The organism is Natronomonas salinimetallica (genome assembly GCF_013839515.1).
Classification (GTDB): domain Archaea; phylum Halobacteriota; class Halobacteria; order Halobacteriales; family Haloarculaceae; genus Natronomonas.
On record NZ_JACDNQ010000002.1, the window covers coordinates 54,872 to 109,175 of the forward strand.

General features: G+C 66.1%; 63 protein-coding genes and 1 tRNA gene (2 of these 64 cut by a window edge). 42 read left to right on the forward strand and 22 right to left on the reverse strand.

The window, feature by feature from the left end:
- On the forward strand, positions 1-99 hold the final stretch of the coding sequence (locus HZR14_RS01515; RefSeq protein ID WP_181691108.1) for an IMPACT family protein. 534 nt of this gene lie to the left of the window's left edge; the window shows 99 of its 633 coding nt (coding positions 535-633); its start codon lies beyond the left edge, outside the window; it ends in the stop codon at positions 97-99.
- Positions 100-202: 103 nt separating this feature from the next.
- Here the strand turns inward: HZR14_RS01515 and upp are convergent, their stop codons facing one another.
- Positions 203-874 carry a uracil phosphoribosyltransferase gene (gene upp / locus HZR14_RS01520; RefSeq protein ID WP_181691109.1) on the reverse strand — a complete coding sequence of 224 codons (672 nt, stop codon included), beginning with the start codon at positions 872-874 and terminating at the stop codon, positions 203-205.
- A 153-nt stretch (positions 875-1,027) separates the two neighbouring features.
- Between upp and HZR14_RS01525 the strand changes: the two genes are divergently transcribed.
- A complete protein-coding gene (locus HZR14_RS01525; protein ID WP_181691110.1) occupies positions 1,028-1,732 on the forward strand; it encodes a DUF5828 family protein in 705 nt (234 codons plus the stop codon).
- 191 nt (positions 1,733-1,923) lie between these two features.
- On the opposite strand, the gene trpY is transcribed toward HZR14_RS01525, so the two are convergent.
- Positions 1,924-2,427: a TrpY family transcription regulator gene (gene trpY / locus HZR14_RS01530; RefSeq protein ID WP_181691111.1), complete on the reverse strand. Its 504-nt coding sequence runs from the start codon at positions 2,425-2,427 to the stop codon at positions 1,924-1,926.
- Between the two features lie 127 nt (positions 2,428-2,554).
- Here trpY and HZR14_RS01535 point away from each other — a divergent pair, with 127 nt between their 5' ends.
- Entirely contained in the window at positions 2,555-3,505 is a 951-nt protein-coding gene (locus tag HZR14_RS01535) for a glutathione S-transferase family protein (protein ID WP_370464942.1), read from the forward strand.
- Between the two features lie 91 nt (positions 3,506-3,596).
- Positions 3,597-3,752, forward strand: a complete 156-nt coding sequence (locus HZR14_RS01540; RefSeq protein WP_181691299.1) for a hypothetical protein — start codon at positions 3,597-3,599, stop codon at positions 3,750-3,752.
- Positions 3,753-3,955: 203 nt separating this feature from the next.
- Here the strand turns inward: HZR14_RS01540 and HZR14_RS01545 are convergent, their stop codons facing one another.
- The gene (locus HZR14_RS01545) at positions 3,956-4,132 is read right to left on the reverse strand and encodes a hypothetical protein (RefSeq protein ID WP_181691112.1); all 177 of its coding nucleotides are present in this window, start codon (positions 4,130-4,132) and stop codon (positions 3,956-3,958) included.
- Positions 4,133-4,270: 138 nt separating this feature from the next.
- Between HZR14_RS01545 and HZR14_RS01550 the strand changes: the two genes are divergently transcribed.
- Complete coding sequence (locus HZR14_RS01550) at positions 4,271-5,530, forward strand: NAD(P)/FAD-dependent oxidoreductase (protein ID WP_181691113.1); 1,260 nt, start codon at positions 4,271-4,273, stop codon at positions 5,528-5,530.
- 21 nt (positions 5,531-5,551) lie between these two features.
- Here HZR14_RS01550 and HZR14_RS01555 read toward each other — a convergent pair whose 3' ends face one another.
- Positions 5,552-5,812: a hypothetical protein gene (locus tag HZR14_RS01555; RefSeq protein ID WP_181691114.1), complete on the reverse strand. Its 261-nt coding sequence runs from the start codon at positions 5,810-5,812 to the stop codon at positions 5,552-5,554.
- A gap of 158 nt (positions 5,813-5,970) precedes the next feature.
- Between HZR14_RS01555 and HZR14_RS01560 the strand changes: the two genes are divergently transcribed.
- The 7 genes from HZR14_RS01560 (at position 5,971) to HZR14_RS01590 (ending at position 13,526) form a co-directional block, all read left to right on the forward strand.
- Positions 5,971-6,660, forward strand: coding sequence for an MBL fold metallo-hydrolase (locus tag HZR14_RS01560; protein WP_181691115.1), 690 nt, complete (start codon positions 5,971-5,973; stop codon positions 6,658-6,660).
- A gap of 103 nt (positions 6,661-6,763) precedes the next feature.
- Positions 6,764-7,240, forward strand: a complete 477-nt coding sequence (locus HZR14_RS01565) for a YbaK/EbsC family protein (protein WP_181691116.1) — start codon at positions 6,764-6,766, stop codon at positions 7,238-7,240.
- A 203-nt stretch (positions 7,241-7,443) separates the two neighbouring features.
- The gene (locus HZR14_RS01570) at positions 7,444-8,487 is read left to right on the forward strand and encodes a metal ABC transporter substrate-binding protein (protein WP_181691117.1); all 1,044 of its coding nucleotides are present in this window, start codon (positions 7,444-7,446) and stop codon (positions 8,485-8,487) included.
- Positions 8,487-9,224, forward strand: a complete 738-nt coding sequence (locus HZR14_RS01575) for a metal ABC transporter ATP-binding protein (protein WP_181691118.1) — start codon at positions 8,487-8,489, stop codon at positions 9,222-9,224. Before HZR14_RS01570 ends, HZR14_RS01575 begins: the two co-directional genes overlap by 1 nt.
- On the forward strand, positions 9,224-10,237 hold the full coding sequence (locus tag HZR14_RS01580) for a metal ABC transporter permease (protein ID WP_181691119.1): 1,014 nt from the start codon (positions 9,224-9,226) through the stop codon (positions 10,235-10,237). The genes HZR14_RS01575 and HZR14_RS01580 overlap by 1 nt, the downstream gene beginning before the upstream one ends.
- A gap of 137 nt (positions 10,238-10,374) precedes the next feature.
- Positions 10,375-12,468: an acetate--CoA ligase family protein gene (locus tag HZR14_RS01585; protein WP_181691120.1), complete on the forward strand. Its 2,094-nt coding sequence runs from the start codon at positions 10,375-10,377 to the stop codon at positions 12,466-12,468.
- Positions 12,465-13,526, forward strand: coding sequence for a phosphotransacetylase family protein (locus tag HZR14_RS01590; RefSeq protein WP_181691121.1), 1,062 nt, complete (start codon positions 12,465-12,467; stop codon positions 13,524-13,526). The genes HZR14_RS01585 and HZR14_RS01590 overlap by 4 nt, the downstream gene beginning before the upstream one ends.
- Before the next feature lie 75 nt (positions 13,527-13,601).
- Here the strand turns inward: HZR14_RS01590 and trxA are convergent, their stop codons facing one another.
- Positions 13,602-14,000 carry a thioredoxin gene (gene trxA / locus HZR14_RS01595; RefSeq protein WP_181691122.1) on the reverse strand — a complete coding sequence of 133 codons (399 nt, stop codon included), beginning with the start codon at positions 13,998-14,000 and terminating at the stop codon, positions 13,602-13,604.
- 156 nt (positions 14,001-14,156) lie between these two features.
- Here trxA and HZR14_RS01600 point away from each other — a divergent pair, with 156 nt between their 5' ends.
- Positions 14,157-14,450, forward strand: a complete 294-nt coding sequence (locus HZR14_RS01600) for a PRC-barrel domain-containing protein (protein WP_181691123.1) — start codon at positions 14,157-14,159, stop codon at positions 14,448-14,450.
- Here HZR14_RS01600 and HZR14_RS01605 read toward each other — a convergent pair.
- Positions 14,447-15,904, reverse strand: a complete 1,458-nt coding sequence (locus HZR14_RS01605) for a DHH family phosphoesterase (RefSeq protein ID WP_181691124.1) — start codon at positions 15,902-15,904, stop codon at positions 14,447-14,449. The two genes, HZR14_RS01600 and HZR14_RS01605, sit on opposite strands and share 4 nt — an antisense overlap.
- A gap of 123 nt (positions 15,905-16,027) precedes the next feature.
- On the opposite strand from HZR14_RS01605, the gene HZR14_RS01610 reads away from it, so the two are divergent.
- Positions 16,028-16,101 (forward strand) — tRNA-Lys (locus tag HZR14_RS01610).
- A 245-nt stretch (positions 16,102-16,346) separates the two neighbouring features.
- On the opposite strand, the gene HZR14_RS01615 is transcribed toward HZR14_RS01610, so the two are convergent.
- The 4 genes from HZR14_RS01615 to HZR14_RS01630 all read right to left on the reverse strand — a co-directional run bounded on the left by HZR14_RS01615 (position 16,347) and on the right by HZR14_RS01630 (position 18,915).
- Entirely contained in the window at positions 16,347-16,802 is a 456-nt protein-coding gene (locus HZR14_RS01615) for a YbhB/YbcL family Raf kinase inhibitor-like protein (protein WP_181691125.1), read from the reverse strand.
- A 100-nt stretch (positions 16,803-16,902) separates the two neighbouring features.
- Entirely contained in the window at positions 16,903-17,142 is a 240-nt protein-coding gene (locus HZR14_RS01620; protein ID WP_181691126.1) for a hypothetical protein, read from the reverse strand.
- Positions 17,143-17,212: 70 nt separating this feature from the next.
- Complete coding sequence (locus HZR14_RS01625; RefSeq protein ID WP_181691127.1) at positions 17,213-17,962, reverse strand: DUF47 domain-containing protein; 750 nt, start codon at positions 17,960-17,962, stop codon at positions 17,213-17,215.
- Positions 17,963-18,123: 161 nt separating this feature from the next.
- On the reverse strand, positions 18,124-18,915 hold the full coding sequence (locus HZR14_RS01630) for a DUF7260 family protein (RefSeq protein ID WP_181691128.1): 792 nt from the start codon (positions 18,913-18,915) through the stop codon (positions 18,124-18,126).
- Positions 18,916-19,273: 358 nt separating this feature from the next.
- Between HZR14_RS01630 and HZR14_RS01635 the strand changes: the two genes are divergently transcribed.
- The 7 genes from HZR14_RS01635 (at position 19,274) to HZR14_RS01665 (ending at position 26,221) form a co-directional block, all read left to right on the forward strand.
- Positions 19,274-20,320 (forward strand): PstS family phosphate ABC transporter substrate-binding protein, encoded by a 1,047-nt coding sequence (locus tag HZR14_RS01635; RefSeq protein ID WP_181691129.1) that lies wholly within the window; start codon positions 19,274-19,276, stop codon positions 20,318-20,320.
- A 111-nt stretch (positions 20,321-20,431) separates the two neighbouring features.
- Positions 20,432-21,406 carry a phosphate ABC transporter permease subunit PstC gene (pstC, locus tag HZR14_RS01640; protein ID WP_181691130.1) on the forward strand — a complete coding sequence of 325 codons (975 nt, stop codon included), beginning with the start codon at positions 20,432-20,434 and terminating at the stop codon, positions 21,404-21,406.
- A complete protein-coding gene (gene pstA, locus HZR14_RS01645; protein WP_181691131.1) occupies positions 21,407-23,176 on the forward strand; it encodes a phosphate ABC transporter permease PstA in 1,770 nt (589 codons plus the stop codon). It begins immediately after the preceding gene.
- 1 nt (position 23,177) lies between these two features.
- Positions 23,178-24,056: a phosphate ABC transporter ATP-binding protein PstB gene (gene pstB / locus HZR14_RS01650; protein ID WP_181691132.1), complete on the forward strand. Its 879-nt coding sequence runs from the start codon at positions 23,178-23,180 to the stop codon at positions 24,054-24,056.
- A 2-nt stretch (positions 24,057-24,058) separates the two neighbouring features.
- Positions 24,059-24,724, forward strand: a complete 666-nt coding sequence (phoU, locus tag HZR14_RS01655; RefSeq protein WP_181691133.1) for a phosphate signaling complex protein PhoU — start codon at positions 24,059-24,061, stop codon at positions 24,722-24,724.
- A 2-nt stretch (positions 24,725-24,726) separates the two neighbouring features.
- Positions 24,727-25,740 (forward strand): phosphate signaling complex PhoU family protein, encoded by a 1,014-nt coding sequence (locus HZR14_RS01660; RefSeq protein WP_181691134.1) that lies wholly within the window; start codon positions 24,727-24,729, stop codon positions 25,738-25,740.
- A 40-nt stretch (positions 25,741-25,780) separates the two neighbouring features.
- Complete coding sequence (locus tag HZR14_RS01665; RefSeq protein WP_181691135.1) at positions 25,781-26,221, forward strand: arsenate-mycothiol transferase ArsC; 441 nt, start codon at positions 25,781-25,783, stop codon at positions 26,219-26,221.
- Between the two features lie 292 nt (positions 26,222-26,513).
- Here HZR14_RS01665 and HZR14_RS01670 read toward each other — a convergent pair whose 3' ends face one another.
- From HZR14_RS01670 to HZR14_RS01680, 3 genes are all read right to left on the reverse strand, one after another.
- Complete coding sequence (locus HZR14_RS01670; RefSeq protein ID WP_181691136.1) at positions 26,514-27,188, reverse strand: O-methyltransferase; 675 nt, start codon at positions 27,186-27,188, stop codon at positions 26,514-26,516.
- Between the two features lie 169 nt (positions 27,189-27,357).
- The gene (locus tag HZR14_RS01675) at positions 27,358-27,927 is read right to left on the reverse strand and encodes a thioredoxin family protein (protein ID WP_181691137.1); all 570 of its coding nucleotides are present in this window, start codon (positions 27,925-27,927) and stop codon (positions 27,358-27,360) included.
- An 86-nt stretch (positions 27,928-28,013) separates the two neighbouring features.
- Positions 28,014-28,433 carry an EamA family transporter gene (locus HZR14_RS01680; RefSeq protein WP_181691138.1) on the reverse strand — a complete coding sequence of 140 codons (420 nt, stop codon included), beginning with the start codon at positions 28,431-28,433 and terminating at the stop codon, positions 28,014-28,016.
- Positions 28,434-28,553: 120 nt separating this feature from the next.
- Between HZR14_RS01680 and hisF the strand changes: the two genes are divergently transcribed.
- Complete coding sequence (gene hisF, locus HZR14_RS01685) at positions 28,554-29,369, forward strand: imidazole glycerol phosphate synthase subunit HisF (RefSeq protein WP_181691139.1); 816 nt, start codon at positions 28,554-28,556, stop codon at positions 29,367-29,369.
- A 90-nt stretch (positions 29,370-29,459) separates the two neighbouring features.
- The gene (locus tag HZR14_RS01690) at positions 29,460-30,275 is read left to right on the forward strand and encodes a hypothetical protein (protein ID WP_181691140.1); all 816 of its coding nucleotides are present in this window, start codon (positions 29,460-29,462) and stop codon (positions 30,273-30,275) included.
- 42 nt (positions 30,276-30,317) lie between these two features.
- Here HZR14_RS01690 and HZR14_RS01695 read toward each other — a convergent pair whose 3' ends face one another.
- Positions 30,318-30,602 (reverse strand): DNA-directed RNA polymerase subunit L, encoded by a 285-nt coding sequence (locus HZR14_RS01695; RefSeq protein WP_181691141.1) that lies wholly within the window; start codon positions 30,600-30,602, stop codon positions 30,318-30,320.
- A gap of 212 nt (positions 30,603-30,814) precedes the next feature.
- On the opposite strand from HZR14_RS01695, the gene HZR14_RS01700 reads away from it, so the two are divergent.
- Both HZR14_RS01700 and HZR14_RS01705 read left to right on the forward strand, forming a co-directional pair.
- The gene (locus HZR14_RS01700) at positions 30,815-31,159 is read left to right on the forward strand and encodes a thioredoxin family protein (protein WP_181691142.1); all 345 of its coding nucleotides are present in this window, start codon (positions 30,815-30,817) and stop codon (positions 31,157-31,159) included.
- A gap of 103 nt (positions 31,160-31,262) precedes the next feature.
- Positions 31,263-31,550: a DUF7967 family protein gene (locus HZR14_RS01705; protein ID WP_181691143.1), complete on the forward strand. Its 288-nt coding sequence runs from the start codon at positions 31,263-31,265 to the stop codon at positions 31,548-31,550.
- Between the two features lie 60 nt (positions 31,551-31,610).
- Here the strand turns inward: HZR14_RS01705 and HZR14_RS01710 are convergent, their stop codons facing one another.
- Positions 31,611-31,943 carry a 2Fe-2S iron-sulfur cluster-binding protein gene (locus HZR14_RS01710; protein WP_181691144.1) on the reverse strand — a complete coding sequence of 111 codons (333 nt, stop codon included), beginning with the start codon at positions 31,941-31,943 and terminating at the stop codon, positions 31,611-31,613.
- Positions 31,944-32,112: 169 nt separating this feature from the next.
- Between HZR14_RS01710 and HZR14_RS01715 the strand changes: the two genes are divergently transcribed.
- The 4 genes from HZR14_RS01715 (at position 32,113) to HZR14_RS01730 (ending at position 37,579) form a co-directional block, all read left to right on the forward strand.
- Positions 32,113-33,894 (forward strand): MutS-related protein, encoded by a 1,782-nt coding sequence (locus HZR14_RS01715; protein ID WP_181691145.1) that lies wholly within the window; start codon positions 32,113-32,115, stop codon positions 33,892-33,894.
- Positions 33,895-34,093: 199 nt separating this feature from the next.
- A complete protein-coding gene (locus tag HZR14_RS01720) occupies positions 34,094-34,237 on the forward strand; it encodes a ribbon-helix-helix domain-containing protein (RefSeq protein ID WP_181691146.1) in 144 nt (47 codons plus the stop codon).
- Between the two features lie 69 nt (positions 34,238-34,306).
- On the forward strand, positions 34,307-36,421 hold the full coding sequence (rqcH, locus tag HZR14_RS01725) for a ribosome rescue protein RqcH (RefSeq protein ID WP_181691147.1): 2,115 nt from the start codon (positions 34,307-34,309) through the stop codon (positions 36,419-36,421).
- 66 nt (positions 36,422-36,487) lie between these two features.
- Positions 36,488-37,579: a DUF4013 domain-containing protein gene (locus HZR14_RS01730; protein WP_181691148.1), complete on the forward strand. Its 1,092-nt coding sequence runs from the start codon at positions 36,488-36,490 to the stop codon at positions 37,577-37,579.
- A 163-nt stretch (positions 37,580-37,742) separates the two neighbouring features.
- Here the strand turns inward: HZR14_RS01730 and HZR14_RS01735 are convergent, their stop codons facing one another.
- The gene (locus tag HZR14_RS01735) at positions 37,743-38,639 is read right to left on the reverse strand and encodes a DUF5794 domain-containing protein (protein ID WP_181691149.1); all 897 of its coding nucleotides are present in this window, start codon (positions 38,637-38,639) and stop codon (positions 37,743-37,745) included.
- A gap of 3 nt (positions 38,640-38,642) precedes the next feature.
- Positions 38,643-38,846: a DUF8099 family protein gene (locus HZR14_RS01740; protein ID WP_181691150.1), complete on the reverse strand. Its 204-nt coding sequence runs from the start codon at positions 38,844-38,846 to the stop codon at positions 38,643-38,645.
- Between the two features lie 264 nt (positions 38,847-39,110).
- Here HZR14_RS01740 and guaB point away from each other — a divergent pair, with 264 nt between their 5' ends.
- The 5 genes from guaB (at position 39,111) to HZR14_RS01765 (ending at position 43,104) form a co-directional block, all read left to right on the forward strand.
- Positions 39,111-40,592 carry an IMP dehydrogenase gene (guaB, locus tag HZR14_RS01745; RefSeq protein WP_181691151.1) on the forward strand — a complete coding sequence of 494 codons (1,482 nt, stop codon included), beginning with the start codon at positions 39,111-39,113 and terminating at the stop codon, positions 40,590-40,592.
- Positions 40,593-40,647: 55 nt separating this feature from the next.
- The gene (locus tag HZR14_RS01750) at positions 40,648-40,815 is read left to right on the forward strand and encodes a hypothetical protein (RefSeq protein WP_181691152.1); all 168 of its coding nucleotides are present in this window, start codon (positions 40,648-40,650) and stop codon (positions 40,813-40,815) included.
- A 159-nt stretch (positions 40,816-40,974) separates the two neighbouring features.
- Complete coding sequence (locus HZR14_RS01755; protein ID WP_181691153.1) at positions 40,975-41,559, forward strand: peroxidase-related enzyme; 585 nt, start codon at positions 40,975-40,977, stop codon at positions 41,557-41,559.
- A 374-nt stretch (positions 41,560-41,933) separates the two neighbouring features.
- A complete protein-coding gene (locus HZR14_RS01760) occupies positions 41,934-42,524 on the forward strand; it encodes an HTH domain-containing protein (protein ID WP_181691154.1) in 591 nt (196 codons plus the stop codon).
- Between the two features lie 67 nt (positions 42,525-42,591).
- Positions 42,592-43,104, forward strand: a complete 513-nt coding sequence (locus HZR14_RS01765) for a GNAT family N-acetyltransferase (protein WP_181691155.1) — start codon at positions 42,592-42,594, stop codon at positions 43,102-43,104.
- A gap of 108 nt (positions 43,105-43,212) precedes the next feature.
- On the opposite strand, the gene HZR14_RS01770 is transcribed toward HZR14_RS01765, so the two are convergent.
- Complete coding sequence (locus HZR14_RS01770) at positions 43,213-44,091, reverse strand: homoserine kinase (protein ID WP_181691156.1); 879 nt, start codon at positions 44,089-44,091, stop codon at positions 43,213-43,215.
- A 222-nt stretch (positions 44,092-44,313) separates the two neighbouring features.
- On the opposite strand from HZR14_RS01770, the gene HZR14_RS01775 reads away from it, so the two are divergent.
- Together HZR14_RS01775 and HZR14_RS01780 are read left to right on the forward strand one after the other, a co-directional pair.
- Complete coding sequence (locus tag HZR14_RS01775) at positions 44,314-44,667, forward strand: hypothetical protein (RefSeq protein WP_181691157.1); 354 nt, start codon at positions 44,314-44,316, stop codon at positions 44,665-44,667.
- Between the two features lie 100 nt (positions 44,668-44,767).
- Entirely contained in the window at positions 44,768-46,162 is a 1,395-nt protein-coding gene (locus HZR14_RS01780) for an NAD(P)/FAD-dependent oxidoreductase (protein ID WP_181691158.1), read from the forward strand.
- Between the two features lie 120 nt (positions 46,163-46,282).
- Here HZR14_RS01780 and HZR14_RS01785 read toward each other — a convergent pair whose 3' ends face one another.
- Together HZR14_RS01785 and HZR14_RS01790 are read right to left on the reverse strand one after the other, a co-directional pair.
- Entirely contained in the window at positions 46,283-47,281 is a 999-nt protein-coding gene (locus tag HZR14_RS01785) for an AI-2E family transporter (RefSeq protein WP_181691159.1), read from the reverse strand.
- Between the two features lie 213 nt (positions 47,282-47,494).
- A complete protein-coding gene (locus HZR14_RS01790; protein WP_181691160.1) occupies positions 47,495-48,046 on the reverse strand; it encodes a DUF6149 family protein in 552 nt (183 codons plus the stop codon).
- Positions 48,047-48,220: 174 nt separating this feature from the next.
- On the opposite strand from HZR14_RS01790, the gene HZR14_RS01795 reads away from it, so the two are divergent.
- From HZR14_RS01795 to HZR14_RS01815, 5 genes are all read left to right on the forward strand, one after another.
- Complete coding sequence (locus HZR14_RS01795; RefSeq protein WP_181691292.1) at positions 48,221-49,465, forward strand: NAD(P)/FAD-dependent oxidoreductase; 1,245 nt, start codon at positions 48,221-48,223, stop codon at positions 49,463-49,465.
- An 85-nt stretch (positions 49,466-49,550) separates the two neighbouring features.
- Positions 49,551-49,967, forward strand: a complete 417-nt coding sequence (locus tag HZR14_RS01800; RefSeq protein ID WP_181691161.1) for a DUF7124 domain-containing protein — start codon at positions 49,551-49,553, stop codon at positions 49,965-49,967.
- A 90-nt stretch (positions 49,968-50,057) separates the two neighbouring features.
- Positions 50,058-50,939, forward strand: coding sequence for a DUF7847 domain-containing protein (locus HZR14_RS01805; RefSeq protein ID WP_181691162.1), 882 nt, complete (start codon positions 50,058-50,060; stop codon positions 50,937-50,939).
- 42 nt (positions 50,940-50,981) lie between these two features.
- On the forward strand, positions 50,982-51,509 hold the full coding sequence (locus HZR14_RS01810; protein ID WP_181691163.1) for a DUF5815 family protein: 528 nt from the start codon (positions 50,982-50,984) through the stop codon (positions 51,507-51,509).
- Between the two features lie 157 nt (positions 51,510-51,666).
- A complete protein-coding gene (locus HZR14_RS01815; protein WP_181691164.1) occupies positions 51,667-51,903 on the forward strand; it encodes a hypothetical protein in 237 nt (78 codons plus the stop codon).
- A gap of 64 nt (positions 51,904-51,967) precedes the next feature.
- Here HZR14_RS01815 and HZR14_RS01820 read toward each other — a convergent pair whose 3' ends face one another.
- Together HZR14_RS01820 and HZR14_RS01825 are read right to left on the reverse strand one after the other, a co-directional pair.
- Positions 51,968-52,936: a DUF5787 family protein gene (locus HZR14_RS01820; protein ID WP_181691165.1), complete on the reverse strand. Its 969-nt coding sequence runs from the start codon at positions 52,934-52,936 to the stop codon at positions 51,968-51,970.
- A 58-nt stretch (positions 52,937-52,994) separates the two neighbouring features.
- Positions 52,995-53,960, reverse strand: coding sequence for a transcription initiation factor IIB (locus tag HZR14_RS01825; RefSeq protein ID WP_181691166.1), 966 nt, complete (start codon positions 53,958-53,960; stop codon positions 52,995-52,997).
- A gap of 194 nt (positions 53,961-54,154) precedes the next feature.
- Here HZR14_RS01825 and deoC point away from each other — a divergent pair, with 194 nt between their 5' ends.
- A protein-coding gene (gene deoC, locus HZR14_RS01830) for a deoxyribose-phosphate aldolase (RefSeq protein ID WP_181691167.1) crosses the window boundary here: on the forward strand, positions 54,155-54,304 show its 5' portion. Its footprint extends 522 nt past the window's final position; only the first 150 of its 672 coding nucleotides appear in the window; the start codon lies at positions 54,155-54,157; the stop codon falls past the right edge of the window.

Here is a 54,304-nt window from a genome sequence, read left to right on the forward strand (position 1 = left end):
GTCACCTTCGACGTGTCCGTGCCGGTCGCGGAAGCCGACGACCTCCTCGATCGGCTCCGGAGTGCTACGAGCGACCGGATCGAACGCCGGCCGCGTTGAGCGTCCGAACGGCTACCCGTCAGCCGTTCGTCTGACGTTTCGACAGGAGGTCGACCGCAGTACGGAACTGGGGTCCAGCCGAAAGGGAGGGGTTGAGAACCGGTCACGTACCGAATGCCCGGTCGCCGGCGTCGCCGACGCCCGGAACGATATAGCCGTCCTCGTCGAGGCGTTCGTCGACGCTGACCGTCAGGACGTCGGCGCTCGGGAACGCCTCTTCGACCCGGACGAGCCCCGGAGGGGCGCTGACCGCCGACAGGACGACGAGTCGCTCGGGGATACCGGCCTCGAGCACCTCGTCGAGGACGGCGACGATCGTACTCCCCGTCGCGAGCATCGGATCCGCGACGATGACGGTGTCCTCGTCCCCGATCTCGGGGAGCTTGACGTAGTCGACCGTGATCGGGAACTCCCCGTCCTCGTTCATTCCCGCTTCCTCGTCCCGACCCGCCGATATGACCCCCTGTCGCGCGCGGGGGAACGCCTCGACGAGCCCCTCGACGAACGGGGTCGCCGCCCGAAGGACGTTGACGATGACGACGTTTTCGAGCCCCTTGACGACCTCACCGGTCGTCTCCGCCAGCGGCGTCGTGATCGAGACGTACTCCGTGTCCATCATCCCGTCGATGATCTCGAACCCACAGAGCCGGCCGAGCTCGATGAGCCCGTTTCGAAACGATACCTGGTCGGTGTCGCTCGATCGAATCTCCGAGAGCGTGTGTTTCGCGAGCGCGTGTGTGATGACGTGGGCGTCACCACGGTCCTCGATTGGCATACCGGTACAGCGTCCGCCGCGGGCTTAAACCCCAGGCGTTCGGTGGGGGTACAACAGCCCGCGGGCGGGCGAACCGATCCCCGGAGATACCGATATGAAGCCGGCCTCGCAGACCCGATGGTATAAAGTCGTTCGACACGTACGTGGGCGTGAATGGAGGTCGAGGAGAGCGTCTCCGGGTTCAAGCTTCGGGGAAGCTGGGGCGAGATAGTCGAACACGGCGAACGGATCACCCGCGCGTTGAAGGATCTTCGAGACGAGGAACAGTCGGTCGACAACGGGGCCCTCGAAGAGTGGGACGAGTGGCGACCGAAGGCGGAGGAACGTCTCGGTGAGGACGTCAGCGAAAAGACCGCCCAGCAGGCCAGCGTCGGCGAAGGGGAGGGCGAAAAGGCCGGCAGAGCCCCCGAGGAGGACCTCAAGACGGCGGGCGAAAAGCTAAGCGAGTCGTACGGCCAACTCGAAGAACCCGGCGAAGCGGTCAACGAGTGGCGAAAGTCGATAAACTACGTCGCGCGTGCCGCCGACTCCGCGACTCGGAAGGCCCTCCGAAAGGTCGAGGGCGGCGTCTACAAGAACGTGATGACGCAGATGTCCCCCTACTACTTCGACAACGGACTCGTGAGTGCAAACCTGAGTCGCGCCGACGCCGAGAGCGGGGAGTACGTCTTCGAGATCAATATCAACGACGACGATCTGAAGATCCGGGTCTCGAACAAACTCGCGGACTACGAGACCTCGGTCGACAGGTGGCACGTCGATACGCCGAAGGAGACGGATATCGCGGAGGCGGTCGAGGGCCATCCGCCGACGGAGACGGAGACGACGGACGGCGAGTCCGACCCGAAAAAGACGTGAGATAACGCGGCGTGGTTCCGGGAACCGCCGCCGCCGAGCGTTCCCGGGCAGTCACACGGTTTGTTGTGCCGACGGAGCGGTCACCGCTCACACCGCGTGGGCGATGGTCCCTTCCGGACGACACCGGCCCGCATCATCCCTTCCGGACGACACCGGCCCGCATCATCCCTTCCGGACGACACCGGCCCGCATCACTCGATCGAGATCCGGCGGACGAAGGGGAACGCCCGGATCTCGTTTATCAACGCACCGTCCAGTTCCTCGTCGGTAATGACGTACAGTACCGGTTCGTCGGTAAACTCCGGATCCTCGCTTATCGTCTGTCGGATCGAAATATCGTTCTCCGCGAGTAGCCCGGTTACCGTGGCGACGATTCCCGGCTCGTCGGCGTCGGTGACTTCCACAGTGAGGACCGTCAGATCCAACACCGGCGCGAGGTCCATGAGCGAGGCGATCGCGGAGATGTTCTGAAAGATCCGTCGGAGCTGTTCGTCCGCCAGGATGGCGTCGGTCGTCGCGTCGACGACCCGGCGGTCGACGTCTATTTCGCGGGCGATCCCGGTGTTCGGGATCTCGATCCCGCCGGAAACGACCCGCCCCTCGTCGTTGACGGAGAACCCCCGTTCGAGCAGCAGACGGATCACCGCCTGTTGGCTCGGGCTGTCCTCGAATTTCCGCATGATCTCGTCGAACACGTAGGGGCCTCCGGATTCTGTGGGTAAATCATTCGGGGTTCAGCGCCTATCGCGCTGTGGCAGCAAACGCTTCGCATGCCAAGACACGTATACGCACCCGACGGATACAACGAACATGCACTAGTGTATCGACGGTGAGTGGATAACGGAGTACGAAGCGACGGACGAGGAGGGGGCCTTCCAGCGACAGACGACCTCGTTTCGGGACCGGGTCGATCCCGAGGACGCCGAAGCCGGGCGGTATCACCTGTATGTGAGCTACGCCTGCCCGTGGGCCCACCGAACCCTCATCACGAGGAAACTGCTCGGGTTGGAGGACGTCATCTCGGTCGACGTCGTCGACCCGTTCCGCGCCGAGGACGGCTGGCAGTTCACCCCCGAACGGGAGGGCTGTACGACGGATTCGATCAACGGCTTCGAGTACCTGCGGGAGGCCTACGTCGAGGCGGATCCGAACTACACCGGTCGCGTGACCGTCCCGGTGCTGTGGGACAAAAAAGCGGGGACGATCGTCAACAACGAGTCCCGCGAGATCATGCGGAATCTGACGACCGTCTTCGCCGAGTTGGGCAACGGCGTCGACCTCGCTCCGGCGGCGGTTCGCAAGGACGTCGACGCCGCTCTCGATCGGATCTACGAACCGATCAACAACGGCGTCTACCGGGCGGGCTTTGCGGACACGCAGTCGGCCTACGACGAGGCGGTGTCCGAACTGTTCGATGCGCTCGCCCACTGGGATTCGGTCTTGGAGGACCGGCGATACCTCGTCGGTGACCGGCTCACGGAGGCCGACGTCGCGATGTACACGACGCTCGTCAGATTCGACGAGGCGTATCACACGCATTTCATGTGTAATCGCGAACTCATTCGGGAGCACGAGACCCTCTGGCCGTACCTCCGGGACCTCTATACGACCGCCGGGTTCGGCGAGACGACGGAGATGGACCACATCAAGGAACACTACTACACCACCCATCCGGACGTGAGCCCGAAGCGGATCGTGCCGATGGGTCCCGATCCCGACTTCGAGGCCCCCCACGACCGCGACGAACTTCCGGGACGTCCCCCGGTGCGCTGAGCGCGGACCCGCGTTTTTCGAGAAAGCCCCGGTTCGGCCTTCGACCCGGCCGGTAACGTTATGTGGTACCGTGGCATACATAGGCACACGTATGCCGGACACGAAACGAGGTCGCGAACGGAAAGGTCAGATGAAGCGAGAACAGCGCCGCCGCTACGAGATCGAACAGGCGATCGAAGCGCGCGATCGGGACGTCGACTTCGAGGAGCTCTACGAGGACGTGGAGATCGAGTTGGCTGAAAAATAGGGGGGCCGAACTACCGGGGATACCTCTTTCGCGCTACTCGCGCCCCGGTGATGCGATCGCGTCACGAACACCTCGTCGGCGGTCCGTGTGGGCAGTGTTTTCTACAGGCGGGGCAGGCCGAGTGCCTCGGGGTCGTACGGAAATCGAAGTCTTCCGTGATGACGAGAGACGAAGTCTCTCGAACCACTTGACCCCGAGGCGGTTCACCGTTCGGCGAAGTAGCTGGTAAAAAAGCCCGAGAGGAACGCCGAGACCGCGACGGCGAGTGCGACCTCGTGGAGGACCCACGGGCTATCGTCGTCGTCAGCCGCGACGACGGTGACGGCGACGCTGATTGCGAGCGAGATGGCTCCGTTGGTGAGGTGTTTGCAGATTCCCATATCCGATCGTACGAGCGGAGCGAAATAACTCCCCTGCTTTGCGTTCCGTGCGTCGGGCCCGAATCGTGGCCTGCCCGTCACTGTCCGCCGGCGATCGAACACGGAAACCGGTTTGTCGCTTCCCCCCGAAGCCGCCGTATGCACGTCGTCGTCGCCGGGGGCGGCCTCGCCGGATTGGTCGCCGCGCGGCACCTCGCCGAGGCCGGGGCCGAAGTGGAACTGTTCGAGGAGCGCGAGCGCGTCGGCGGCCGCGTTCGCTCTCGAACCGTGGACGGCTACACGCTCGATCGGGGTTTTCAGGTCCTCTTTACCGCCTACCCCGCCGCCCGCCGGGAACTCGACTACGACGCGCTCGATCTCCGTCGGTTCGCTCCCGGGGCGACGATCGCGCGGCCGAACCACCGGTCGACGCTCGCCGATCCCGTCGGCGATCCGGGCGCGACCCTGCCGACGCTGTTGAATCGCGACGTCCGGACGGCCGACAAACTCCGGCTCTTTCGGCTCCGGCGGGGGCTCAAACGACGGACGTGGGAGGACGTCCTCGACGGCGGGGACGCGACGATCCGCGAGTATCTGGCCGAGCACGGCTTCTCGACGGCGTTCGTCGAACGCTTTGCGGCCCCTTTCTACGGCGGAATCACGCTCGATCGCTCTCTCGGAACGTCGAGTGCGGTCTTCGAGTACACGTTCAAGGCGCTCTCGGAGGGCGATACCGTCGTTCCCGCCGGTGGGATGGGTGAGATTCCGGCCCAACTCGGCGCGCGAGCGGAGGCCGCGGGCGCGACAATCGAGACCGGCGTCGCCGTCACGGGGGTCGACACCACCGCCGACACACCGACCGTCGAAACCCGGTCGGGGACCCGCTCACCCGATGCCGTCGTCGTCGCGACGGATCCGAGGACCGCCGCCGAACTGACCGACGTCGGGACGCCCACCGGGGGGAGATCCTGCGTGACGGTCCACTGCTCGCTTCCCGAGCATCAGGTGCTCGATACGGGATCGCGGATCGTTCTGAACGCGGCCGATGCCGAACCGAACACCGTCGCCCCGATGAGCGCGGCGGCCCCCGAGTACGCGCCGGAGGGCCGACAGCTCCTGAGCGCGACGTTTCTCGGGTCCCGACCGGAGCCAGACGACGAACTCGCGGGGATCGTCCGTGACGCGCTCTCGGCGTGGTTCCCCGAGCACCATTTCGGCGGCTTCGAGGCGGTCGGCGTCGACCGAATCGAGTTCGCCCAGTTCGAGCAGCCGCCGGGATTCCGCGATGCCGTACCGACGGTCGATTCGCCCGACAGTCCCGTCTTCGTAGCCGGCGACTACACCGAGTGGTCATCGATCCAGGGGGCCTTGAAAAGCGGTCGGCGAGCGGCCGAGGCCGTCCTCAGAGATCGGACGTAGCCGGCGCGTGCCCGCGACGAATCAGCCCAGCGTGTCCGGGCGAAGCCCCGCTCGCGCTTCGACCATCGAGTCCCCGGCGGGGATCCCGCGATAGCCGACGATCCCTTCGACCCCGCAGCCGTCGAAAAGGATCGGGACGAACGGCCAGTTGGCGACGAGCCGGTCGCCGTCGACGCGGGCGAACACCGTCCCGTCGTCGACGATAACCGTCCGGACACCGGTCTCTATAGTAGAGATCGGAAGACAATACACACTCGGCCGCACGCCGGAACCGATCGTCATTCGGTACGACGACCGCGAACTCGTCGGGGCCTGGACCGTACGTCCGAACGACCGGGTCGGCGTCCGGCGTCTCCATACCCTCCGTTGGACGGCGACCGGTTTGAGCGTTCGGGGGCCGAACACGCCACCGTCAAGGGGGTGCTCGGAGTAGGGGGGATATGGCACGGCCGGTCACCGAGGCTGTCACGCTGCTCGACGTCGCGTGGCCGGAGCCGATCGGCGCGAACGCGTATCTGGTCGACGACGGCGAGGTGACGCTCGTCGACGCCGGCGTTCCGCTTCCACGCCGCTCCCTCTCCGACGAGATACGGGCCGCCGGCTACGCCACCGGGGAGATCGACCGCGTCCTCTTGACCCACTACGACATCGACCACGTCGGCGGACTGGCACGCGTCGACCTCGACGCCCCGATCTATCTCGGTGCCCTCGATCGCCGTCTCGTCCGCCGATCGTGGTCGCCACCGTGGAGCCACCACAAGGGGGCCTTCCACCGACTCGTCCGCCGGGTGTACTCGCTTTCTGGGGTCGACCTCCGGGGCGTCTCGGACGGCGACCGGATCGGTGGGTTTCTCGCGTATCACACCCCCGGACACAACCCCGGACACACGGTGTATCTCCACCCCGAATCGGGAGCCGCGATGCTCGGCGATCTCGTCTGGAACACGTCCGGGGCGTTCGTCTCCCCCCCGTGGATCGACTCCTACGACACCGGCCGAATCGCCGACAGCATCGACCGGATCGCCGAGGAGCGCTTCGAAGCCGCCTGTATGGGGCATGGGGAACCGGTTCCCGCAGGCGGACGGGACGCCCTCCGAGCGCTCGCAGCCGAGTTGGCGGGTCGGTCGTGATCGGGCAAGCCGTCGGGAGACCGTGGCCCGAGCCGGGACCGGGGGCGGATCGGCCGTATCAAAAACCGTGACGTTGAAGCGCCCCGACGGTACACTCGGCGGTATGCACCCACGCGCCGAGGCGTTCAAGCGGCGAGCACACGCGGAGTACGGTATCGAAGTCGACGTCCACGAATTCCCCGAGGGGACGAAAACCGCCGCCGAGGCGGCCGAGGCGGTCGGATGTTCCCTCGAGCAGATCGCCAGTGGGATCGTCCTCTCGGCCGACGACGGGTTGATCGTCTCCGTCACGAGCGGTGCGAACCGCGTGAGCACGGCGAAGATCGCCGCCCTGGTCGGCGTCGGCGAGTCCGGGATCTCGATGGGCGACGCCGCGGAGATCAAGGAGACGCTCGGATGGTCCATCGGCGGCGTTCCGCCGTTCTGTCACGATACCGACGTCCCGGTATTCGTCGACGAGACGCTATCGGGCTTTGAGGCGGTGTGGGCCGCCGCCGGTACGCCGGAGGCCGTCTTTTCGATTTCCCCCGAGCGGCTCGTCGAGGCCGCCGATGCGACCGTCGCCGACGTCCGCGAGTGAGCGATTGTACGGACTGTCCGGGCCGCGTCCCGACGAGGGTGTTATCCGCTGTACTGACGATTCCGCCGTATTGGGGGTCGGTCACACGACGCTGCATCCACGGAAACGTGGTGTTATATCTGGTTGAACTACTACCAATCATTACTATTTGAACGGGTTTCGAAGGGGCAATATTAATATGTCCTGGGGTATATTTCATAAATATGGTCGACACGACGCGACGGCAGTTACTCACGGCGACGGCCGGGGTGGGCGGTATCGGGCTGTTTGCCGGCTGTATCGGTAGCGATGCGGGTACCGACAGCGCACCGGCGACCGGATCCGCCGATCGGGGGACGACCGCACAGGCGTCGTTTTTCGTCTTTGGCGACATCACCCAACAGATCGCCGGTGACGCTGCCACGGCGGAACTGCTGGTACCGGTCGGGCAACACGGCCACGGGTGGGAGCCGGGTCCGAACGTCCGTCAAGCGATCTACGAGGCGGACCTCTTCGTGCATGGCATGGAGAGCTTCCAGCCGTGGGTCGACACGATCGTCCGGGATCTCTCGGCCGACGGGGCCGGCGTGACGACGCTGGACATCGGTCGCGGGGTCGACCTGCTCGAAGCCGGTGGCGACGACGAGCACACCGACGACGAGCACACCGACGACGAGCACACCGACGACGAGCACACCGACGACGAGCACACCGACGACGAGCACGATCGCGGGTCGGTGGATCCACACTTCTGGATGGACCCGCTCCGCGTGAAGGAGGCCGCCGAGACCGTCCGTGAAGGCCTGATCGACGCCGACCCCGACAGCGCGGACACGTACGCCGACAACACTGCGCGGTTTCGGACGGAGCTCGATGCCCTCCACGGGCGAGCCGAATCGATCGTTGCGGACGCCGGCACGGAGACGATACTCGTGGCGGGTCACAACTCGCTGCGGTATTTCGGGGACCGGTATGGCATCAACGTCGAATCGCTGACCGGCGTCTCCCCGGACGACATCCCGACGCCCAGGGACATCGAACGGGCCCAGTCGATCATCGACGACCACGACCTCCAGTACGTCTGTGCCGATCCGCTGGAGTCACAGCGGGCTGCCGACCAACTCGTCGCGGAAACCGACGTCGAGGACGTGCTCGATCTGACGGCGATGCCCGGGTTGACCGAGGCCTGGGAGTCAAAAGGCTGGGGCTACGTCGACGTCATGGAGAACGTAAACCTTCCAACGCTGGAACGCGCACTGAACGCATAATGGGTCTTATCGAGGTTCAAAACGTCTCGTTCGCCTACTCCGACCGCCCCGTGGTCGACGACGTCTCTCTCACTGTCGAGGCCGGGGAGTTCTTGGGGCTCGTGGGGCCGAACGGATCGGGAAAGACTACCTTGCTCGAGTTGATGATCGGCCTCCGAAAGCCGGACCGGGGGTCGGTCCGGCTGTTCGGCGAGCCGGCACACGCGTCGGCCGAGCGCGATCGGGTCGGGTTCGTCCCGCAGAACGTCGGCGACACGACCGGGGAGATGCCGGTGACAGTGCGGGAAGTCGTCCGCATGGGTCGGTATCCCCACCGGCTCATCGGCCGTTTCCGTGACGCCGACCGGACCGCCGTTACCGACGCACTGCGCCGTGTCGATATCACGGACCTCGCCGACCGACGGGTCGGCCGGCTCTCGGGTGGCCAACGACAACGGGTCTTCATCGCCCGCGCGCTGGCGGCCGACGCCGACCTGTTGGCCCTCGATGAGCCCACCGTCGGTGTCGACGCGGAGTCACGCGAGGCTTTTTATACGCTGCTGCAGGAACTGAACGACGAGGGGATCACAATCATCCTGATCGAACACGACATCGGCGTCGTTACGACCCACGCGTCCGAGATCGCCTGTCTCAACCGGGAGCTGTTCTTCCACGGCGATCCCGAGGCGTTCGTCGAGACGAACGCCCTGGCCGACGCCTACGGCGGCACCCAGTCGATCGTCCACCACGATCACTGATGTCGAACGCACTCCTTCCCGCCGCGTCCGGCATATCCCTGCTTGCGACGGCTGTCGACCGCGGCGTCGGATTCCTCCTCGATACCCTGTGGGGCACGATGCTGGACCTCCTCGCGCAACTGACCGGCATTGGCATGCTCGGCTTTCCGTACATGCAGCGGGCGTATCTGGCCGCGATCTGTATCGCGGTGATCGGCCCGCTAGTCGGCGGCTTTCTGGTCCACCGCGAGATGGCGATGATCGCCGACACGCTTGCACACTCGGCGTTCGCCGGCGTCGCCGCCGGCCTGTTCGTCAACGCCGTGTACGCGGTCGCCGTCCCCCCGCTTTTGTCCGCGCTGATCGTCGCCGCCGTCGCGGCCCTGTTGGTACAGACACTCGTCGACTATGCGGGGGCCTACCGAGATACCTCGTTGGCGATCGTGCTCACCGGCGCGTTCGCGGTCGGCAGCGTTCTCATCACGGCGACTGACGGCGGTATCGCCGTCGGGATCAACGCGTATCTCTTCGGGAGTTTAGCGACCGTCTCGCGTTTCAACGCCGCCCTCCTGGTCGCGATGAGCGCGGTCGTCACGATCGGGATCACACTCGCCTACCGGCCGCTCGTCTACATCACATTCGACGAAGTCGGCGCGCGCGCCAGTGGAATCCACGTGAAACGGTACAACCAACTGCTGGCGGTGTTGACCGCGGTCGTCGTCGTCGGCGCGATGCAGATCATGGGCGTGATTCTCGTCGCCGCGATGATCGTCGTGCCGGTCGCTACGAGTACCTCGGTCCGTGGTTTCAAGCGCTCGATCGCGGCGGCGGTCGGCGTGGGGCAACTGGGAACGATCACCGGCGTCACCCTGTCGTATCAGTACGACGTCGCGGCCGGCGGTACCATCGTCCTCGTCGCGATCGGGCTCTACGTCGCCACCAAACTCGGCGTTCGGGCCGGCGGCCGAACGGCTACCGAGACGCCGGGTCGGGCGGCCCCCCGGACGGCGGACGGCGGCGACGAACCGCGGTGAGCCGCCGGCCACGGACGTCCCTTCTGCCCCGATGGCGGGGCATCGGACTCGAAACGTCCATCAGATGCCACCGGACGCCGGTCTCGCGCCCGGCGAGTCGGAGAGTATTTTTTTCCACGGGCCGTACGACGTGATAGATGGTACGGGTACCCGGAGTGTTCGATGCCGAACGTGTCGCAGTCGTCGGGGCGACCGAGCGTGAGGGCTCGGTTGGGGCCGCAGTGATGGAGAACCTCATCGAAGACTTCGACGGTGAGGTCCGGCCGGTGAATCCGAGCGTCGATCAGGTGTTCGGGCTGTCCTGCGTGGACGACGTCGAGGAGACGAACGCCGATCTGGCGGTCGTCGTCGTCCCGCCGAAGGCGGCCATCGAGGTCCTCGAGTCCGCCGGGGATGCCGGGATCGAGAACCTCGTCGTCATCACGGCGGGCTTCAGCGAGGTGGGGAGTGAGGGCGTTGCTCGCGAGGCGGAACTCCGCGAGATCGCCGAATCCAACGGGCTCAACGTCGTCGGGCCGAACTGCCTCGGCGTTGTCTCGACGCCGTCGGGGTTGAACGCGACGTTTAGCCCGCGCAATGCGCTTCCCGGACGGATGTCGTTCATGAGCCAATCCGGTGCGCTCGTGACGGCGATCCTCGCGTGGGCCGGCGACCGCGGCCTGGGATTCAAAGACATCGTCTCGCTCGGCAACAAGGCCGTCCTCGACGAGGCCGATTTCGTCGAAACGTGGGGTGACGACCCCGACACCGACGTCGTCCTCGGATACCTCGAGGGGATCGACGACGGGACCGGGTTCGTCGAGACCGCCCGTGAGGTCACCCGAGAGACCCCTGTCGTCGTCCTCAAATCGGGGCGAACCGAGGCCGGCGCACGGGCGGCGTCGTCCCATACGGGCGCGATCGCGGGCAGCGAGGCGGCCTACGAGGCCGGCCTCGAAAAGGCCGGCGTGATCAGAGCCGACTCCACCGAGGAGCTGTTCGACTTCGGGGCGATGCTCTCGGGGGGCGACCTCCCCGAGGCCGACGGCGTCGCCGTCGTGACGAACGCCGGCGGTCCGGGCGTGATCGCGACCGATGCGATCGGCGACGCCGACCTCGAATTGGCGACGTTCGCGGACGAAACCCGAGAACGGCTTCGGGATGCGCTCCCGTCGACGGCGAGCGTCCACAATCCGGTCGACGTCATCGGCGATGCACCGGCCGAACGGTTCGATGCGGCCCTCGATGCCGTCCTCTCCGATCCCGACGTCGGTGCCGCCGCCGTCATCGCCTGTCCGACCGCCGTCCTCTCGTTCGATCGCCTCGCGGAGACGATCGCCGGACTCAAAGAACGGGAGTCGGTCCCGCTTGCGGTCTGTCTGATGGGCGGATCCGCCGTGGAGGCCCCCTCGGAGACGCTCTCGGCGGTCGGGACGCCGACGTATTTCGATCCGACGCGGGCCATCCGGAGCCTCGATGCGCTCCGGCAGTACCGATCGATCCGGAACCGGACGTACGAGCCGCCGGAGACGTTCGACGTCGACCGCGGGACGGCCCGATCGATCCTCGAACGGGTCGAGACACAGGACGACAACCGCCTCGGAATCGAAGCGATGGACCTCCTCGACGCCTACGGAATCGAGACGCCGGACGGAGCCGTCGTCGACTCCCCGGGCGCGGCGAGGGCGCTCGCCGAACGGATCGGCGGCGACGTCGTCATGAAGATCGTCTCTCCGGACATTCTACACAAGACCGACATCGGCGGCGTCGAGGTCGGCGTGTCGATCGGGGACGTCGAGGACACCTACGAGACGCTCGTCTCCCGGGCGCGGAGATACCAGCCCGACGCCCGGTTGCTCGGCGTCCAGGTACAGGAACTGATCGATCCCGAAGCGGGTGTCGAAACCATCGTCGGCATGAACCGCGATCCACAGTTCGGGCCGCTTTTGCTCTTCGGTCTCGGCGGCGTCTTCGTCGAGGTGTTGGAGGATACGACCGTCCGGATCGCGCCCGTCTCCGAGCCCGAGGCCGCCGACATGCTCACCGACATCGACTCGACGCCGCTGTTGCGCGGGGCCCGGGGACGAGAGCCGGTCGACGAGGCGGGGATCGTCGAGACGATCCAGCGGCTCTCCCAGCTCGTGACCGACTTCCCCGCGATCGTCGAACTGGATATCAACCCGCTCGTGGCGACGGCCGACGGCGTCGTCGCGGTGGACATCCGCCTTACCGTCGATCCCGAAACCCTATGACCCTACTCGTTACATCACTCGAAGAGAGCACAGGAAAGACCGCCGTCGCGCTGGCGCTCGGCACGGCCGCCCAAGCGCGAGACGAACGCGTCAGCTACATGAAGCCGAAGGGGACCCGCCTCCAATCGGCCGTCGGGAAAACGCTGGACGAGGATCCGATGCTCGCCCGCGAGGTGCTCAATCTCGACGCGGCGATGCACGAGATGGAGCCGATCGTCTACTCGCCGACGTTCGTCCAGGAGGCGATCCGGGGCCGGGAGGATCCGGACGCGCTGCGGGAGCAAATCAAAGACAGCTTCGAGTCGGTCTCGGCCGACGCCGATCGGACGATACTCGAGGGCGGCGGCTCACTCACCACCGGCGGTATCGTCGAGTTGACCGACGTGGATCTGGCCGAACTGCTCGATGCGACCGTTGTCCTCGTGGCCGGGTTCGAGGACCCCGGCGACGTCGACGAGGTGCTCGCGGCCGCCGATCTCCTCGGCGACCGACTCGGTGGCGTCCTCTTCAACGACGTTCCCGATGCCGCCTTCGATACGCTCGCCAGCGACGTCGTCCCGTTCCTCGAAGGACGGGGCATCCGCGTCTACGGGACGGTCCCGCGGGACGAGGACCTCGCCGGCGTCACGGTCGGGGAGCTGGCCGAGGAGATCGGTGCCGACCTCCTGACCGACGGGGTCTCGACCGACGGTCGCATCCGCCAGTTCGTCGTCGGCGCGATGTCCGCCGAGGAGGCTCTCGGACAGCTCCGGCGGATCCGCGATTCGGCGCTCATAACCGGCGGTGACCGGACCGACGTCCAGACCGCTGCGCTCGAAGCGTCCGGGATCGAGTGTCTCCTCCTGACGGGGGGACTTCGCCCCCCGGAGACCGTCCTCGGCCGCGCCGCCGCGGCCGACGTTCCCGTCCTGTCAGTCAGGACGGACACCGCGACGACGCTCGACCGGACGGACGCGGTAATGAACACCGGGAAAACGAGAGACGGGACGACCGTCGAGCGGATGGGACGGCTCCTCGAGGACTACGCGGACGTCGATGCCCTGTTGGGTGGGCGCTGACACCGACGGAACGCGACCGAGCGTCTCCCCTTGACGGGGCGACGGTCCCCGATCGGGAGCCGGCGGGAAACGGTATCAGGCGGCGGATTCGACCGCCTCCACCAGCGTGGCCTTGTCCTGGACGCCGACCATCCGCTCGTACACCTCGCCGTCGGCGAACAGATACAGCGTCGGGACGCCCTGGACTTGGTACTCCGTGGCGAGGTCTTGGTGGGCGTCGATGTCGACTTTTAGCACGGTCGCATCGGTTTCAGCCGCGACCTCGGCGACGGTCGGGGCGAGCATCTTGCAGGGTCCACACCAGTCGGCGTAGAAATCGACGAGAACGACCGAATGCTCCTCCAGCAGCTCCTGGAAGTGCCCTGCCCCCCCGACGTCGATCGGCTCCTCCGGCGACTCGGGCGATTCCGCCCTCGCGGCCAGCTTCTCGCGTTTTTGTCTCCGGATTTCCTCGATGTCTTCCGTATCGCTCATAGACACGGTACGGCAGTGAGAAAATTAATTCCTTCGGGGGTGTGTGCCGCCGACGCCGATCCCGGAACGGACCACCGCCGGGGGACTGTGCACAACCGTCGTTTCATCGGGCCGTCCACCGACAACAGTTAAGGGGAGCCGAGACGACCCGCCTCCATGGAGACAGAATCGACGCCACAGGAGATCACGTCGCTCGTGGGCCGGGAAGTGTATTCGAACAACGGTGTGTTCGTCGGCGAGATCGAGGACATCCAACTGGACCTCCAGCGCGAAGCCGTCACCGGCCTCGCGTTGGGTGACGTCAATCGGGAGCTGTTCGAGACCCGCCTCTCGGGCTCGAAGGGCGTCATCGTCCCGTACCGGTGGGTCCGGGCCGTCGGCGACGTCGTACTCGTCAACGACGTGGTCGAACGTCTCAGCGAACCGGACGGCGAGGAAGCGGCGGCCTAGCTGCCGTTCGACCCGTCGTTACTGCTCCCGCTTTCGACGCCCATCGCCTCGAAGAGCTTCGAGCGGACCGCCTGCTCGGTGAGTTGTAACAGCGTCTCCCGGTTGTCGCCGGTGATCTCCAGCCCGGTAAAGATGCCGAGCGGGATCTCCGCGGAGGCGTCCGTCGAATGCCCCCGAACCTCGCCGATCTCCTCGAAGGCGTCCTGTAGCACGTTGCCGATGTTGATCCGGATGTCCTTCGAGCGGGCCGCAAGATAGATCGTATCGTCCGCGATGGCGAACACCGCCGACGTCGTGATGCCCTCCAGGTTGAGGAGGTGTTGGGCCGCCTGTGAGAGGGCGTCCCGGTCGCGGATGAACCCGGCGTTCGAGACCAGATGCGAACCCTTCACCTCGCGGCTCCGGATCGCCTCGGCGAGCACGTCGAGCGTCTCGGGACTCATCGACGGCGACTCGACCTGTTCGAGCGTGTCGTGGTTCGCGAAGGGGTACAGATACGCTGCCGCCGTCAGGTCGGCGGGCGTCGTGTCCCGTTTGAAATCGAGCGTCTCGGCTCTGATCCCGTACAACAGCGCGGTCGCGACCTCCTCGGAGAGGCTGAGATCGAACTCCTGGACGTACTTGGTCATGATCGTCGACGTCGAGGAGACGTTCGACCGGATGTCGCTGAACGTGGCCCCGTAGTCGACCTCCGGCTCGAAGTGGTCGATCAGGATATCCACGTCGCCGTCGACGACCGGCTCCGTCGCCTTCGCGCAGTCGACCAACGCGAGCGTGTCGTACTCCTCGAGGTTCGTCTCGGCCAGCGAGACGAGCTCGATCCCGAGCAGATTGACGAACGCCCGGTTCTCCTGGTGGCCGATTTCGCCCTCATAGAGGATGTCGGCTTCGACATCGCGCGAGCGGGCGATGGCCTGTAAAGCGACCGCCGAGGCGATGGAGTCCGGGCCGGGCGAGCGGTGGGCGAGGATCCCGACGGAGTCCCCACCGTCGAGGAGATCCGACAGCTGTGTCGCCTTGTATTCGAGCTCGCCCTGTTCGAGCGCACGGAGCGCCGAGTCGGCGATGACGGCGGAGGGGTTGATGACGACGTCCGCACCCGCCGCCCGGAGCTCGTCGGCCATGACCGGGTCGGACGCCCGGACGATGATAAACCGATCGCCCTCCCTGTCGCCGAGGTTCTCGACGGCGGCCAGGTTCGCGTCGACGTCCGGCGAGAGAATCAACACGACGTCGCGGTCGGCGACGGCTTCGGCGGCCGCCTCGGCGTGGATGTCGGCACGGCGCGCGTCGAGGTCTTGGTCTCTGAGCGCTCCGACGCGCCCCTCGTCTTGATCCAGGATGAGGACGTCTTTGTCCTCCGCGACTAACTCCTCCGCGACGGCGTGACCGACGCTACCGCACCCGAGGATCGCATACGTCGACATCGACGCCATCGAGATCGCGGTGCTCATTATACCGCCAACGAAGGGGTACTATCACTTAATACGACCGTCCAGTTCCTGCCGTGGCAGACACTCCCCATCGGTCCGAGGAACGCAACGTATTTCAAGCGACCGCCGGTACGTTTGATCGCAGGGCCGATAGCTCAGTCAGGGAGAGCATCTGGCTCTTAACCAGACGGTCGGGGGTTCAAATCCCCCTCGGCCCGTTTTTGCGACGAACGGACGTGAGGAGCAGGGCGGTCCGGGATATGAATCCTGGAAGACGCAGCGCGAACGGCGTGAGCGACCGTTTTCGTCCGGTTCAAATCCCCCTCGGCCCGTTTTTGCGACGAACGGACGTGAGGAGCAGGGCGGCCCGTGTTTTGAATGCCACCAAGCAGTGCCGAGCGAAGCGATGTCTGCTCGCCACGACGAGAAACCCCATACAGTCCGGATCGCGGTCGTCGCCCGATCACGCCGGATACGTCCCGTCGAGCCGTGTCCGTTCGATCACGGCATCCTCAATCGCCGAACGGAGGGCATCGGCGTCCGTCCCTGGCGGGAGTTCGAGTTGTGCATCCAACGCGAAGAGTTCGAACCGGTATCGGTGCTCTCTGTCCGGCGGGTTCGGTCCGCCGTAGCCGGTCTCGCCGTAATCGTTCGCTCCTTCCGTCGCGTCCTCCGGCGTCCACCCCTCGGGGATCCTCGCCGTCCCGGGTGGGATATTCCAGACGACCCAGTGATCCCATACCTTCCCCGCCGGTTCGACCGCGTCGGGATCGTCCACGACGAGAGCCAGCGACTCGGCCCCGTCGGGGACGTTCTCGATTTCCAGCGGTGGGTTCACGTTCTCGGCCTCGTAGCCGTGCTGTTCGGGGATCCGTCCGCCGTCCGCGAACGCCGGGCTCGTGAGTGTGAGTTCGTTCATCTGTGTTGTTCCTCCGGTTGAGGGGTGTCGCTTTCCGACAGCGGCTTCGATCCCGGGATACTATATCTTTGTGCCGATCGGACGTACGAACTCACGCGACCTACGGCCGTTCGGATACTGAATCGGATCCCCCATCCGGAGCGGTTCGATCACGCTCGGCGAGCGCACCGACGGCCAAGACCAGCGCGTACAACAGACAAAATCCCAACAAAAAGATGAGTACGATCAGGTCCGGATCGGCGTAGCCGCCCCCGGCCGCCGAAGCGACACCCCCGGCCGCCGAAGCGACACCCCCGGTGGCCGGGGACACAGCAGCTACTGTGAGGCCGCTTCCCGTCATCGTTCGGCGTCGGTGCCCGGACGTGGATCCCATGCGTTCGCCCCTCGATCTTCGAGCATTATCAGGGCTGCTAGGAGGGGAACGTATCCCGACGTAGCGGTCGGTAGTCGCAGTCGGGATAGATCTCGATCTCCGGCCACCCCTCGACCCCCGTCGTCAGATGCATCCGGTCCGTCACGTCTTCCATCGCGTCGAGGACGCCGTCCAAAAGCACCGCGAGCTGGCGGTAGGCGACGGCGGTTCCGTCACCCTCGCGGCCGAACGCCGCCTCGATGACCTCATCCCGTACGGTATCGGCCTCGCCTTCGAGGGCGCGGATCGTGCTCACCCCCTCCGTGATCGATCCACCGTCGTCGGGCCGGATCAACGCCCCGATGAACTCTCCGACGACGCGTTCGAGTTCGTCCATCGCCGCGACGGCGATCTCCGCCATACGCGAGAGGCCCCCGAGGCAGTCCCCGCGGCGCGTCGGCGCGATGGCGAGGAGTTCCCCGGCGAACTGCTCTGCGGCGTTCGCGATCGTATCGAGCCGCTCGTAGAGTTCGAGCATCCGGTCGGTATGGCGGTGATCCCACTCCGCGACCCCCCCGGTATCCCTTCCGGCCGCGTCGGTGAGGAGTCGCCCGAGTTCCAGTTTGAGCCCGTCGCAGTCGCTCTCGACGTTCCGCATCCGGGCGAGGATCGGCCGGTAGGCCCGTCCCTCCCCGTAGCGTCCGAGGAGTACGGGAAGCGCGGCCACACAGTCCGCGAGCCGTCCGAGATACCGCCGGGTCGTCGCGTCGAGACGCCGGCCGAACGCGATCGGGTGATCCGCTCTCATCGTCCGTCCCTCCCTCCGGTCGGTTAAAGGCGGTTGCTATGACCCCTCGATAGCGCCCGATACGGGGTGTAAACCGGACGTAGTGCTATATTGCGCTACGTACGGGGACCGCTTGCTTCCCTGCGAGGACGGGCGTACGTCGGTGCCGAACGATTCGGGCATCACCCTCCGCAGTTCGACATAGCTCGTTCGACCCGCCGTCTGTGTTCCGCGACCGTCTCCAACAGCTCCGCGACGAGCGACATCACCGGATAGTCGACGTCGAGGTCCTGATACAAGTACACGGTCACGTCGGGGACGTCGCCGGGGAGTCGCTGGATGCGCCGCTGATCGAAGATCGCGTCCTGTCGTCGGTCGGAGAGCGCCGCACAGTTCTTCGCTATGACGCGCAGCCGAGCCCGGTAGGCGTCGAGGGTGCCGAACCGCATCTCCCCGAACTCGGCCGAGTCGAGGTCGGCACACTCCGCCGCGAGTGCCTCGAGTTCGGACTGTGCCTCGAGAACCGACTTCCGCTCGCGGTCAACGGCGTCGACGAGCGACTCGCGGGCGGATTGGGAGGTTTCGACCGCCGACAACAGCGCTCGCTTGCACCGGCCGTTGAACACGGTGCCGTCGGTGAGCGCCGAGGCGATATCGGGCGAGAACTCCTCGGCGAGGCTCTCGACGTAGGTGTCGTCGTACTCTTCGACGTAGTGTGGGGCGCTCATCAGCGTCGATTCGTAGGCCTCCCGAACCCGCCGGAGCCCCGTCGCGGTGCTCGATACGCCGGCCGACACCCCGACTGGCTGTCGGTTTCGGGGCGTGTATCGCTCCGTCGGAATCGAGCGAACCCGATCCGCGAACGCCTCGAGGGCCTCGAGTTCGTCCGAGATCCGCCGTCGCTCGCGCCGGAGTTCCGACACCGCCGCTGCCAGCCGGTCGTCGACGTCGATTCGAGTGGCGGACGCGTCCATACCTGTCGGAGGGTCGATCTACGTGATAAACGGTCGTAATTGGGATATAGGTCCGGACGTAGCTATATATGGCCGTACGTATCGGCATGGCGTGAGCCGTTACACTGCCACGGTACGGGCCGTTACACTGCCACGGTACGGGCCGTCATCCGTCGGTTCCTCCGAGCGTTTCTCCCCCGTGGTGCGGAACCCGTCTCGATGTCGCGTCGGTAGTGGATCGTTCCGTTCTCGCTCACCACGCAAAAATAAATATGTCTATATAGCACTCGATTGTGGAATAGTTTCAATCGAACCAGTAGAGACCGATCTACAGTACTCATAGCATCCTCTTTATGCCTATCTCGGAAATCAGCAGGTGATGGCACCAAGCCACTTCGACGGACTGACGCGGCGTAACGCGATCAAAGCAATCGGCGGTGCGGGCGCGTTCGCCGTGGCCGGCTGTACCGAGACCGAGGGCAACGGAAACGGTGACGGGACGTCCGGCGGAAACGGAAACGGTAGCGGCGAAAACGACATGTCCGGCGGCAGCGAGTCGGAATCGCTCTCCGGGGCGATCAACATCGCCGGCTCCAGTACCGTCTTCCCGTTGATGTCCGCCGTCGCCGAGGAGTACTCGGAGGAGAACCCCGACGTCAGCGTGGACATCAGCTCTACCGGATCCGGCGGTGGCTTCTCGAATTACTTCTGTGTCGGTGAGACCGACTTCAACAACGCGAGCCGGCCGATCAAGGGGGAAGAACAGGACCTCTGCTCGGAAAACGACGTCGAGTACATCGAGTTGATCGCCGCGACCGACGCCCTGACGGTCGTTATCAACAACGACAACGACTTCGCGACCGAGATGACCATCGACGAACTCGCACAGATCTGGCAGGAGGGCGCAGCGGAAACGTGGAGCGACGTTCGCGACGAGTGGCCCGACGAGGAGATCGAGCGATACGGGGCCGCGGACACCTCCGGTACCTTCGATTACTTCGTCGAGAACGTCCAGGGCGCGGAGGCCGGCCACACCGACGACTACCAGGCGACGGAGCAGGACAACACGATCGCCCAGGGCGTCGAAGGCAGCGAGTACGCGATCGGCTACTTCGGCTTCGCCTACTGGTATCAGAACCAAGATCAGATCACGCCCGTCGCGATCGATAACGGCAACGGGCCCGTCGAACCGAGCCTCGAGACGGCGGCGTCCGGCGAGTACCAGCCGCTGTCGCGGCCGCTGTTCACGTACCCCTCGATGTCGTCGCTCGCCAAGGACCACGTCGCCGATTTCGCCCGGTACTTCGTCAGTCAGACCGACAACGAGCAGATCGTCGCCGAGGAGGTCGGCTACGTACCGGCGACGCAGGACGTCAAAGAAGAACAGATGCAGAAGCTTGAAGACGCGATCGAAGAAGCACAATAGTACATGTATGATGATCCGGCGTCCCCTCTGTCCACCGCCGACGGTCCGACGGCTCCCAGCCGTGCGGGAGACACCACACTCCGCTGTATGCCCCAACGAAGGTGATGGCTCGTGAGCAGCGGTACTGAGGCGCCGGACCTCCAGCGATCGAGCGGCATCGAGCGCATCAAAGAGACCGGATACGGCGGCGTCTTCGTCGCGTGTGCCGCCGTCACGCTGTTGACGACGATCGCGATCTTCGTGACGCTGCTCTCCGATGCGTTCGCGTTCTTCATGCAGGTGCCGGCCACCGAGTTCCTGTTTTCGACCGAGTGGAGTCCGAATCCGCTGGGTGGCGGGCAGGTGTTCGGTATCGTCCCGCTCGTCATCGGGACGCTCACCGTGACGATCACGGCGGCGTTAATCGCGATCCCGATCGGGACGCTCACCGCGATCTACCTCAGCGAGTACGCGACGTCGCGTCTCCGGTCGATACTGAAGCCGATGTTGGAGGTGCTCGCGGGCATCCCGACGGTCGTCTACGGCTACTTCGCGCTCGTGTACGTCACACCGGCGCTGCAGGCGACCCTGTTTCCCCAGATGAGTACGTTCAACGCGCTGTCGGCGTCGCTCATGGTCGGCATCATGACGATCCCGATGGTGTCCTCGATCAGCGAGGACGCGATGAGCGCCGTCCCGGACTCGCTGCGACAGGCGGGGTACGGCCTGGGCGCGACGAAGTACGAGGTATCGACCGGCATCGTCGTTCCCGCGTCGCTGTCGGGGATCGCCTCCTCGTACATCCTCGCCATCTCGCGTGCCATCGGCGAGACGATGATCGTCGTCGTCGCGATGGGCGCACAGGCGAATATGCCCGACGTTCAGCGGGCGATCCTCGGGATTCCGTACATCCACCCGGGCGACGTCCTCTTCGACCCGGGGATGACGATCACCGTCTCGATGGTACAGATCGCCGGCAGCGACCTCACCGGCGGAACGGTCCCCTACGACGCGATGTTCGCGCTCGGATTGGCCCTCTTTGTCGTCACGCTGATTATGAACGTACTGAGTGACCTCATCGCCGAACGATATCGGGAGGAGTACTGAATGGCGGTCGAACGGGACACCGCCGACTCCGGCTTCGGGGAAGTCAGCCGGATCAAAGGCATCGCATTCCGGTATCTCTCCTTCGGCGCATCGGTGATCGGCATCCTCGCGCTGGCGGCGTTGTTGGTGTACGTCTTCGTCGACGCGTTCGATCTCGCCAACGCGAGCCCCGAGTGGCTCCTCACGTACTTTTTGACGCTCGTCGCCCCCTTCATCGGGTTCTGTCTGTACAGCGCCGGCGACCGGGAACTGCTCGGACGGACGGTGCTCGCGTTGGGTGGCGGCCTCCTCGGAACGGCCGTCGCCTTCGAGGCGATCGAGCTCCTCGTTCGGCCGATCCCGCGGCTCACGTGGCCGGTCGCGTATCTGTTCGTCGTTGCGGTTCCGGTCGTCGGATACGTTCTCTTCGCCGGTGCACAGAAACCAGTCGGCCGGACCGGCTTCGGCCTGCTCGGCCGACCCGTCGGTGGGGCCACACTCGGCACCGCCGTCGCCATGCTGTTCATCGTGTTCGATATGCGGCTGTGGTTTCTGGTGTACACGCTCGGGATCTTCCCGGCCGGCCTCGTTCGCGCCTACGGCGGCCTTCGGGGCGCAGGCCGGCTGGCCGGACTATCGGTTCCGATCGGTGTCGTCGGCGTCGTCGCGGCCGCGTTCCTCCGAAACGTGATCCGTACGTACCCGACGTCGCCGCTCATCTTCGCGTGGACGTTCGGCGTGCCGATCGCGTTCGCCGCCGCCACGCTCGTCGGTTCGCGCGGCGCGAGCCGGGAATCGGCCGCGGCGGTCGGCGTGGTCTCGCTCGTGGCCGCCGGCCTCGGGACGACGCTCGGCTCCTCGGCCCTTCCGGACGGATCGACGGTGCTGGTGCTCGCGGCTACGGTCGCGCCGACCGCCACGTACCTACATCGCACCGTGGAATCCGGCGAGGGGCTGTCCGGACTGGCGCTACCGGTGCTTCTCGGCGGCGGCGCCCTCGCCGGCGCGGCGATCGTCGGGGCATTCGGGATCCCCGCCCCGGATCCGTGGCTCGATCCGGGCTTCGTCACGGAGGCCCCCTCGCGAAACGCCGTCGAAGCCGGCTTGTACCCCGCGATCGTCGGATCGGTCATCATTATCGCGATCGTCGCGCTACTGTCGTTCGTCCTCGGCGTCGGCGCGGCCGTCTTCCTCGAAGAGTATACCGCCGACACCGGGATCGTGGGGGGGATAACCCGAATCATCCAGATCAACATCGCAAACCTGGCTGCCGTCCCCTCCGTCGTCTACGGGCTGCTCGGGCTCGGCCTGTTCGCGAACCTGCTCGGGTTCGGGTTCGGGACGGCCGTGACGGCCTCGCTGACGCTATCGCTTCTCATCCTGCCGATCACGGTCATCTCGGCCCAGGAAGCGATCCGGTCGGTGCCGAACGATCTCCGGCAGGCCTCCTACGGGATGGGGGCGACCCGCTGGCAGACGACGAAAAACGTCGTATTGCCCGAGGCGCTGCCGGGGATTTTGACCGGTACGATCCTCGCATTGGGGCGGGCGATCGGCGAAACCGCGCCGCTCATCATGATCGGCGCTGCGACGACCGTCTTCAGCGCGCCGAACGACGTCTGGAGTCGGTTCAGTGCGATGCCGATGCAGATCTTCGCGTGGTCGGACTTTCCCCAGGCGGAGTTCCGATACGGGGTCGTCGCGGCCGGCGTTGTGACGCTTCTCATCGTCCTGCTCAGCATGAACGCGACCGCGATCATCATTCGGAACAAGATGGAACGAGGCACCTAACATGTCACAGAACGACGTACCCGATACCGAAGCACAGACCAACGCGGGCGGTGAGACACGGTCGGATCCGGACGATTCACTCGTTCGGACCGACGTTCGTGCTACCGGATCGACCGGACACGGCGGCTCCAACGAGACGGTTGTCGAGACCCGCGACCTCGACGTGTACTACGGGGACGAACGGGCGATCGACGACGTTTCGATGGAGATCCCCGAACACCAGGTGACCGCGTTGATCGGTCCCTCCGGCTGCGGCAAATCGACGTTCCTGCGGTGTGTCAACCGAATGAACGACCTCATCGACGTCGCCCGCGTCGAGGGAACTATCACGCTGCGCGGGACGGACATCTACGACAGCGACGTCGATCCGGTGGCGTTGCGCCGGAAGGTCGGGATGGTGTTTCAAAAGCCCAATCCCTTCCCGAAAAGCATCCGTGACAACGTCGCTTACGGGCTCGAAGTACAGGGACGAGACGTCACCGAGGACCGGATCGAGGAGTCCTTGCGCGCGGCGGCGCTTTGGGAGGAAGTCAAAGACCAACTCGACGAGTCGGGACTCGCGCTCTCGGGCGGCCAACAACAGCGGCTCTGTATCGCCCGAGCGATCGCACCCGATCCCGAGATCGTCCTGATGGACGAACCGACGTCGGCGCTCGACCCCGTCGCAGCCTCGAAGATCGAGGACCTCATCGACGAGTTGGTCGAAGACTATACCGTCGTCATCGTCACTCACAACATGCAGCAGGCCGCCCGGATCTCCGATAAGACGGCCGTCTTCCTCACCGGCGGGGAACTCGTCGAGTTCGACGACACCACGACGGTCTTCGAGAACCCCGACGACGACCGCGTCGAGGACTACATCACCGGCAAGTTCGGGTGACTATGGCACGAGTAGAGTACCAAGAGCAGTTAGACGACCTCCGCAGGAACGTCGTGGCGATGGGCGATACCGTCATCGACCGCTACGACGCGGCGCTGCGGGCTCTCGAGACGAAAGACGAATCGCTCGCCGAGGACGTCATCGACGGCGACGAGGAAATCAACGAACGGTATCTCGACCTCGAAAGCGACTGCATCGACCTGTTCGCGCTCCAACAGCCGGTCGCGAGCGATCTCCGCTTTGTCGCCTCGTCGTTCAAGATCATCACCGATCTCGAGCGGATCGGTGACCTGTCGGTCAACCTCGCCGAATACACCATCGCGGCCGAGCGCGAACGCTACCCGGAGATCGACCTCATCCACATCGGCACCGAAACCGGGGGGATGCTCATGGAGGCAATGGACGCCTACGAGGCCGGCGATCCCGAACTGGCGAGCGAGGTCGCCGAACGTGACGACGAGATCGATCACCTCTGTTCGGCGGCAAGCGACGCCGTCGTCGAGGATCTGATCCGGACGGACTACGGCGACGAGGCCGACGAGGTGATGGACGACGTCTCGAGGCTGCTTTTGACGGTCCGTGATCTCGAACGCGTCGGCGATCACGCGGTGAACATCTGTGCTCGGACGGTGTATATGATCGATAGCGACGCGGGGTTGATCTACTGACCATGGCCCGACCGATCGGCGACGGAAGCGGCCCGATAGAACGGAAAATACAGGTCACCGGTGGATCGACGTATACGGTTTCGATCCCGAAAGCGTGGGCGAACGCACGTGATATCGGCTCCGGCTCTCCGGTGTATCTATACCCTTTCGAGGATCGGCTGGTCGTCGCCCAACCGGACCGGGACGGGGTCATCAGGCACGCACGAATCAACGTCGAGGCCGTCGGGGAGGACGCGCTGTCCGAACAGATCGAAGCGGCCTACGCCGCCGGTGCCGACGAGGTCGTCGTGGAGTCCGACACCGGCTTCGATTCGACGGAACGGCGGATCGCGAGCGGCGCGATCACGAGCCTCGTTGGGATCGAGATTTCCTCCGAGACCGACCACGAGATCGTCGCACGGAGCCTGCTCGATCCATCGGAAGTCTCACTCGACGGGACGATCGACCAACTCCGGGGGATCGCGCTGTCGATGCACGAGAACGCAATCCGGGCCGTGATCGGGGCAGACGACGACAGCGAGGAGCTCGCCCGCCACGTCGTCTCGCGCGACGACGACGTCGACCGGCTGTTCGCCCTCGTCAGTCGCCAGTTCTACCGGGCGCTGACGGACGTCCGCGAGATCGATAAACTCGGGATCGACCGCCGGATCGCGTTCACCCGGTTCCGGACGGCCAGACAGCTGGAGCGGATCGCGGATCACGCCGAACTCATCGCCGACGTCGCTATCAGGCGGGACGGTCCGCCGGATCCGGATCTCGGCGACCGCTTCGAGGAGCTTGCGACCGACGCCAGACGGGTCGTCCGGGCGGCTCTGGACGGCAACACCGGTGAGGCGTTGATCCGTCGCGACGACGTCGTCGATCGTATCGAGGACCTCGATCGGGACCTCTATGGGGCGGATCGGGACGGAACGTACCTTCACGGGCGCGTGCTCGAAAGCGTGAGACGGACGGCCGAATACGGCGGGAACGTCGCCGAGATCGCGACGCTCGCCGGGATCGCAGAACGACAGTGAATCCGCACAAACCGGAACTCGACGACACCATCAAAACGACATGACAGACACGTACACACTCGGATTCGTCTGCGTACAGAACGCGGGCCGAAGCCAGATGGCGACGGCGTTCGCGGAGCGAGAACGGACGCGGCGCGGCCTCGAGGAAGCCGTCGAAATCGTGACCGGCGGCACGCATCCGGCGGAGTCGGTCCACGACGTCGTCGTCCGGGTCATGAACGGGACGGACACGGGGATCGACCTCTCCGATCGGACGCCCCGGAAGGTACCGTCCGAGGAGCTCGGAGCCTGCGACGTCGTCGCGACGATGGGCTGTTCGACGCTCGAACTCGACGCCGATGCGGACGTCGACGTCCGTGACTGGGCGCTCGACGACCCCGACGGGGCCGACCTCGACGAGGCCCGCCGGATCCGCGATACGGTACAAAAGCGCGTCGAGGACCTCTTCGACGAGGTCGAGGCCGACCTCGGGCATCGGTAGTGGATTTCGTGTGCCATGGTATAGTAGACATCGCAACTATGTACACATCGATCGCACTGCCGCCGTGCGATCGAGTGTATATTGTCTTCCAATCTCTACTATACTGACGGACAAAAGAATGTACACACGACGCACGAGGATCACGCCGCTCGACGGAGCGAACGGCGGATCACTCGTGAGTCGATTTTATTTGATTTCGGCCACCAGTATATATCCCCGGCGGAGGACCGAACAGTCCCACCGCCTCCCTCACCGGCGCACGAATCGCGTGCCATCGGGACCGCCGGCAGTCTCACCGAAGCCGTCGGGTAACTGCGAGTCCCTCTCCGAGCGGCAGGAGCGTCGTCTCGAACCCCTCGGCGGACCGGACGTGATCGAGATAGACCGCGATACCGCGGGCCGCCTCGGCGTGTGGATCGCCGGGTCGCCCGCCGTCGCCGCCGTCGACCAGTCTGTCGTACACCGCCTCGAACCCGTGAGGGCCTTCGATCGCGTTGTCGGCGACGACGAGGCCGCCGACGGAAAGCTTCGGGCGGATCGCCTCGAACGCCTCGACGTACCGGTGTTTTTCGTTGTCGATCAACGCGACGTCGAAGGGGCCCTCGTAGCCCTCGACGGTCTCGATCGCGTCCCCCAACTCGAACCGTGCCCGGTCGGCGTAGCCGCCCCGGTCGAGATACTCGCGGGCCGCATCGAGTTCGCCGGCGTCGACCTCGGTGAGGACGATCTCGCCGCAGTCGGCCATCCCGCCGAGGAACCAATAGGCCGAGTAGCCGAACCCGGAGCCGAACTCGAAGACCCGTTCGGCGTCGGCGAGGCCGGCGAGCGCCCGCAGCCACCCGCCGACGGCGGGTCCGACGGTGGGAAAGCCGGTCTCCTCGGCGCGTCGGTCCATCTCGGAGAGCACCGCGTCCGGTGCGGGGCCGACGGTCGCGGCGACGGCGTCGATGTCGTCGGGAACTGTCATGCGACCGGACCGAAGGGCCGTGAGGACATAAAAGCGGTATCTGCGGCTTCGAGGCGGCGGCTCCGGCCGCACGTCGTGCGGGACCGGTGGTCCCTCCGGGTATCCGAACGCCCCCGGCCCGTGCGGGGTGAGCGAGGTCGAAACACCGAGCGGCGGAGGGCGGGGGAGTTCATTTCGGCCACTTTATCGAACAGCCACGGGAGGGCAGAAACGTCTCCTCCGGCGTTTCACCCGCGAGGACGGCATCGATCGCATCGCGCATGTCGCCCCCCGGTTCGCCGGAGGGCTCGTCGTCGGGGGTCATCGCGTCGTCGAAGCGGCCGTGGTAAGCCAGCCGGAACGTGTCGTCGTCGTTTTCGAACAAGAACGGATCGGGCGTACAGACCGCACCGTAGGCCCGTGCGACGGCGGCCGTTCCGTCGCGAAGATACGCCGTGAGATCGACCTCGCCGCGCTCGACGCGCTCGACCATCTTCTCGAAGGAGTCCTCGGGGTACTCCCCGGCGTCGTTGGGGTTGATCCCGACGACGGCGACGCCGTCGTACTCCTCTGTGATCCCGTTCATCGTCTCGAACTTCGCCTGCACGTACGGGCAGTGATTGCACATGAACACGACGAGCAAGGCGTCGTGGTCGTCGAACGCCCCGAGACTGTAGGTCCGCCCGTCGGTCTCCCGCAGTTCGAACTCGGGGGCACGGTCGCCGTACTCCAGTTCGTCCGCGTCTGATTCGCGTGCCATGGGCGGTCTTTGCGCCCCTCGGAAAAAAACCATCCCTCGATCGGTCGGCCCATCCCCCCCCGTCGTCCGGAGGCGCCCGACCGCGTTCACCCCTCGAACGTCGTCAAAAAGACCGCCACGACCGCGAGGACGATGCCGGCGCCCTTCCGAACCGTCAGCGCTTCGTCGAGAACGACGATCCCGATGACCGAACTGGCGACCAAAAAGAGCCCGAAGATCGGGACGACGACGCTGACCGGCCCGCCCGCGAGCGCTCTGTAGTACGCGAGGATGCCGACGGTCAGACAGGCCCCGGCGGCGTACATGTACGGGGCCCGTTCGTGGGTCAGCGCCGAGAGGAAGGGCCGGTCGGTCGCGAGCACGAGCGTGAGCGTGCCGACCACGAGCATCCCGTTCGTCACCAATGCGACGGTGTCCGCCGGGAGTTCCTGCATCGCGACCTTCGTCAACGGTGCGACCGCGGCGTAGGCGACGAGCGCAACCAGCGCATACCAGAGGTACTGCATACGTCTCCCCGGAGGTACTGCATACGTATCACGTCAACGACGCGCGAAGATCGCTGTCGACGTTCTCACCGGTGCTTTCGAAACCGTCAAACCCGGTCACAGCCAACGCACACACATCAGATGACGCTCACGAAACGGATCATCCCGTGTATCGACGTCGATGTGGACGACGACGGGGAGGCAGCCGTCTACACCGGGGTCAACTTCGAGGACCTCGAGTACACCGGCGACCCCGTCGAACTCGCAAAAAAGTACAACGAGGCCGGCGCAGACGAGTTCGTCTTTCTCGACATCACCGCGTCGGCGGAGGGCCGGGAGACGATGCTCGACACCGTCTCGGCGGTGGCCGACGAGTGTTTCATCCCGCTGACCGTCGGCGGCGGCATCCGGACGACCCCCGACATCAAGGAGACGCTTCGGGCCGGCGCGGACAAGGTGTCTATCAATACCGGTGCGATCGAACGCCCCGAACTGATCGAGGAGGGTGCCGAGGCGTTCGGCAGTCAGTGTATCGTCATCTCCGTCGACGCCCGGCGGCGCTTCGACGAATCGGGCGAGTACTACGCCGAGGTGGACGGCGAATCATGCTGGTTCGAGTGTACCGTCAAGGGCGGCCGCGAGGGAACCGATATCGACGTCGTCGAGTGGGCTCGCGAGGCCGCAGGCCGGGGCGCGGGCGAGCTCTTCGTCAACTCGATCGATGCCGACGGGACCAAAGACGGCTACGACGTCCCGCTGACGAAGGCGGTCTGTGACAACGTCTCGACGCCCGTCATCGCCTCCTCGGGGTGTGGCTCCCCGAAACACATGGAGGAGGTGTTTACCGACGCCGGTGCGGACGCCGCCCTCGCCGCGTCGATCTTCCACTTCGAGGAGTACTCCGTCGACGAGGTCAAACGAACCCTCGACGAGCAGGGGATCCCCGTTCGGCTCTAGCGGTGTGGCGGCCGTGGGTTCGGCGAACAGAAGCTTTTATCCCGTCGGGAGCGTCGGTGCGGGCACCAAGATGGCGGTGTACGTACGCCGGTGAAATGGCAGTGTGCATGGTGTGGCCGGGAATACGACTCCGAGGACCCGCCCTGTGGGACCTGCGGACACGAGGTGTTCGAACCGGTCTCTGCGGGATCGGCTTCCCCGTTCGAGAGCGGATCACTCGTGTGGGTCTGTACGAACTGCGGACGCGAACACGTCAAACACTCGCCGCCGTGTTCGCGCTGTGGGAACCACGTCCTCGAGAAGCGCGAGGCCGGCAGCGCCGACCTGAGCGAGGACGTCTCGATCCCCGGTTACCTCTCCGTCGGCAAGCCGTACCTGTTCGGCATCGTCGCCGTCCTCGTGTTGGTCGGGCTCGTCCTCGCGGGCGTCGTTCCGCTTCCGGGCCTCACGGGGCCGCCGGCCCCTCCGGACGCGCCGGGCGATGCGGATACGAGCGCGGGACTCGACCTCGCCGTCGTCGAAGCGGAACTCCACGGGAGTCTCGACGCCGAACGAGCGGCGGCCGGGAGCGCCCAGCGGGCACGCGGTGACGGTCTCGACGCGTTCGCCGAGTACGCGACCCGCCACCGTGTCGCCGACCGATACGACCCCGAGTACGACGGGACGGTTCCCGATTTCGGAGCGTTCGATCCCCAGTGTGGTACCTCCCCGACGTTCGGAATCGCGGAGCCGGACGTCGATATCACTGCGTACGACGGCGAGTCGGCCGTGGCCGAGGCGCTCGCCGATCGGCTGCTGTCGAACGGGGACGTCCGCGAGGCCGCCCTCGACGATCGCAGGGCCGAGGGAATCGATGTCCACGTCGGGCCGGACGGGACGGTGTTCGTCGGCTATCTCGCCTGTTGACCGGTCGGTCGCCGGCCGTATTCGAAAGTACGTCCGGCGGTATCAGGCCGCGGATTCGAAGGATTCGGCGAAGGCGTCGGCTTTCGTCTTTACACCGGCCGCCCCGGCCTCGAGGGCGTCGAGCGGGTCGATGCTGCCGTCCGTTTTGAGCGTAACGACGGGGTCGGTCTGGCCACCCGACTGTTCGGGGTTCATATCGTAGGTCGCGGTCGTGACGCCGTCGACTTCGAGCAGTGCCCCCTTCAGGACGTTCATGAAGGTGTGGTCCTCGCCTTGTACTTCGATCGACAGTTCCGTCTCCAGGTTCTCGATGACACGGAGGTCCATTACCGGACGGTACGCGTATCGGCCGTATGAGCGTTACGGAGCCTCGGTGACAGACCGACTCCTCGGACACGCTCTCTCCTGACACGTTTCCCCTTGATACGCCCCGATGATCAGGTGCCGTCCGGGGGTAGCCGACGCGAGCCGCCCTTTGTGTATAGTATTGTAAATTTCACCCAAAACTATTATACCGCCGCGGGCGCTACTCCGAAGCGATGAGTTCCAAAGCAGAACCCGTCCCGACCGAACCGATCCACCTGAGCGACGACGGCGATCTCGACGATGTGGTATCGACGTACGACGTCGTCCTCGCCGACTTCTACGCCGACTGGTGTGGTCCGTGTCAGATGATGGAGCCGGCGATCGAGTCGGTCGCGGCCGACACCGACGCCGCCGTCGTGAAAGTCGACGTCGACCGGTTTCAGGGGCTCGCCTCCCAGTTCGGCGTCCAGGGGATCCCCGCGCTGTTCCTCTTTGCCGACGGCGAGAACGTCGAACAGCTCGTCGGGATGAAATCCGAAGAACAGCTCTCGAACGTGATCGATCGCTACACCGAGTGACGTCCCCCCCCCCCCGCCGTGACCGGCCGATCCACGCGGTCTTGACGGAGGCTGACCCCGACGCGCTCGAGCGAACACTACGGCCGCTACAGTGACTCATACGATGACCGATACAACGTCCGGGACGACCCGAGTCTGGATGGTCGAACGGACCTACTCCGACGACGAACAGAACCTGATCATCATCACCTACGCGACGCCCGATGGTCGCCGGGACTTCCGCAAGGAGCGCGCGCTGACGAGCTTCACCGGGACGCGACGGGAGACGCCGGTCAGCCTCGACGTCGATCCCTCGGATCTCGGCGTCGTCGAGGATCCCGACCGGCGCGAGCGGTACGCGGCCGAGGCCGATCGGATGGCCGAAAAACACGACCCCGGCGATCCGTTGTAACGGGGGATCGGCGAGTACCGATCCGGCTCGATACGCGCCGATACCCGACGACAGTCCCCGTCAGTCGTCCGCCGCGGTCGGCTCCGACCCATCGGTCGCGGCGACGTCCTCGATACTCGGCGGATACTTGCCCCGTTCGAGTTTGAGATCCGACTGTGGGCGCGCCATGCACGTCAGCGCATACGACTCTCGCTCCTCCTCCGTCAACGCCCGTGCGGCTGGCTGGGCGACCTCGCCCTCGATAATCTCGGCCGAGCACGCCAGGCACATCCCGACGCGGCAGGAGTACTCCTGTGCGATGCCCTCCTCGATACAGCGTTTGAGGATCGTCTGTTTGTCCGAGACCGTGATCGCCTCGCCGGTCCCGACGAACTCGACGGTGTACTCTGTCATACCGATGGGTTAGACCAACCCGGACAAAACTCTTTACCTCCGGGTGTGGCCTCTCGCGCCGTCGGGTCCGGATAACGTGGCCTCGGTCGTTCGCGCTCTCCGTCATAGCGTGGTCTCGGTCGTTCGCGCTCTCCGTCAGCCTCATACCCCACCTGGACGTTCCACGAACATGGATCTAGAGGCGTACTGGGGGATCGGCCCGAAGACCCGGGAGACGCTCGAATCGTCCATCGGGACCGAGGCCGCCGTCGAGGCCATCGAGGCAGGGAACGTGCGGCGACTCGTCGAGGCCGGGGTCGATCGGAGCCGCGTGACGCGCGTGCTCAGACACGCTCGAAGCGCCGACGGGATGGCGCTTTTGGCGACGCGGGACGCCCGACTCGTTTATAAAGACCTCCTCGATTCGATCGCCGACCACGCCGTGAGCGAGGCGGCAGCCGATCGGCTCCGGACGCTGACCCCGCTTGCCGACCAAGCCGAAATGAGTGCCCACCTCGATGCCGTCGAACGTGGCCGGGACGGATGGGAACGGCTCGATGACGACGCCCGGACGGCAGTCCTCGACGCCTTCGAGCGTTACGACGGCGCGCCCGACGGTCGGATCGCAGCCGTCGAAACGGCGATCGAACTGTCGGAACGCGACGTCGTCGGGGAGGAGGCGGCCTCCGAAGACGGTGGCCGATCCGTCTTCGATCCGATCGCCGCCCTCGATACCGGTGCGCTGGCTGAAGCGGCGGTCGCGCTCGACGCGCTCGGCGATGGCCGGATCGACCGCGGGGCGGACGACGAACTCGACCGACTGCGGGACGCCCGCGAGTCCGTCGACCGACTCTCGGCGAACGCCGAGGGGGTTCTCGAGGAACTGCGATCGGAGGGCGTCGGCGACACCGCGGCGTTCCGGGAGGGACTCGTCGAGTACCTCCGCCGGGAGACCACGGTCGACCCGGCCCGGGTCCGATCGTCGATGGCCGAGGACGCCGTCGACGCCTCGGGGTTTCTCACCCAGACGCTCCGAGCGCTCCGCTCCGATCTGGAGGCGGCGATCGAGGAGCGATCGATCGACGTTCGTGCCGATCTGGAGGCGGCGATCGAGGCGGCGGGTGAGGACGTCGACCGGGCCGGCGGCGCGGTGACGACGGTCGCACGTGAGCTCTCTTTGGGACGGTTTGCGGCGGCCTACGACCTCCGGCGACCCCGATACGCCGACGCCGACGGCCTCGCGGCCGTCGACGCCCGAAGCCTCTCGTTGCTCGAGGCCGACGCCGACATCCAGCCGATCACATACGCCGTCGGCGAGCACGGCCTCGATGCCCCCACCGGCGAACGGGTGACGGTACTTACGGGGGCCAACAGCGGCGGGAAGACGACGCTGTTGGAGACGCTGTGTGAGATAACCGTCCTCGCACACATGGGACTGCCCGTTCCCGCGGCGGCCGCCGAGGTGTCCGTTCTCGATCGGCTCGTCTTTCATCGCCGGCACGCGAGTTTCAACGCCGGCGTCCTCGAGTCGACGCTGCAGTCGGTCGTCCCGCCGCTGGTTTCGGGCGACCGGACCCTCATGCTCGTCGACGAGTTCGAGGCGATCACCGAACCGGGACGGGCCGCGGACCTACTCGGCGGACTCGTCCGACTCTCGATCGCCGAGAGCGCGATCGGCACGTTCGTGACGCACCTCGCGAACGACCTCGAACCGCTGCCGGACGCGGCGCGGACCGACGGGATCTTCGCCCGCGGGCTGACGGAGTCGCTGGAACTGGAGGTGGACTATCAGCCGCGGTTCGGCGAGGTCGGCCGCTCGACGCCCGAGTTCATCGTCTCGCGGCTCGTCGCGAACGCCGACGACCGCGCCGAAGAGGCGGGGTTCCGGACCCTCGCCGAGGCCGTCGACACCGACATGATCCAGCGGACGCTATCGGATGCCGAGTGGACGGCGCTCGGTTCCTCGGAGTGAGGGCAGTGAGTGCGGGTGGGGTGCCGTGAGTGCGGGTGGGGTGCCGTGAGTGCGGGTGGGAGGGCAGTGAGTGCGGGTGGGGTGCCGTGAGTGCGGGTGGGAGGGCAGTGAGTGCGGGTGGGGTGCCGTGAGTGCGGGTGGGAGGGCAGTGAGTGCGGCAGCCGATACCGTTTTATTCCCGTCCGGTGTGGTGGGCGTCATGTCATCGTCCAACGAGTCCGTCGAAATCGAGGTCACCTTCGACGAGGGGCTCCTCGAACGGATGGATCGGCTCCGCCTCTCGCCGGGCTACGAGAGCCGATCCGACGTCGTGACCGCGGCCCTCGATGCCGTCGGGGAGTGACGCTGCCGATCCGGACGGACGGCGCTGCCGAGACGGTAGGCATTTCTTCGGCCCGACGTACCGGCACGTATGGACAGAAAACGGGCGATGACGAGCGTCGATCTCGCCGCCCTCGTCGGGGAGTTACGGGAGTACACCGGCGCAGTCGTCGACAAGGCATACCTCTACGGCGACGACTTCGTCCGGCTGAAGATGCGCGATTACGACCGCGGGCGGATCGAACTCGTGATCGAGACGGGCGATCCCAAGCGGGCCCACGTCGCCGTCCCGGAGCACGTCGCCGACGCGCCGGGGCGGCCGCCGAATTTCGCGATGATGCTCAGAAACCGGATCGCGGGTGCGAACTTCGAGGGTGTCGAACAGTACGGCTTCGACCGCATCCTCACGTTCCGGTTCGAGCGTGAGGACGCAACGACACTCGTCGTCGCCGAGCTGTTCGGCGACGGCAACGTCGCCGTGATGAACGAGGACAGAGAGGTCATCGACTGTCTGGACACCGTCCGGCTGACTTCCCGGACGGTTGCGCCGGGGTCACAATACGGCTACCCGGACGAGCGTTTCAGCCCCCTCGACTGTGACTACGAGGCCTTCGCCGCGCGGATGGCGGAGTCGGACACCGATCTCGTCCGGACGCTCGCCACGCAACTCAACTTCGGCGGGCTCTACGCCGAGGAGCTGTGTACCCGCGCCGGCGTCGAGAAGACGATGGACATCGAGGGGGCGACCGAGAAACAATACGAGGCGCTGTTCGGCGCGCTTGAGCGCCTTCGGGAGCCGATCCTCGAGGGCCGAACCGATCCTCGGCTCTACGAGACCGACGACGGTGACGTCGTCGACGCGACGCCGCTTCCCCTGCGGGAACACGAGGCCAAGGGCTACGATGCGACCGCCTTCGAGAGTTTCAACGGCGCGATCGACGAGTACTTTTACCGGCTCGAAACCGAGTCCGAGGCGGACGAACAGGCCGGAGCCGGGAGCGACCGCCCCGACTTCGAATCCGAGATCGCAAAATACGAGCGGATCATAGAACAACAGGAGGGGGCCATCGAGACGTACGACGAGCAAGCCGACGAGGAGCAACGGAAGGCGGAGTCGCTGTACGGCAACTACGACCTGGTCGACGATATCTGCTCGACGGTTCGCGAGGCTCGCGAGGACGGGGTCCCGTGGGACGAAATCGAGGCGACGTTCCGGGCCGGGGCCGAGCAGGGCATCGAGGCGGCCGAGGCGGTCGTCTCCGTCGACGGCGCGGCAGGAACGGTAACCGTCGACCTCGGCGACGGCTCCATCGAGTTGGATCCGATGGTCGGCGTCGAAAAGAACGCCGATCGCCTCTACACCGAGGCAAAACGCGTCCGAGAGAAAAAACAGGGCGCACAGGCCGCGATCGAGGACACCCGTGCGGATCTCGCCGACGTCGAGCGCCGCCGCGAGGCGTGGGAGGCCGACGACGAGGGCGAAGACGACGGGGGTGAAAGCGAGGACGTCGAGACGGACTACACCGCCATGTCGTCGGTGCCGGTCAGATACGACGAGCAGTGGCACGAGCGGTTCCGGTGGTTCCGGACGAGCGACGGCTTTCTGGTACTGGGCGGGCGAAACGCCGACCAAAACGAGGAACTCGTCAAAAAGTACATGGATCCCTCTGATCGGTTCTTCCACGCGCAGGCGCACGGAGCACCGGTTACGGTGCTGAAAGCGACGGAGCCGGACGAACCCGCCCGCGACGTCGACATCCCGGACCGGAGCAAACGCGAGGCCGCCCAGTTTGCGGTGTCGTACTCCTCGGTCTGGAAGGACGGCGCGTTCGAGGGGGACGTCTACGAGGTCGATGCCGACCAGGTGTCGAAGACCCCGGAAAGCGGCGAGTACATCGAGAAGGGAAGTTTCGTCATCCGGGGCGATCGGGACTACTACCGCGACGTGTCGGTCGGCGTCTCGATCGGGATCAAATGCGAACCTGATACCCGCGTCATCGGGGGGCCGCCGTCGGCGATCGATCCCGTCGCGGAGACGTCGATCCGCATCGAACCCGGACAGTACGCCCAAAACGACGTCGCAAAACGGCTCTATCGGGCGTTCCGCGAGCGGTTCACCGACACGAGCTTCGTCCGCAAGGTCGCAAGCCCCGACCGTATCCAGGAGTTCTGTCCCCCCGGCGGGAGCCGGATGATAGAGAAGTGAGACGGCCGTATCGTCCGGTCGGCCGCCTCCACGGGATATAAACGCACCCGACACGTTGATGTCGGTATGTTCCGGGAGGCGATCGATTACCCGACACAACGCCCCGAAGGTGGTCGTTCGGTCATCGTCGGCGGGCTCGTTCTCGTCGTCATCATGGCCTCCCTCGGTGTCGCCGGGCTCGATACGCCCTACGCGTATCTCGCCGCCGTGGCCCTCTTGCCGTGGCTCCTCGTCCGGGGATATTACGTCCGCGTCGTACGGACGACGATCGGGCGCGACCAGCCCACGCCGCCTCGGTTCGGCGACGTCCGACGTCTGCTCCGTGACGGCGTGGTGGCGGTCGGCATCTCGGCTGTCTACCTGTCGCCGGGGATCGTGGTCCTCGGGCCGCTGGCGGTCTCACAGGCACTCGGCGCTGACTTTCCGACGCGTCTGACCGACGTCGGGATTCCGGAGAACGCCACCGCGGTTGCGGTACCGATCGTGGGGCTTCTCGCCGTACTCGCGCTCATGTACGTCATCGGCGCGCTCTACGTTCTCCCCGTCGCGGTCGCACGGTTCGCCTACACCGATCGGCCCGGTGCCGCCTTCGAGATCCGGCCCGTCGTTTCCGGGGCCGTGACCGAGGACTACGCCACCGCGTGGGGCATCTCCGTCGCGTTACGAGTGTTCGTGCTCCCGTTTACCTACCTGCTTCGGCTCCTCCTCGTCGGGTTCTTCTTGCAGTTCATGATCGCTACCAGCGTCCGGTACTGCTACGGGCAGGGCGTGGGGGCCGCACTCGATCTCGATCCGGTCCCCGCCACACACGAGCGGAGCGACCCCGACGACTGGGCGCTCCGATCCGCCGTCGAACGGGTCCCGTCCGACGACGGGGCGTTCGGAAGCCGGCGTCGGCGACCCCTGACCGGGGGCCGAGAGCTTACGCCCGCGGTACGGCGGGTGGCGGGCGGCGATTCCAGGGGGGCCCCCGAGGCTGAGACGGATGCGGACCCGACATCGGATGCGGACCCGACATCGGATGCGGACCCGACATCGGATGCGGACCCGACATCGGAGACGTTCGGCGGCGGTTTCCGGCCCGCCGTCGATCCGGATCGGACCGGGAGCGAGAGCGAACGCGGGACCCGGAGTGAACACGAGGATGACGACGACTGAGACTGTCGGCTGGCCCCGTTGGACGACACGCACGCGCCGGTGTCGTGGTATCCTCATACTGCCGGACGTGCCGACTTGAATCGCGGGCCACTCGACACGCACGTTCGACCGGCAGTTCGGACATGTACCGAGTCGGACGTTCACGAACGGACGTCCGGCAGTATCAGAGCCAGGGAGCGCGGTCGCCGTCCGGGACGCCGGGCGAGCCGTCCTCCTCGACGCCGTCGTCGAGCAACGGCTCGCCGTCCGCGTCGGCGGCGTCTGGGCCGCCGTCGGTCGCCGGAGCCTCGCCGCCCCCGTCTGCGGGACCGGGGAGGTCGATCGCACCCTCGGGGTTGAACGCCAGGAGGCCGGTGAGCGCGAGGACGATGAGCGCCAGCGGCTCCTCGCCCGTGATCGGGCCGACCTCGAGGATCGTCAAGGGGAGTACGCCCAGCGCAACGGCGCTCCCGAAGCGGAACCGATCGATATCGACGTTGCCGCGCAGCCACGGGCCGAGCAGGGCGACCGCGAGCGCGAACCCGACGCCGATGATCGCCGCGCCGGTTCCGTAGAGGACGTACACGGGCTCGGAGATGATCGCGAGCTCGAAGCCGTTCGGCCGGAAACTGGCGACCAGCCCGAGCGCGATGATGACGCTCGGGTTCGGGAGGTATTCGCCGATGGTGGCGCTGGCGGTCTTGGCCGCGATCGCGAGGATGACCAGGGCGGCGAAGCGCTCGAAGATCGCCATCGACAACAGCGACTCGATGGTCGGGGCGATGGCCGCCTGGATCGCGGCGAGCGGGACGACGAGCGCCCCGACGAGCAGGATGTTCCGGACGCGCTCTCGGCGGCTGCCCTCCATCTCGGCGAGGACGACAGCGAGCGTCGCGCTGCCGCCGAAGATGAGCAGCCCGACCTCGACCATACCGAGGAGCGACGACACTGCCCCCGCGAGGACGAGAGCCGCGAAGATCCCGTCCAGAAGCGGCAGCGCCATGACGGTGGCGAGCAACCGGGTTCCCTCGCCGACGCGTCGCTCGAGGCGTAACGCGACCGGATGTCGTGACGTACTCATCCGTCAGGCCGGGAGCCCCTCACCGTAGGATCGGCGGTGACGATGGCGATACCCTCCGGGACGGTCGCGTCCGAACCCGAACCCGAACTCGAACCGTTTGAGGGTATTCTCCGCGTTCTTGTTCCGCATCGCAGCTGTAAATGTGGCGCCGGTGGGGAGGGCGTACTCGCCGGCGGTACACTGTGCGATGGGACTTGCGGAGTCCATACCGAGGTATTCGGGTGTGTCTTGCATAAATGTTGTGTGAGTCGAGGGCACATGCGAACGACGAACGACCACTATGATGGTTGGGGAGTCGGCGGACCGTCCGAAAACGAACGTCGTTGGCCACGATCGTCCGTTCGTCCGCCGATCACGGTTTCGATGCCGGCGATACCGTGCCGTCCGTACACGCCCGGCGATACCGTGCCGTCCGTACCCACGGACCCGTTCTCTCGCAACGCTTTTGCATCGCGGCTTCCCACCGTTTACATGGCGAGCGAGGAACCCTTCTCAGAGAAGCTCCGTGTACCCGAGGCGTTGACGTTCGACGACGTGTTGCTCCGTCCCAAGGAGAGTCGCGTCGAGCCAGACGACGCCGACATGGCGACCCGTGTCTCGACGAACGTCACGCTGAATCTGCCCGTCCTCTCGGCGGCGATGGACACCGTCACCGAGGCCGACTTGGCGATCGAGATGGCCCGTCAGGGCGGCCTCGGCGTCCTCCACCGCAACATGACCGTCGAGGAGACCGCAGCACAGGTCGAACAGATCAAACGCGCCGACGAACTCATCATTCGCGACGTCGTCACCGCCGATCCGGACCAGACCGTCCGCGAGGTCGACGCGATGATGGAGCGGGAGGGCGTCTCGGGGGCTCCCGTCGTCGACGACGACGACGACGTCGTATTGGGGATCATCTCCGGCACCGACATTCGCCCGTATCTGGAAGTCGGCGAGTACGACGCGGTCCGCGAGGCGATGACCGACGAGGTCGTCACCACGAGCGATGACGTGACGCCGCGGGAAGCCCTCGAACTGATGTACGAACACAAAATCGAGCGGGTGCCGATCGTCGACGGGGAGAACCGCCTGACGGGGCTCATCACGATGGCGGGCGTGCTCGCGCGGCGCGAACACGACAACGCGGCCCGCGACGGGGACGGCGCGTTGGTCGCCGGCGTCGCGGTCGGCCCCTTCGAGACGGACCGTGCCCGGGCGGCCGACGAGGCCGGCGCGGACGTCGTCTTCATCGACTGTGCACACGCCCACAACCTCGACGTCATCGACTCTGCTCGCGAGATCGAGGCCGACGTGGACGCCGACGTCGTCGTCGGCAACGTCGGGACGCGCGAGGCGGCCGAGGAGATCGTCGACTTCGCCGACGGCATCAAGGTCGGGATCGGTCCCGGATCGATCTGTACCACCCGGATCGTCTCCGGATCGGGGATGCCACAGATCACCGCTATCGCGGAGGTCGCCGACGTCGCATCGCGACACGGCGTCCCGGTGATCGCCGACGGCGGGATCCGATACTCCGGCGACGCGATCAAGGCTATCGCCGCGGGTGCCGACGCGGTCATGCTCGGATCGTACTTCGCCGGTACCGACGAGGCCCCCGGCCGTGTCATCACCATGAACGGCAAACGCTACAAGCAGTACCGCGGGATGGGTTCGGTCGGCGCGATGAACGACGGCGGCGGCGACCGCTATCTCAAGGAAGAAGACGAGGACGAGGAGTTCGTTCCCGAGGGCGTCGAGGCGGCGAAGCCGTACAAGGGGCCGCTCGCCTCCGAACTCCACCAGCTCGTCGGCGGGATGCAGTCGGGCATGGGCTACGTCGGCGCGGAAACCATCCCGGCGTTCAAAGAGCGAAGCGAGTTCGTCCGGGTCTCCTCGGCCGGCCAGACCGAGAGCCACGCCCACGACGTCGTGATCACGGACGAGGCACCGAACTACAGCCCCGACAGCTAAGGCCGTTCCGGCCCCTTCCGCGGGGATATTAAACGCCGCTCCCGTATTCTGCGGTATGTCCGGCACCATCGTCCCGCTGGTCGCCGCCTTCGAGTGGCTCTTCGGTACCTTCGGGCCGTTCTTGATCCCGGCGACGCTTTTCGTTCTCGGTGCCGTGGGATATCTCGTCCTCTATGTGATCGAACGCGCTCGGAGCGACGACTGGTCCGGCGGTGGACGGTGATACGGCCGGCGACCCCGAGCGTACGCGGTGTGACCCCGAGCGTACGCGGTGTGACCCCGAGCGTACGCGGTGTGACGTTCGGAGACACACACCGGTGACGGTGAGTCCACGTTCGGGAATGAGGAAACGAATTATATCCGTCCGGATCGATCGTGGGATATGAACGACGACGCGATGGGCCGGTTTCCGGTCCCCGATCGGGAGGAACTCCCCGACGACGTTCGCGAGCGAATCGACGAGGAGGCCGAGCGGGCCGGCTTCACCCCGAACGTCTTCTCGGCGTTCGCGTACAAGCCGAGTCACTTCCGGGCATTTTTCGCCTATCACGACGCGCTGACGCAGGATACGGCCCTGGAGCGTGCGGAGATCGAAATGATCGTCGTCACGGTGTCCGGCATCAACGACTGTCTGTACTGTGTCGTCGCCCACGGGGCCTTACTCCGGATATTCGCCGACGCCCCGAAGCTCGCGGACCAACTGGCGACGAACTACCGGGCGGCGGACCTTTCGGGGCCTCACCGCGAGATGCTGGATTTCGCCGCGAAGCTCACCGAGACGCCCGACAAAGTCGACGGGACGGATTTCGACCGGCTGCGGGAGGCGGGCTTTTCGGCCGAGGCGATCTGGGATATCGCCGGCGTCGTGGCCTTTTTCAATCTCTCGAACCGGATGGCGATACTCACCGACATGCGGCCCAACGATCGGTTCTATACGATGGGCCGCGGCGAAACCGGGGGCACGTAGCCGGAGATCCCGATACTGCCGGCCGTAGCTTCGTGACGGTGTTCGCCACCCCTGACGGCGAGGTCCGTGACAGACGCACAGCCGGCAGTGTGGACCGCGCTCCGACGCCGGGTACACGGACGGGGCGTTCGTCGATTTCGACGACGAAGCGCGGTCCCGGCGTCGTCGAGCGGTTCGTCCAGTCCACCGTACGAAGCCGGCAAGCAGGTCTGGGGGACGCCGACCGGCCACCCGTCGGTGAGCGGTACGCGACCGTCCGTATCGTGGAGACGCCGGAGGAGCCGACACCAACACGGGAGCGCTACCGAGCACTCCCAACCGCTCTATACACCTCCTAGAAGCGTTTAGAAGGAAGCATGCCGTCCACCCACGTGATGGCTGATCAACGACAGCCGACGGCGAGGACCCGTACCGAACCGGTACGCCACCCTATCTGTACCGATCCAACGACGCCGCTTGTGGTCACCTGCTACGTCCGGGGCGACGTCACGGCTCCGAGCCGTCGCCAGATCGAGGCCGTCCGCCGGCGACTGGAGACGCTCGGGGAGACGTCGCTCGTGGCGGATGTTCGGGTTCGACAGTGGCCTCCCCGTCGACACGCGACCGGAGCGGGAGCCGACATCACGACGTGCGATGCGCTCGTCGAGCGCTTCGAGCAGTGGGCCGACGACTCGGCGTACTCGCTTCGGCCCGCGATCCGCCGCCGGAGCGCGTCGCAGTCGCTGCTGGAGGACGACCCGTCCGCTCCCGGGGTCTGTGTCCCGGTCATGCTGTTGGAACTGGAGTACGCCGAGCGCGAGACGTCCGGGCCGGCGGGTGTCATCCCCTATACGGTCCCGACTGATTCCGGCGACGCGATCACGTATACCGTCAGCGACTGGCTGGCGGCGGCCGAGGGTGCGACCGACGTCGGGGTCGGGGACTCCCGCCGCGGCGAGTACGAACGGGTTCCCCAGCGAGCGTAGTCTCGACGCCGATCGGGAACCGAGGCCGCCGCCACACATTTATTACACGGGTATGTCAACTTGGGACATGGATCTGTACGTCGCCCACCCCGACGACGTCGGCGCGATCCGGGAGATCGCGCGGACATCGTGGGAGCACGACTATCCGGACATCCTGAGCCGCGAGAGCGTCGAGGCGGCCATCAACGGCTGGTACGGTCACGATCGGTTGCGCGAGGAACTCGAAGATCCCTGGACGCACATCTACGTCGCGACCGCGGACGATGCGGGAGAGGGGGCCGGAACCCACGGAATCGCTGGCTTCGCCCACGCCGTTCTCGACGGGGACGAGGGGCACCTCCTGCGGATCTACGTCTCCCCCGACGCACGACGGAACGGGATCGGGAAGGCGCTCTTCGATCGGGTCCACCACGAGCTGGGTCGACACGACATCGATCGGCTCAACGCGATGGTGCTCGCCGACAACGAGTTGGGCAACGAGTTCTACGCGGACCGCGGCCTCGTACTCGCCGAGCGGGCCGAAACGACGGTCGGCGAGGAAACGTTCGAGGAGAACACCTATTCGCTGGATCTCACCTAGGGGCCGGGGCGAATCGTCCGCCCACCGAAGCGCCGATTCCGCCGCGGAGGGGCCGTTCGTCCCCGGCCGTGACGCATGTGGGCATCGGCGATACGGACCATACCAGGGCTACTCGAAGATCTCCGCGCCGCGTCCGATCGCCGTCTGGTAGGCGCGGGCGTCGACGCCGACGGCGTCGAAGGCGTCGAGCATCGTCGCCGCAATGGACCGTCGGTCGCGCTCGCGGCAGGCCGCGATCACCGCGGGTCCGGCCCCCGAGATCGTCACACCCGTCGCCCCGGCCTCGAAGGCGGCAGACCGGACCGACTCATAGCCCGTAATCAGGTCCGCACGGACGGGGCTGACGATCGAATCGTCCATACCGCGCCCGACGAGTTCGGGATCGCCACGGGCCATTCCGATGGCCAACGTCGCGGCGTTTCCGACGACCTCGACGACGTCTTCCAGCCGCGCTCCGTCGGGAACGACGCCCCTTGCGTCCCGCGTCGAGACGACGATCTCCGGCAGACAGGTGACGAGCGGTATCGACGCGTCGACTGCCGTCACCCCGTCCGGGCGGGCGATGGTGAACCCGCCCATGATCGAGGGGGCGACGTTGTCGGCGTGGGCGGCCCCCGAGACGACCGCCTCCCCCTCGGCGGCGATCGGGACGAGTTCCTCGCGCGTCAGGCCGCGGCCGTACAGGTCGTTTAGTCCGACCGCGGCGGCCGCGGCCGACGCCGCCGAGGAGCCGAGTCCGGAGGCCGGCCGGACGCCCTTGTCGATCTGGATGTGGGCCGGGGCCTCGAGCGCCTCGGCGACCGCGCCGACGGTGTTCTTTTCGGGATCCTCGGGGATGTACTGGCTCCCGACGCCGGTCACTTCTATCGTGGTGCGGTCGGCCTTTTCGATACGAACGACGTCCGCCGGTCGACCGAGTGCCGCGCCGAAGACGTCGAAGCCACTCCCCAGGTTCGCACTCGTCGCGGGGGCCCGCACCGTAACCATGTAGCCCCGTTCCATTCGCCCCGGAATAAAACCCGACCTTTCGCTCCGCGTCGTCGCCCCGATAGCCCATACAGCCGGGCAGACACGTACCGCATCTGGCGTGTGTCCAACATCCCCGTAGATACGGGACGCATCAGGACCGTCGAGGAGGCTCACCGTGTCGTTACGGTATCCCGCGGCCGAACAGTCACGTTTTTTGCTTCTGGTTCCCGGTACTGTGGTATGGCTACGAACACCACCTCGAACGGGGGGTCCGAAGCGAGAACGTTTCCGGCGGCACTGCCGGTCGAGATCCCGTATCGGAGCCGACTGAGTTGGGAACTCGGGACGCGCGTCGTCGGCGGTACCGAGACGGAGCTGTTGAGCCGCTGGCGCTCCGAGGACGGCTGGGCGCTCGCCGTTTTCCGGGCCACCAGCGAAACGCTCATCATCCGGTTTCAGACCCCTGCCGGCCGGGAGTTGTTCTACGGTACGGAGGCGTCGGTGCGTTCGACCGTCCGGACGCGGCTCGAGGCACGGCCAGCCTGGCGGCGGGCGGATCGACGTGACGAACCGGCCGATCAAAACGACACGTAGCCGAGAGAGGTGGCGAGTGGCCGAACGGGCGTGTGGCGGTGGGACCGGCGTCTCCGATGCGCATGAAAAGAGCCAACAGCCGCGGCGTCGATTCCCCGGTATGATCGGCATCGTCGGCGGCGGCCTCGCCGGACTCGCCGCCGCCTACCGCCTCCAGCGGGCGGGCCACGACGTTCGGGTATTCGAGGCCGCCGCCGAGCCGGGCGGCCTCGCCGCGAGCTACGAGACCGCAGGCGACCGCGTCGAATCGTACTATCACCACCTCTCGAAGTCCGAGGAGACGATCGTCGAGTTGGCCGCGGAGCTCGGCGTCGGCGAGCGGATCGAGTGGCGCGTCGGTAAGAACGCCTACTACGTCGACGGCGTCTCTCACCCCCTCGATACGCCCTGGGAGATCGCAGCCTACCCGCACCTGTCGCTCTACGATAAGATCCGGCTTACGGCCCTGACGCTCGGAATCGACGTCCGCGGCGGCCGTCCGCGGCGGGACACCTACGACGACATCGAAGCGTTCGAGGACGTCCCCGTCACGGAGTTCCTGTTGGAACACACCACCCGCGGCGTCTACGAGTACTTTTTCGAACCGCTCTTGGACGCCAAGTTCGGCGACAGAACGGAGGATATTTCGGCGGCGTGGCTGCTCGGCCGCATCAAGTTCCGGGGCGAACGGGACCTCCTCCGGGGCGAGATCCTGGGCTATCTCGACGGCGGATTCGCCGTCCTCGTCGATGCGCTGGTAGAGGCGGTCGGACGGGATCGAATCGACACGGAGACGGCCGTCACGGAGCTATCGTTTTCCGGAGGTGACAGCGGGACCGTCACCGACGGCGGCGCCAGCGCCGGGGACCGTATCGCACCCCAGGCAGACGGCGACTCGACGCCGTCGGTCACGTCGTTGACGACCCAGCGTCGCGGCGAGGGGGGGTCCGGGACACACGACGTCGACAGCGTCGTCGTCGCGACGATGCCGGACGTCCTCGAATCGCTAACCGGCTACGGGTGCGACGTCGACTTCCAGGGATCGATCTGTGCGCTCGTCTCGATGTCCGAGCCGCTTTTGGATACCTACTGGCTGAACATCGCCGACGATGCCCCGTTCGGGGCGTTGATTGAGCATACGAACTTCGTCCCCCCGGAGCGATACGGCGGCGAACACCTGTTGTACGTCGCAAGCTACGTCCAAGGGCCGACGGACGACCTGTGGCAACGGGACGACGACGGGATCGAATCGCTGTGGCTCGAGGGGATCGAGTCGCTGTTCCCCGAGTTCGACCCCGACGCCGTCACCGACGTTCGGATCTCACGAAACCCGAAGACCGCCCCCGTCTACGAGCGGGGGTATCTGGACATGGTCGTCCCCTACGATCTCGCGTCAGCCGGCCACCCCGGAGTGTATTACGCCGGCATGGCCTCGCGGGCGCAGTACCCCGAACGGAGTCTCAACGGTGCGATCGAGGCGGGCTATGCGGCCGCCGATCGGATCCTGGATCGGTAGGGGCCGTCGCCACCCGATCGTCGGGTATCGCTGACGGTCTCGGACGGACCGTCTTCCTCGGGTCCCGGCGAACGCCGATCCGGCCTGACGCTCGCTGATACGTTGCTGTAACGGCCCGTCTTAAATCCGGTCGTACTCCCGTCGGAACGTTTCGAGCGTCGCCGCTAACACGCCGATGACGATCGGGCCGACGAACAGCCCGGTGAAGCCGACGGAGTAGACCCCGCCCGCGACGCCGATGAGGATCACACCCGGATTCAGCCCCGCCTGCTGGTCGATGAGGATCGGGCGCGCGTAGTTGTCGAAGAGGCTGACGACGATGACGCCGTAGACGGCCAACAGTACCCCCGCGGTCACCTCGTCGATGACGACGAGATAGGCGGATGCGGGTCCCCACACGAGAAACGAGCCGATGAGCGGCAACAGCGAGAGCACCGCCATGACGAACGTCCAAAACACCGCGTTCGGGATGCCGGCGACCCAGAGGCCGACGCCGGCGATGAGCGCCTGTACCAGCGCCACGACGATGTGGCCGATGACGACGCCCCAGGTCGTCGCGTCGATCTTCGAGACCAGATCCTCGACGACGTGCGGCGGCAGCGGAACGGTGTCCTTGCCCCACTCGACGAACGCCGGGCCGTCGCGCAACAGATAATAGAGCAAAAACAACATGAGCGCAATCCCGATCCCGGCCTGGAGGGCGAATCTGAAAACGCCGGTATAGCCGTCGAAGAGCACGCGGATGAGTTGATCGCCGGCCGTCGCGAGCAGATCCGTGAGCTCGATGTCGACCTCCTGGCCGAGGAGGTCGGAGAGCCGACGCTCGATCGCCTCGGTATCGAGGTCGATGTCGCCGGCCGCGATCGCCCGGAGGTCGCCGACGAACACCGAAATGATGTACACGAGCGGGACGATGACCGCGATAATCGTCGCGAAAATGAGGCTCAGTGCCGACGCGGCCCCGCCGATGTGTGCCTCGAGACGTCGGTGTAGCGGGTAGAGCACGTACCCCAAGAGCAAGGACGCTACGACGTATTCGAGAAACGGCACGACGATGAGAAGCGTCACCACGGAGACGAGCGCGATGACGAGGAGGAGGAACGCCTGCCCGCGGTTCATACAGCCCCGTCGCCGCGGGGATTAAAAAGGCTACGGGGAGCCGAGGGCCGTCTAGCTCGCGCCCTTGGAGTCCCCGTCGTCGACGCCGGGCGACTCCCGGGGGTCGATTGATACTGGTGGACGAAATCAAATGAAACCGACTCACGAGTGATCCGCCGTTCGCTCCGTCGAACGGCGTGATCCTCGTGCGTCGTGTGTACATTCTTTTGTTCGTCAGTATGAGTCGGGTGCTTCCGTATCGCCTCCGACGACCGTTTCGCCGTCGCCGGTCTCGACGTAGACGTCGTCGGCGAACCCGGCGATCGCGTTCTCGTATTCGGTCGTCTCCAGCCGCTCGGGCGTTGCGGGGGCGTCCGCGACGCCTTCCGCCGGGGCGAACACCCCGAGCGGATCGTCGATGGTGATCTCATAACGCTCGAAGAACGTTTCATAACGGCGGTAATGGGCTTCGAGTTCCTCGCCCGGAATCTCCATCATCTCCGTCCAGCCGTGATCGAAGAAATCGAAGTTCGCCTGGATGTGCGTGATCTCTCTGGCCTCGGCCTCGGTGTAGCCGGACTCGAGGGCGGCAACGTAGCTGTCCATCGTCGCATCGAAGAAGTCATCGAGGTGGTCGCGCCGCTCCTCGCGGCTTCCCTCCGTTGTCTTCCCCAGGAAGATCTTCGTATGCATCTTCACCAGGCCGTACCGTGCGACTCCCTTGATGCCGGGGGTAGTGAGCGCTTTCTTCGATGCCCAGTGGCGCGGGTTCTGATAGATCTTCATACGAACGGGGAGGGCCCGAGGCGTATTGAACGCCCTGCTAGCGGAACCGGCCTTTCGGCGACGCTCCGTCGGTCGCCCCCGGCCGTGTATACACCTTCGGCGTCCCGTCGGCCCCATCGAACCGGGGGCGTCGATATGGCAATTAACATTAACCCGGATCCTCTATCCGTACCCATGTGTGCGTCCCACGTAATCATCGGTGACGGCATTGCCGGCGCCTCCGCGGCCGAAACGATCCGGGAGGGCGATCCGGACGCCGACATCACCGTGCTCACCGAGGAAGGCGAAGCCCTATACAACCGAATCCTGATCAAGGAATTCGCCAAGGGAAAGCTCCCGGAGGCCCCCGTCTCGATCCACGACCCCGACTGGTACGACGAGCGCGAAATCGACCTGCGACTCGATACGGTCGTCACCGAAGTCGACCCCGACGCTCACGAGGTCTACACCTACGGGGGGGAGACCTTCGAATACGACAAACTCCTCGTCGCGACCGGCGGGACGCCGACACAGCTCCCGGTCGACAACAGCGACGCCGACGGGATCCACCACTTCTGGACGTTCGAGGACGCACGAGCCATCAAACGGAGCGCGGAGGCAGCCGAGAAGGGCGTCGTGGTCGGTGCGGGACTGTTGGGTATCGACCTCGCCGCCATCTGTGGCGCACAGAACGTCGACGCACACTACCTGATGCGCGGCGAGTCCTGGTGGCGATACGCGCTCTCCCCGGACGGCGCGGAGATCATCCACGATGCCCTCGAAGACGTCGGCGTTACGCCGGTGTTCGATTCGGGCGTCGATCACTTCGAGACCGACGACGAGGGGCACGTGACCGCCGCGGTCGATCCCAACGGCGAGCGCTTCGAGGCGGAGTTCGCCGGGATCGCGATCGGGCTGAACTTCAACACCGAGTTCCTCCGCGGAAGCGGGATCGAGACCGACAACGGGATCATCACCGACGAGTACATGCGGACGAACGTCGAGGACGTCTACGCCGCCGGTGACATCACCGAGTTCTACGACGTAATTCTCGGCGACCGCGCCCAAAACGGCGCGTGGGGGTCGGCGAAGGAGCAGGGCAACATCGCCGGACAGAACATGGTCGCCGACGGCCCCGAGGCGGAGTTCGAATGGGTCTCCTCGTACTCGATCACCCACTTCGAGTTCCCGTTTCTCTCCTTCGGCCACCCGACCCGCGGCGACGACTCGGTCGAAAAGAAATACGACGACGGGACCTGGCGTCGGGTCGCACTCAAGGACGGCCGCGTCATCGGCGGCGTGCTCATCGGCGACCTCTCGGCACAGTCGGTATTAAAAAAGCTCGCCCGGAAGCGACTCGACGTCTCCGACCGGACCGATCTCCTCTTGGAACAGGGCGTCGACATCGACGCCTTCGAGGATCCGGCGACGGCGGACTGATCCGGCACCGACGCCCGTGCTCCCGTCGCCGGGGCCGCCGACCCGATTCCAAAGTGTTTTCTCTCGGCACCTCCCTCTACCGCGTATGGACGGCGGCGGCTCATCAGACATGACGCTCGCGTTCGAGTTGGAAACGCTCAAAGAGCTTGCGAACCCCGAAGCGGTGTTTTCGGACGCCCGTTCGTGGAGCGAGTACGTCGGGGTGATCTCCGAGAAGCCGACCTACGTGGTAACGAACTTCACGCGGAAAAACCGGATCAGACAGGATTTCTTCTCCGGACCGCGGGGCCGCGAGGAGAGCCTCGAAAGCGTCAAAAACCAGTTCCAGACCGACCGCCACGTCTTCGTCGGGCAGAGCGAGGCCGACGAGTCCCTCGCGGAGACCGCAGACTGGGAGTTCCTCCCGATCGAATCGGCGGCGGAGGCGGCCGGATGGGAACTCAGCACCGACGACGAAACCGGAGAGGACGCCGAGGTCGAACGCCGCGACGACTGGCCGTAGGCTGCCCCCTCAAAGCGCCGCGCGCCCGGCGGACCCGATTCGGATTCGGATTCGGCTACCCTTAAGGGGCCGGCGGACCCGGATACGGGTATGGGTCTCGACATTGGTCAAGCGCTCCGCGAGGGAGCGTCCCGCACGGCCGGAAGGAACGGCCTCCTCGTGGCCGCCGTTTTCGCCGGTATCGCCCTCCTGACGACGGTACTGTTTCAATCGCTCCTCATCGCCGCCGCCGAATCGGCACTTTCGACGTTTCAGAGCGCGTCCCCACAGGAGTTGGGGCTCGCGCCGGCGGAGTACGACGACGCGATCACCCAGTTTGAGACGGCGCACGAGCAGGTCCGATCGAACGCTCCGTTCGCTGTCGACCTCTCGGCTGGGATCGCTGCTGCTGGATTGCTCGTCTTGGCGATCGGTGCTGAGGCTGTCTCGATCGCCGCAGTTCGTGTCTTCGCGACCGACGAACCAGGGACGGCAACGGCCGATCTCATTACCGACAATGCCCTGCTCGCGACGCTGAACGGCTTCGTCGGCAAGATCGTCGTTTGGGGGCTCATCCTCGTCGGATCGCTGTTCTTGTTGGTGCCGGGGGTCGTCCTCGCGGTCCTGTTTTTCTTCCTCAGACAGGAGATCGCCATCCACGACAAGAACTTCGTCCAGGGGATGGCCGATTCCTGGCGGGTCACGAAGGGACACCGGGTCGAAGTCTTCCTCGTCGGTGCCGTCCTCGTCATCGTCTCGCGGTTCGAGGAGGTAACGTCCGCGGCCATTGGTGTCGTTTCGACCCCTGCTGGAACGGTCGCCGCGGCGGTCGTCGGCGGCCTGTTGGGCGCGTTCGGCACGGCGGCCGCGACGCGCGCGTACGTCCAAATCGGCGTCGACGAGGGCGGTGACGCCACGGACGACGCCGAACCGGACGAGGAGCCGAAAGACCCCTACGACGCGGCGCTCAGTGCGGACGACCTCACGCGGTGACCGAACGCCGTCTTTAACCGGATCGGCCGCCCAGACAGGACAATGCCAACGCCGCGCGTTCCGGGCGACGACGACCGACTCGAGCTCCCCTGTGGCGAGACCGTCCGGGCCGTCGACCTCGATATGGGTCTCCGGGAACTCGAGTGCGACTGTGGCGGACACCACGCCCTCGTCGTCGATGCCCACCCGATCTCGCGATTCGTTCCCGAGTCGATCGTCGACGTGTTGGCCGGGAGCATCGAGACCGACGACGAGTTCCCCGAGTTCGGTACGCCACACGTGATGGGGATGGTTCTGGAGGAGTTCCCCGAGAAGGTGTCCGTCGCCGACGTCTCCGACGACGGCCGGGTCGGATACGCGCTGATCTGGATCGCCGACTTCGACGCCCGCCGCCTCCACGAAATCGTCGTCGAACTCCTCGTCGAGTTGATGGAACACGCCGCGAGCCACGGCGACGAGGCGACCGCAACGCGGTTCGAACAGCAGATGCTCGAGTTCGACGTCGCGGCGTTCGTCGAGGAGTACCGCCACGAGCGCGAGTTCGACTCGGAGTTCGACACGCCGGTCTGATCCGGCCGGCAACCGGGCCGCAGCCGACCTCCGGGGCGGACGTGACCGACAGCCGTGTCGGACGGCCGAACCGCCCGCAGTCGCCCGGTATTCCCGCCCTCCGTGTATGACATTTGTCTGACGGATGCTTATGGTATGGGAGGCCATGTACACCCACATGCGCATACGCCGTGGCGAGTTCGAGCGTATCCGCTCCGTGCTGTCGGAGGCCGATCCGGACGAGCCGTTGACCGCCCGGGAGATCCTCGAGTTGCTCGAGGACTACGGCGAGGAGTTCGACAGCGCCCACCGCGTAGCGACGGTACTCGGGCGCGAGGCCGACGGCGGCGCCGCCGACGTCGAGGTCATCCGGGATCAGCCCTACCGGTATCGACTCGGCGACGGGCGAAACTGAGAGCCGGCGTGGGGCGGCCCGCCGTCGATATACACGGCGACCCGCGCGACGGCGTTCCGAGCGCTCACGTGTCGCCGAACCGATCGAGCCCGACCTGTTTTCGCCGAACGCCGTCCGGATCGGCCACCCACGGGGTTCGGTCGTCCCTGACGGATTCGGTGTCGGCTGCCGGCGGGTCCGCCGGCGCGTGGCCCGCACAGTCGGGGCCGCATTCGCGGGCCGGATCGACGAACCGACCCTTCCACGCGCAGTAGGGCAACACGTCCGACGGCCCGAACGGCGGACCGCGCGCGCTCGCCTGCTCACATCCCGGCATCGTGTCGGGCCGCCAGCCCTTCCCGTAGGCGCGCTCGGCGATCCGCCGGCGGAGTCGCGCTTTCTCCGCGGCCCCGACCGGCTCGATCTCGACCGCGGTCGGCGACCCGTCCAGCACGGCGATCCCGGCCTCGTCGGCCGCCAAGGGCTCCGGTTCACGTACCGTCTCGAAGTCCCCCGCCTCGGCGTCGAAACGCCACACGCCGACCGGATCGGGGATTCGATGTAGGTGTGCGCCGGTCACGTACGATTCGGTGACGAGGACGACCTCGTCGAAAAGCGACAACGAGACGTCCTTTCGCAACTGGCGTTCGAGGTCACCGGGGCGAGCGAGATCCGGCTTGTTCTCGAACGCGCGGAGCCCGCCGATCCACTCGGGATACTCACTCGCCCGGCGGACAAACCGGCGTCCGCCGCGGTGCTCGGTCTCGAAGAAGCCGATCCGGATGGCCCGGTCGGCGATCGCGGCCGCGCGCTCTGGGGTGGCGTCGATCGCTTCGGTCGGCCGGCGCGCCCGTCCGACACCCACGTCACTCTCGATGGCGGGGCCGGGAATCGCCTCGGACGTGATCTCCGTCCGGCGACCGAACGCCGGTCCCGGTGAGACCTCGACGACGTCGACGATCCGGGTGTGGGTGCCGAGTTGGCGCGCGAGGAGGCCATCGCTATCGGCCTCGAGGGCGCTGCACATCGCGAGTTCGAAGGCGAACTCCCGCACGTTTCCTCCGAGGGGCGGCGGAACCAAAAACGGCGCGCTCGAGGGGGAACGTCCGCCGTTATGCGAACGCGAGGTCCTGTTCGGCTTCGAGCAGTTCGTGATAGCGGTTGCGGATGGTGACCTCGGAGATGTCCGCGACCTCCGAGACGGCGGCCTGCGTCGTCTTCTCGTTGGTGAGAAGGGAGGCGGCGTAGACGGCGGCGGCGGCGAGGCCGACCGGCGACTTCCCCGAGTGGACGCCCTGCTCTTTGGCGTTGCCGAGTAGCTTCCGGGCGCGGTTTTCGGCCTCCTCGGAGAGGTCGAGTTCGCTCGCAAAGCGCGGGACGTAGCTCTCGGGGTCGGCGGGCGCGACTTCGAGGCCGAGTTCGCGGACGACGTAGCGGTACGTGCGGGCGATCTCGCTTTTTTCGACGCGGGAGACCCCCGCGACCTCGTCGAGGCTGCGCGGGACACCGGCCTGTCTGGCGGCGGCGTACACCGACGACGTCGAGACGCCCTCGATGGAGCGGCCGGGGAGGAGGTTTTCGTCGAGCGCGCGTCGGTAGATGACGCTTGCGGTTTCGCGGACGTTTTCGGGGAGGCCGAGCGCGGAGGCCATTCGATCGATTTCGCCGAGGGCCTGTTTGAGGTTGCGTTCCTTGGAGTCACGCGTCCGGAAGCGCTCGTTCCACTTGCGGAGTCGCTGCATCTTCTGGCGCTGGCGGGAGTCGAGGGAGTTCCCGTAGGCGTCCTGATCGCGCCAGTCGATGTTGGTCGAGAGGCCCTTGTCGTGCATCATGTTGGTGGTAGGGGCTCCGACGCGGGACTTTTGATCCTTTTCGGCGCTGTCGAAGGCGCGCCACTCGGGACCGCGGTCGATCTCGTCTTCCTCGACGACGAGGCCACAGTCTCGACAGACCGTCTCGCCGTGCTCCGAGTCGGCTGTGACCTTGCCGCCGCACTCCGGACAGCCAGTCGTCTCGTCTCGTTCGGTCTCCGTTTCGGTCTCGGTCTCGGTCGTCCGTGTTCGTGTATGTTCGCTCATGCTACGTGGCGGGGGCTGCCAGGCAGGGATTTACCCCAGAAAGACCCGGTCAGATGTCAGTATATAGTGGACGTGCGAAAGGTATTTAAATACTTTGGTGCTTTCGGGCGACGCCATCGGAAAAGCGCGGTGGCCGTCGTACTCGCCCCGGCGACGTGGTGTCGATTTATACCTGCGTGTGGCGTATCCCGGGTATGGACCGAGACGCATTCGCCGCCCGCATCGATCACACTGCCCTCGGGCCGGAAACGGCTGTCGGTGACGTCGAAGCGGCGCTCGACGTCGCTGCCCGGTACGGCATGAACGCCCGCGTTCCGCCGTGCTACGCCGCCGAGGCCGCCGAG

Excerpts from the sequence above, each read along its gene's own strand:
- HZR14_RS01710 (WP_181691144.1), bottom strand. The coding sequence starts at position 31,943 with ATGACAGAGTACACCGTCGAGTTCGTCGGGACCGGCGAGGCGATCACG.
- HZR14_RS01635 (WP_181691129.1), top strand. The coding sequence starts at position 19,274 with ATGGCACCAAGCCACTTCGACGGACTGACGCGGCGTAACGCGATCAAA.
- HZR14_RS01615 (WP_181691125.1), bottom strand. The coding sequence starts at position 16,802 with ATGAACGAACTCACACTCACGAGCCCGGCGTTCGCGGACGGCGGACGG.
- HZR14_RS01575 (WP_181691118.1), top strand. The coding sequence starts at position 8,487 with ATGGGTCTTATCGAGGTTCAAAACGTCTCGTTCGCCTACTCCGACCGC.
- HZR14_RS01670 (WP_181691136.1), bottom strand. The coding sequence starts at position 27,188 with ATGACAGTTCCCGACGACATCGACGCCGTCGCCGCGACCGTCGGCCCC.
- HZR14_RS01735 (WP_181691149.1), bottom strand. The coding sequence starts at position 38,639 with ATGAGTACGTCACGACATCCGGTCGCGTTACGCCTCGAGCGACGCGTC.
- HZR14_RS01660 (WP_181691134.1), top strand. The coding sequence starts at position 24,727 with ATGGCCCGACCGATCGGCGACGGAAGCGGCCCGATAGAACGGAAAATA.
- HZR14_RS01665 (WP_181691135.1), top strand. The coding sequence starts at position 25,781 with ATGACAGACACGTACACACTCGGATTCGTCTGCGTACAGAACGCGGGC.
- HZR14_RS01765 (WP_181691155.1), top strand. The coding sequence starts at position 42,592 with ATGGATCTGTACGTCGCCCACCCCGACGACGTCGGCGCGATCCGGGAG.
- HZR14_RS01720 (WP_181691146.1), top strand. The coding sequence starts at position 34,094 with ATGTCATCGTCCAACGAGTCCGTCGAAATCGAGGTCACCTTCGACGAG.
- pstB (WP_181691132.1), top strand. The coding sequence starts at position 23,178 with ATGTCACAGAACGACGTACCCGATACCGAAGCACAGACCAACGCGGGC.
- HZR14_RS01740 (WP_181691150.1), bottom strand. The coding sequence starts at position 38,846 with ATGGACTCCGCAAGTCCCATCGCACAGTGTACCGCCGGCGAGTACGCC.
- guaB (WP_181691151.1), top strand. The coding sequence starts at position 39,111 with ATGGCGAGCGAGGAACCCTTCTCAGAGAAGCTCCGTGTACCCGAGGCG.
- HZR14_RS01805 (WP_181691162.1), top strand. The coding sequence starts at position 50,058 with ATGGGTCTCGACATTGGTCAAGCGCTCCGCGAGGGAGCGTCCCGCACG.
- upp (WP_181691109.1), bottom strand. The coding sequence starts at position 874 with ATGCCAATCGAGGACCGTGGTGACGCCCACGTCATCACACACGCGCTC.
- HZR14_RS01795 (WP_181691292.1), top strand. The coding sequence starts at position 48,221 with ATGTGTGCGTCCCACGTAATCATCGGTGACGGCATTGCCGGCGCCTCC.
- HZR14_RS01565 (WP_181691116.1), top strand. The coding sequence starts at position 6,764 with ATGCACCCACGCGCCGAGGCGTTCAAGCGGCGAGCACACGCGGAGTAC.
- HZR14_RS01780 (WP_181691158.1), top strand. The coding sequence starts at position 44,768 with ATGATCGGCATCGTCGGCGGCGGCCTCGCCGGACTCGCCGCCGCCTAC.
- HZR14_RS01750 (WP_181691152.1), top strand. The coding sequence starts at position 40,648 with ATGTCCGGCACCATCGTCCCGCTGGTCGCCGCCTTCGAGTGGCTCTTC.
- hisF (WP_181691139.1), top strand. The coding sequence starts at position 28,554 with ATGACGCTCACGAAACGGATCATCCCGTGTATCGACGTCGATGTGGAC.
- phoU (WP_181691133.1), top strand. The coding sequence starts at position 24,059 with ATGGCACGAGTAGAGTACCAAGAGCAGTTAGACGACCTCCGCAGGAAC.
- HZR14_RS01775 (WP_181691157.1), top strand. The coding sequence starts at position 44,314 with ATGGCTACGAACACCACCTCGAACGGGGGGTCCGAAGCGAGAACGTTT.
- HZR14_RS01675 (WP_181691137.1), bottom strand. The coding sequence starts at position 27,927 with ATGGCACGCGAATCAGACGCGGACGAACTGGAGTACGGCGACCGTGCC.
- HZR14_RS01760 (WP_181691154.1), top strand. The coding sequence starts at position 41,934 with ATGGCTGATCAACGACAGCCGACGGCGAGGACCCGTACCGAACCGGTA.
- HZR14_RS01625 (WP_181691127.1), bottom strand. The coding sequence starts at position 17,962 with ATGAGAGCGGATCACCCGATCGCGTTCGGCCGGCGTCTCGACGCGACG.
- HZR14_RS01810 (WP_181691163.1), top strand. The coding sequence starts at position 50,982 with ATGCCAACGCCGCGCGTTCCGGGCGACGACGACCGACTCGAGCTCCCC.
- HZR14_RS01590 (WP_181691121.1), top strand. The coding sequence starts at position 12,465 with ATGACCCTACTCGTTACATCACTCGAAGAGAGCACAGGAAAGACCGCC.
- HZR14_RS01770 (WP_181691156.1), bottom strand. The coding sequence starts at position 44,091 with ATGGTTACGGTGCGGGCCCCCGCGACGAGTGCGAACCTGGGGAGTGGC.
- HZR14_RS01630 (WP_181691128.1), bottom strand. The coding sequence starts at position 18,915 with ATGGACGCGTCCGCCACTCGAATCGACGTCGACGACCGGCTGGCAGCG.
- HZR14_RS01715 (WP_181691145.1), top strand. The coding sequence starts at position 32,113 with ATGGATCTAGAGGCGTACTGGGGGATCGGCCCGAAGACCCGGGAGACG.
- HZR14_RS01605 (WP_181691124.1), bottom strand. The coding sequence starts at position 15,904 with ATGAGCACCGCGATCTCGATGGCGTCGATGTCGACGTATGCGATCCTC.
- HZR14_RS01705 (WP_181691143.1), top strand. The coding sequence starts at position 31,263 with ATGACCGATACAACGTCCGGGACGACCCGAGTCTGGATGGTCGAACGG.
- HZR14_RS01580 (WP_181691119.1), top strand. The coding sequence starts at position 9,224 with ATGTCGAACGCACTCCTTCCCGCCGCGTCCGGCATATCCCTGCTTGCG.
- HZR14_RS01815 (WP_181691164.1), top strand. The coding sequence starts at position 51,667 with ATGCGCATACGCCGTGGCGAGTTCGAGCGTATCCGCTCCGTGCTGTCG.
- HZR14_RS01700 (WP_181691142.1), top strand. The coding sequence starts at position 30,815 with ATGAGTTCCAAAGCAGAACCCGTCCCGACCGAACCGATCCACCTGAGC.
- trxA (WP_181691122.1), bottom strand. The coding sequence starts at position 14,000 with ATGAGCGATACGGAAGACATCGAGGAAATCCGGAGACAAAAACGCGAG.
- HZR14_RS01800 (WP_181691161.1), top strand. The coding sequence starts at position 49,551 with ATGGACGGCGGCGGCTCATCAGACATGACGCTCGCGTTCGAGTTGGAA.
- HZR14_RS01790 (WP_181691160.1), bottom strand. The coding sequence starts at position 48,046 with ATGAAGATCTATCAGAACCCGCGCCACTGGGCATCGAAGAAAGCGCTC.
- HZR14_RS01680 (WP_181691138.1), bottom strand. The coding sequence starts at position 28,433 with ATGCAGTACCTCTGGTATGCGCTGGTTGCGCTCGTCGCCTACGCCGCG.
- HZR14_RS01785 (WP_181691159.1), bottom strand. The coding sequence starts at position 47,281 with ATGAACCGCGGGCAGGCGTTCCTCCTCCTCGTCATCGCGCTCGTCTCC.
- HZR14_RS01560 (WP_181691115.1), top strand. The coding sequence starts at position 5,971 with ATGGCACGGCCGGTCACCGAGGCTGTCACGCTGCTCGACGTCGCGTGG.
- HZR14_RS01585 (WP_181691120.1), top strand. The coding sequence starts at position 10,375 with ATGGTACGGGTACCCGGAGTGTTCGATGCCGAACGTGTCGCAGTCGTC.
- HZR14_RS01525 (WP_181691110.1), top strand. The coding sequence starts at position 1,028 with ATGGAGGTCGAGGAGAGCGTCTCCGGGTTCAAGCTTCGGGGAAGCTGG.
- HZR14_RS01730 (WP_181691148.1), top strand. The coding sequence starts at position 36,488 with ATGTTCCGGGAGGCGATCGATTACCCGACACAACGCCCCGAAGGTGGT.
- HZR14_RS01825 (WP_181691166.1), bottom strand. The coding sequence starts at position 53,960 with ATGAGCGAACATACACGAACACGGACGACCGAGACCGAGACCGAAACG.
- HZR14_RS01570 (WP_181691117.1), top strand. The coding sequence starts at position 7,444 with ATGGTCGACACGACGCGACGGCAGTTACTCACGGCGACGGCCGGGGTG.
- HZR14_RS01620 (WP_181691126.1), bottom strand. The coding sequence starts at position 17,142 with ATGACGGGAAGCGGCCTCACAGTAGCTGCTGTGTCCCCGGCCACCGGG.
- rqcH (WP_181691147.1), top strand. The coding sequence starts at position 34,307 with ATGGACAGAAAACGGGCGATGACGAGCGTCGATCTCGCCGCCCTCGTC.
- pstA (WP_181691131.1), top strand. The coding sequence starts at position 21,407 with ATGGCGGTCGAACGGGACACCGCCGACTCCGGCTTCGGGGAAGTCAGC.
- HZR14_RS01550 (WP_181691113.1), top strand. The coding sequence starts at position 4,271 with ATGCACGTCGTCGTCGCCGGGGGCGGCCTCGCCGGATTGGTCGCCGCG.
- HZR14_RS01695 (WP_181691141.1), bottom strand. The coding sequence starts at position 30,602 with ATGGACCTCCGTGTCATCGAGAACCTGGAGACGGAACTGTCGATCGAA.
- HZR14_RS01555 (WP_181691114.1), bottom strand. The coding sequence starts at position 5,812 with ATGACGATCGGTTCCGGCGTGCGGCCGAGTGTGTATTGTCTTCCGATC.
- HZR14_RS01600 (WP_181691123.1), top strand. The coding sequence starts at position 14,157 with ATGGAGACAGAATCGACGCCACAGGAGATCACGTCGCTCGTGGGCCGG.
- HZR14_RS01540 (WP_181691299.1), top strand. The coding sequence starts at position 3,597 with ATGCCGGACACGAAACGAGGTCGCGAACGGAAAGGTCAGATGAAGCGA.
- HZR14_RS01545 (WP_181691112.1), bottom strand. The coding sequence starts at position 4,132 with ATGGGAATCTGCAAACACCTCACCAACGGAGCCATCTCGCTCGCAATC.
- HZR14_RS01755 (WP_181691153.1), top strand. The coding sequence starts at position 40,975 with ATGAACGACGACGCGATGGGCCGGTTTCCGGTCCCCGATCGGGAGGAA.